The following is a 57,671-nucleotide window of genomic DNA, read 5'->3' on the forward strand; positions in this document are numbered from 1 at the left end:
CGTTATTCTCAATATGCCTTCCAATACTACAAATCTTAAAAAAGTTATTTATTCAAAATACAATAGTTACCTTACTTAGTTGATATTTTAATCCGGTATATATACCCAACGCAATTCAAGCTGTAGGCTGAGTGCAACCTGCAGTTTGAATGAATAAGGGTATATGATCACATTATAAACACATTAAGGAAGATGCATTGCTCGGAGGAAATAATTCAGGCTTGGAATGACGCAAGGAGCAGCTTGTTTGAGTATACATCCCATGAGCCTCCTTTCCTCCACCCTGTTTTAAATGACGGGCAGAACTGGCAACCTCATAATGTCGCAGTACTCACTGCGGTATTATTCATCGAATCCGTTTCTGCTAAAATCTATCGTACTTGAAGAGGATCGGAAGTAATTCACGGTCAAACAGCTTAGCCAGCCCCCATTTATTGGTGCTTAGAATTATTCGTAATCCTCTATCAACAGCGAGAACATCAGGTGGGGGGCTGGGTAATATAAGTGGCAGCGACAGTGTATTGATAACCTGTTTTTTGGTCAACTTCATCATTTATGCCTATGTTGGGTTAATCAGATTAACCTTCTCGATAAACAAGGTCCTCATTCCCCGACTGTGAATGTTCGCTCTTCGCTCAAAGCTGATAATTAAGTTCGAATGGTTGATAGCAAGTTTGATAAGCTCTCGACCACTTCAAATATTTCCCCAAAACCACCCCAACTCAAACTAAAAATCAACCAGTTACATACAAACCAAGATCACATAAAAAATAAATTATCCCCTCAATAATTATAATTTATTTAATAAGTTACTTAATTATTATGGGTATAATGTTACGCCACATAGGTTGAGGGAGTATGGTGGGTAATACAACTAATTATCAGTATGATGTTTTATCAATAATTGTAAAAGAAAAAATCAGGACACCAATAAGACTCCAAAATTTTATAAATGATTGATTATATAAATCAGTCGGTTCCATTGAGCATAGGCACTACTCTGTTTTCAAATACTGCACCGAACTCCCATCAGGCAACTTCTTGTCTCTCTCACGATAAAATGCCAATCGTTCGTTAAAATACTCGCGCAGATGTGCTGGTTGTTGTCGTTCAACTTCCACGGCAACAACGGGCATATTGAGTTTTGTTTATATTTTATTGAAATAAAACATGTAGCCACAATTAGGGCATAATAATATTAGGTTTTTCTTAAGTTTGTGTTTGTTTTGTTTAGCTACGTAAGAACAGCTTGGGCAGGTAACTTCTACTTGTGCGTCTTGAAACATTCTTATCACATTAAAAGCTTTCATATCTTTCACCCATTATAGGGATATCGTGATTCAGTGTACGTTACTTCGTACTAAAATGCTCAATTTTTGTTCTTTTATTTGTAGAGTTCAATATTGATAACTGATTTCTATGACAATGACAGCTATATAGAGCCATTCTCATTTTTAGTATTCCTTATTGTGGCTTACATCTATTCAGCAACAAGGAACTAATAAGAGATACAAATAAAAGGGCTTGTCATCCTAACGCGTCAAGTAAGGGTTTTAGGTGATATGCATATTGTTTCATATTTAATGAATTAATATTGTTCTAGAATTTTTTCTAACGAAGGGATTGAATGAAACATTTTATTACACTTTGTTACAAATAGAAAACCCTAAGGAGTTACCCTTAGGGTTCTTTATTCAAATGCACGTGCATTTCGCGTGCACTTTCAAGTCCTTTTGTTGTCAGTGTGTAGTCTTGGTGATTTCGCTAACTTCTTGTTTTTGAAACCGTAGTCCTATCACTGACCCACCAAATTTGGTGGAGCTGGCGGGAGTTGAACCCGCGTCCGAAATTTCTACATCCTCGGTACTACATGCTTAGTCTATCTTTAATTTCACTTACCCACTGCGGACAGACGCGCCATGAATAAGCTAGCTTGATTAAGTTTAACGCTTTGACCCCAAGCTAGGTCTCCACGCGATCTCTTTTGGGTTTGACCTCTCTTGATCCCCGTCTTAAGAGCGGAAGCTAGGGAGAGAGGGCTCTAAGCAGGTTATTAAGCTGCTAGTGCTTCGTACTGATTGTCGTTTGCGACTATCTTTTTTGCGGCTTTTTACGAGGCCAACCGCCCCTCGGCATGCACCTTGGGTTTCGCAAATCCCGTCGAATCCAGAATCAGCCCCAAGTTGTTGAAAGCGAGTATATCAGAAAAATACTTGTAATTGCTAGTACTTAACGCAATTTAGCGGTTAGCATTTTTCATGATACGTGCTTTGTCTAATTTCCACTCACGATCTTTAATGGTATCGCGTTTATCGTGATCTTTCTTACCCTTCGCAACGCCAATTTTGATTTTGCACCAAGCGTTTTTCCAATAAAGAGAAAGAGCAACAACGGTGTAACCATCACGGTTGATTTGACCGTAAAGTGAATCTAATTCGCGTTGCTTTAATAATAGTTTACGGGTACGAGTCGGGTCACAAACGACATGGCTTGATGCAACATTTAAAGGAGTAATGGTTGCACCAAAAAGATAAGCTTCGCCATCACGCATGATAACATAGCTATCACTGATGTTTGCTTTACCGGCACGCAGTGATTTAACTTCCCAGCCTTGGAGCGCCAAGCCCGCTTCTATCTCATCTTCGATGAAATATTCATGGCGAGCACGTTTGTTTAACGCAATGGTCGCAGAACCAGGTTTGTGTGATTTTTTCTTTGTCATAATGTCCACATTATACTGTATGAGCAATAGAAAGAAATCATTTAACCGACTGTTTTCTTTTCAATTGCATAAAACTTAAGCTATATTCCATTAGATTTTTAATTAGTCACTGTTCAATGATATGATCACACACAGTGTTGTCGTACAGGAATAACTATGCCTCAGATTAGTCGATCTGCTCTTGTCCCTTTTAGCACAGAGCAAATGTTTAAACTGGTTAATGATGTTCTTACTTATCCTGATTTTCTACCAGGATGCGTTGGAAGTAAACTGATCAAAAGCACACCAGAAGAAATGATTGCATCAATAAATGTCTCTAAAGCGGGAATTAGTAAAACATTTACTACCCATAACTTTTTAAAGACTAATGAACGTGTTGATATGCGTCTTGTTGATGGTCCCTTTCGTAAATTAACTGGGGGATGGGTGTTTACCGCACTTGATGATAATGCGTGTAAGATAGAATTTCAGCTAGACTTTGAGTTCACTAATAAATTAATTGAGTTGGCTTTTGGACGTATTTTTAAAGAGTTAACAAATAATATGGTTCAGGCGTTTACTCACAGAGCGAAAGAGATCTATCGTGACTAAAATATGGGTAGAGGTAACCTATGCGTTACCCGATAAGCAGTATCTTATCCCTGTTGAACTAACGTTAGGGGACACGGTTGAACAAGCCATTATTGCTTCAAATATCTTAACGATTTGTAATGATATTGATTTGACTAAGAATAAAGTGGGTATTTATAGTCGACCAGCAAAGTTAAGCGATAATGTGCGAGAAGGGGATAGAGTTGAAATTTATCGACCTTTAATTGCTGACCCTAAAGAAATGCGTCGTAAACGTGCTGAAAAAGCACGACAAAAAGCGGATTAATATATTATATAAAACGCGCCCTATTTGAGAGCATTTCTGAGCTTATATGGAAGATGAAGATTAAGTCCTTGCAAAATTAAGCGAGGACTTTTATCTGATCCAGATATTTATACGGGTATCTTTACAACGATTTTTTTAATTACGTCAGATGTTTTTGCACCTATACACATTGGTTTATGTACTTCACTAGGAAAGAAAACAGCAAAATCACCTTCAAATAAAGTCACTTTTTGGTTGTTATCATGATTAGGTAAGAAAAAAAGATCTGGACCTTTTTCAATAATATCCATTTTATCAATTTCATTGAGACTATAATAAATATCTTCACATCCACTAATCACCATCTGTATATCAATATATTTATGGTGAAATTCTGCGATTTTTTCTTCTGGTTTTCCTGGCTTCTCTGAGGTTATCATATAAAACCAATCTTTGTTTTCTGGTCTATATGTTCCTGTATTAGCTAATTTTAATGACTCCATTGATAATGAATTTTCGCTTAAAATATTAAAAAGTATTTTATTTAAGTTTTTAATTTTGCTTATATTTCCAATAATCATAAGAAACCTTAGAAAAATAAATTATCTAGTAAATGGTAAATTTTAATTAGTGCTAATTTAGGCAATAAAATACCATTGAAATAATAAAAAGTTATTTCATTAATCTAACTTAGCACTGAATTTAAAGGTTAGTTATTTTCTATTAAGCTTTGTTCTTACCGTCTTTAAATGTTTTCATAAAATAAGCTGTATGCTCGCTTAATTTATCCCATTCGCCTGATGCAATAAGATCTTTTCTAACAAGTTCACTACCAACGCCAACAGCAATTGCACCTGCAGCGGCGAATTCGGCTGCATTATGTAGTGATATTCATTTTTAGCTATAGAAAATGATGGGTTACTTGTTTATTTAGATAAGGTTGAAAGTCCAGAATCTGTACGCACTTCAGCAGGTATTGGTTCTAATAATCCGATGTATTGTACAGGGTTAGGAAAAGCCTTATTAGCTACAATGCCAGATGAAAGTATAAAAAATATTATTATGCGTATGGGGGGGTTAAAACCGATTACACCTTATACTATTACTGATGAGAAACAATTCTTTAAAATTATTATGGAATCTCGTCAACGAGGTTATGTTATTGATGATCGTGAACATAACATGGATGTATTTTGTGTGGCTGCACCAATTTATAATGCTTATGGTAAAGCGCAAGCCGCAATTAGCATTGCTAGTCTGTTTACAAAAATAAAAGATAATCCAGAGAGGATCACTTTTTTGGGAGAATTAATTTCTGCAGCAGCCCTTGATTTATCTTGCCATATTGGGTATCGAGGTAAAAAACTTTATAGTGAATTCTAGTAATAAAATAAAAGTACACTTCTTTGTATTGCTGCGGTTAATCAATAGATAAAAACACACCCCAACGTCAGATTTAACGTATGGGGTGCAATTCGTTTTTGCCAATCTTATACAAAACTAAGTTTTCTTAGCACTGTAATCGCATTACGATTTTGTCGCTGGTGCTGAGAAGTTAGGCATATTGCCTTGCTTATCAATCTTAGTCAGTATGCCATTGCTATCAAAAGTCAGAGTAAGAGTCTCTTGACGTACTTCTTGATGACCAGGCTCTTCGCGGAAAACATAATACCAAGTTTGGCTTCCGAAAGGATCTTTAAGCATTGGCGTACCAAGGGCAAATTGAACTTGCTGCTGTGTCATTCCTTGCTGAACTTTTGCGACTTCGGCTGGCGTTAAATAATTTCCCTGATTGATATCTGGGTGATAAACCAGTCTCTCGAACATAGAGCAACCTGAAGTCATTACGACTAAAGATAAGGCGGCAACTTTTAACAGTTTAAAACGCATGGTTATTACATTCCTTTTAGGGTCATAGTGACGATGATAATCGACAACGCAGCAATTGAAAACCTTTCACGCTCTGCCTATGACCCTAAATATCAATAAAAGTTTGTTAATCGTTATGCAGCCAACAAATCTTTTGCATTTGCTAAGGTATTTTTGGTGACTTCACTACCTGCTAATAAACGAGCGAGCTCTTGTAGGCGTTCTTTTTTCGATAACAGTTTCATGGTTGTTTCTGTTTCTTCACCATTTGTCTCTTTATTGACGAAATAGTGTTGGTGACCACAACCTGCAACTTGAGGCAAGTGAGTGACACACATAACTTGAGTAGACTCCCCTAACTCACGTAGTAATTTACCCACAATAGCTGCCGTTGGACCGCTGATACCCACATCAACTTCATCAAAAATAAGTGCTGGAGTATCCATTTTTTTGGCTGTGATCACTTGGATTGCGAGTGCAATACGCGATAACTCACCGCCTGAAGCTACTTTAGAAAGTGCTTGATGAGGTTGCCCTGGATTTGTGGTGACATTAAATTCAACTTTTGTGGCACCATCGATTTGTAGTGAGCTGTCATCAAAATGGGTATCAACAGTAAAATAACCATGAGGCATTGATAACTGATGCATACTGTTAGTGATAAGTTGACTTAATTCATTCGCATATTGTTGGCGAACTTGGTGCAGTTGTTTTGCGACATCTAATGCAATTAAATGGTCAGCTTTGACTTGTTCTATTAAAGCATCACAATCATCATTTTGACGAAGTAGGGCATTTTTCTCTTCAATTAATTGCTGATGAAGCTCATAGAGCTCTTCAGGTGCGACGCGATGCTTACGTGATAAACTAATGTACTTAGACATGCGTTTTTCTACTTCAAATAAGCGATTAGGGTCCATCTCTAAGCGATCACTATAGTGACGAAGTTCATCACTTACTTCACTAATTTGGATAGTGGCTTCTTCTAGCATCTCTAATAATGAATTGAACTGGCTTTCCATTGAGGTTAGTTCAGTAATTTCATGTTTAGCCACATTGAGCATACTTAAAATATTTTGCTCTTCGTTGTCACTTAAAATTTGTAAACTATTTTGGCTTAGCGTTAAAAACTGACCGCAGTTAGAAAGACGTTTATATTCTTGATCTAATTCTGGGTACTCACCTTGTACTGGTTGAAATTCATTGAGCTCTTTTAAGTGGTAATCAACCAGTTGCTGCCTTGCTTCTCGTTCTAAAGAGAGTTGTTGAAAAGCAGCTAAAGTTTGGCAACTTTGATGCCATGTTTGATAAGCCGACTTCATGTTTTTTAATAAAGCAGGTTCATGGGCATAGATATCAAGCAGCTGTTTTTGATAGCGAGGCTCTAGAAGTTGCTGGTGAGCATGTTGCCCATGAATTTGAATAAGTAATGAACCAAGCTCTCTTAATTGTGAAAGTGGCACGGAAGTACCGTTGATAAAACCACGAGAACGCCCATCAGTAGAGATAGTTCTTCTTAATAGGCATTCGTTATGATCATCAAGATGATGTTCTTCAAGCCAGCGTTGTGCTGATGGCGTATCAGAGAGTGAGAATCGTGCACATAAATCGGCTCTAGTTGCACCTGGGCGCACCATATTGGCATCACCACGGTTACCTAAGCATAAACCTAGAGCATCAATTGCAATAGACTTACCTGCGCCAGTTTCGCCTGTAATGGTGGTCATGCCACCAGAAAAATCGATTTCAAGTTCACGGACTATGGCAAAATGACTAATGGTTAATTGAGTCAGCATAGTGCCTCTCCTGTGTATAAAAACATATCTGTAATTACATACAGTATAAACTGGTTTTTTATACAGTAAAGTAGGGAGGCACAAAAATTAGAACATTTTTTTCGACCAACCTAATTTTGAGCTGAGTGTATTAAAATAGTTGTAATCAGTTGGGTGAACTAAATTGAGTTTTTGACGACTTCTCTTAATAATAACTTCATCACCTTCTTTAATCGGTAACACTAATTGGCTATCGCAACTGACTTCGTAATCGATATTTGTTTGTGAGAATTTTAAACGAATTTGGCTATCACTGCTGATAACTAAAGGACGCGCAGATAAGGTATGTGGGAACATAGGCACAAGCGCAATAGCATCAAGGTTTGGCGTTAAAATAGGGCCACCCGCAGAAAGTGAGTAGGCGGTTGATCCCGTTGGTGTTGCGATAATTAAGCCATCAGAACGTTGAGAGAAAGCAAAGCGATCATCAATGTAAACTTCAAACTCAATCATATGAGCGACTTTACCGGGATGAAGTACGACTTCATTGATTGCTGTACCAATACGTGTTCTTTGACCTTCAGCACAGACTCGAGCTTCAAGTAAGAACCGTTTTTCTTCGCGATAGTGCCCAGCCAACACATTAGTTAATTGCTGTAAGGCATTATCAGGATCAAGATCAGTAAGAAAGCCTAAATTTCCCCGGTTAACACCAATTACTTTGATATTATAACGAGATAAAACGCGCGCAGCGCCAAGCATATTGCCATCACCACCAACAACAATAACAAGATCGGCGACTTTGCCAACTTGTGTTAAATCACCTGTTTGTGCATTTTCTAGTTTTAGTTCTTGAGCAACCTGTGTGTCAATAATAACGTCATAGCCTTGAGCCAATAGCCAATGATAGAGCATTTCATGAGTTGAAATTGCTTCAGGATGGCGTGGATGACCAACAATGCCAATGCATTTAAAGTGTTTTTCTTCCGTTACGGTATTATCTGGCATTTTTTTACCCTCGTTTTGCGCCAATTCCTTGAAACCCGTTTATTGATCCCCATAATAAACTAAATATGAAGATGAATACCAAAACTACGCGGAGATGTTCATGAGTAGTAAAGAACAAAATGTACATGAAGAGCAAGTCTCAAAAGAAAAAGAAGGAATGGAATCTGCAATGAATGAGTCTCAAGAGCCAACAATGACCGAAGAAGCACAAGCGGACTTTAATGCTCAAGCTGAATTAGTGGAAGCATTAGCGCGTGTTGATTCTCTTGAAAAACAACTTGAGCAATCTCAAAAGACAGAGCGTGAAGCCATGATCCGTGCTCAAGCTGAAATTGAGAACATTCGTCGCCGTACTCAACAAGATGTAGAGAAAGCACATAAATTTGCGCTTGAGAAGTTTTCTAATGAGTTATTGCCTGTACTCGATAATTTAGAGCGTGCTTTATCTGCGGCTGATCATGAAAATGAATCATTAAAGCCAATGATTGAAGGGTTAGAATTAACTCTGAAATCATTTTTAGATGCTGTTCGTAAATTTGGTATCGAAGTGGTTGAAGAAAAAAATGTGGTATTCAACCCTGAAGTTCACCAAGCGATGACTTTAATTGATAGCCCAGCACATGAGTCTAATCATGTTGTTGATGTTATGCAAAAAGGATATACCTTAAACGGTCGTTTATTACGCCCAGCTATGGTTATCGTTTCTAAATAATATCGATAAAACATTCGTTATCACATGAGTTATTACATGTAGATAAAGTAAACCGCACAATACGAAGATTATTTAATATTCTTGTTATTGTGCGGTTTTATGTTTTATAAGGCGATATTATTCAATAGGATCAAGATGCCAATTGATCGGTGTGCGACCTTGCTGTTGTAAAAGATCATTGGCTTGTTTGAAATGACCACAACCTAAAAAGCCTCTATGGGCAGAGAGTGGTGATGGATGAGGTGCTTTTAAAATAACGTGTTTATTGGTATCAATAAAACGTCCTTTTTTCTGGGCATGAGCGCCCCAAAGTAAGAATATAACCCCGTCTCTACGCTGATTGATCTGTTCAATTACTGCATCAGTAAAGATTTCCCAACCATAGTTGGCATGAGAGTGTGCTTGGCCTTTTTCTACTGTTAATACTGTATTAAGTAATAAAACACCTTGTTTTGCCCAGCTTTCTAAATAGCCGTGGTTAGGGCGTTTAAAATCAGGGTATTCTTTTTCAAGCTCTTTATACATATTGACTAACGAAGGAGGCGCTGGCACGCCCGGTCGTACTGAAAAAGAGAGTCCATGTGCTTGATTAGGGCCGTGATAAGGATCTTGCCCTAAAATAACTACATTCACATTATCAAAAGGCGTAAAACGAAAGGCATTAAAAATATCTTCTTGAGGTGGATAAACGATTTTACCTGCGGCTCTTTGTTGTGCGACTTGAGACATAATTTGATGAAAGTAAGGCTTTTCTTTTTCAGTGCCTATCACATCATGCCAAGTTAATGGTGTAGTCATAACCTAAAATCCTTGTTGATATCTTATAGTGTCTAAGCTTACCGATTTCATCAGGGGAATGAAAATATTACGACCTAAAAATAAGAATTAATTGATTTCTCAACTTTTATTTGAAAATTTACAAAAAAAATTGCAAATCAGCTATAAATGATTGTTGATTTAAAACAACACTTTGCACCTTATAGGCTAAAGTGCTTATGAATTTTATTGATATTTATCAAAGAATGACGCCATTTATACTGGTATATAAGTAGACAGAAACATTGGTTAGACCAAATACCCAAGTTCTGATATGAGATTGGAATTTGATTTTGCGCCCAAATTGGAGGTCGAAATGATTACTGGTATCCAAATTACTAAAGCTGATAACGACGATTTATTACATTCTTTCTGGTTATTAGATGATGAAAACGGCGAAGCTCGTTGCATCTGTGCTAAAAAAGGCTTTGAAGAAGGCCAAGTGATTAACCGTAAAGAGTTAGGCAATATCGAATACCGCGAAGTGCCTGTAGAATCTAAACCGGTTGTTCGTGTAGAAGGTGGTCAACACCTTAACGTTAACGTATTAAGCCGTGAAACACTGGAAGATGCTGTTAACAATCCTGAGAAATATCCTCAATTAACTATTCGTGTTTCTGGCTATGCAGTGCGTTTTAACTCACTGACTCCAGAACAGCAACGTGATGTTATTACTCGTACTTTCACTGAAAGTCTGTAATTTTCACTAAAGTCATAAGTTAATAATAAGCTCGATATGAAGATATCGGGCTTTTTTTCTATTTATCTATTTTTTTATTTTTCTATATAAAATAAGAAAAAAGAGAGAATAACAAAAAACCGTAACTATGTTATATAGCTACGGCTTTTTTATAAGATCAAAAAGAGTACAGATTATTCGTTATCAGTATTCGTTTCTTTTGCTGGTGCAGTAGGAGCCACTTTCTTTTCTGTATGCTCAGTAACTGCTTTGCGACGTTTACCGATATTTTTACGATCGCGAGTCCGCACTTTTTCTTTAACCGCTTTTTTCTCTTCTTCTTTCTTCGCCTTGCGTTTAGCTAGCACTTTTTTAGAAGGTTTGAATGTTGCTTTCAGGCTTGGTGCTTTGGTTTCTGGACGTAGTTCAGCAACAACGCGATATTTAATAGGCTCTTGAACGTAACGACCAATTTTCCCTAATAATGGGTGATCGTGAGCTTCAACTAATGAAATTGCGATACCTTTACGGCCTGCACGCCCTGTGCGACCAATGCGGTGTAAGTAAACATCCGCAGTACGAGGTAAGTCAAAGTTGAAAACATGTGTGATGTCATCTAGATCAAGACCTCGAGAAGCAACGTCTGTGGCAACAAGTACATTCATTTTGCCTGATTCTAAACGTTTGATCGCATCATTACGCTGTGTTTGCGCCATTTCACCTTCAAGGTAGCTACATTTAATACCTTGTTTTTCTAGCGCAGTGACAAGCTCTCTTACACGCTCTCTTTTGCGAACAAAGACAATCGATTTTTTAACATCGTCTTGCTTCAGTAATGCAGCAAGCAACGCTGTTTTATGTTCGAGATTATCAGCATGATAATAGAACTGCTGAATTTTTTTACGTTCACGGCGAGATGGATCAGCATTAAGTTCGACTGGTTCGTTGAGGATGCGCTGTGCAAAATCAATAACTGCGTTACCTTCCAGTGTCGCAGAGAACAGTAATGTCTGTTTGCGCCAGCGAGTTTCGCCTGCAATCGTTTCGATATCGTTAGCAAAACCCATATCTAACATGCGGTCTGCTTCATCTAAAATCAGCATTTCTACCGCACGGCAGTCAAAGTTTTCTTCTTTGATGTACTGTAATAAACGACCTGTTGTTGCAACAACGATATCTTGGTTCTCGCTGAAGACTTCAGCGTGATTCATATAAGCAACACCGCCCGTGATAGTGGCGATATCTAAATGTGTATGCGCACATAATTCTTTTGCCTGCTCTGCAACTTGCATAGCAAGTTCGCGAGTTGGTGTCAGGATAAGAATACGTGGCGGGCCTGATTTTTTACGTGGATAATCAAGCAAGTGTTGAATTGCTGGAAGCAAAAAGGCCGCAGTTTTCCCTGTGCCTGTTGGCGCAGAGCCTAAAATATCGCGTCCATCCATTGCTGCTGGAATTGCATCTGCTTGAATAGCAGTAGGACGTTGATATCCTTTTTCTTCTAATGCGGTCAATAAACTTTCATCAAGTTCAAGACTGGAAAATGTCGTGGCTGTCATTGTATACCTCTGTTTAGGGCGCGGATTTTGACATTATCCCCCGCTAAAAGCCAGAGGATTTACCGCTATCACATTATATATTACCGATAGACGAAGGTATTCGTTGTTTTTAGGCTTAATCTAAATAAGCGTGCATCGTATACAAATAGTTTAATGTTAAGATAGGGGTTGCAGAAGCGTTATCATACCATATATCTCTTTTCCAATGACATGAATGATAAGTAATAAAAAAGAGATAGTAATACGAATCAATAGAGCCAATAGATGAATCAAAAGAAAGTGAAAAAAGCGGGATTACGCAAAGGCGGTTTTACATTTAAACAATTTTTTGTAGCTCATGATAAGTGTGAAATGAAAGTGGGTACAGATGGTGTTTTATTAGGGGCTTGGGCTCCTATCGATAATGTAAAAAGAGCGCTTGATATTGGTACGGGTAGTGGATTAATTGCATTAATGCTGGCTCAACGAGCGAATCAAATTGAGTGTATTGATGGTATTGAACTTGATGAAAAAGCAGCATCACAAGCTACGGAAAATGCTCAAGAGTCACAATGGCATTCATTTATTCATATCCATCATGATGATATTTATCATTATGCTGAACGAGCGCAAAATAAGTATGATTTGATTGTTAGTAATCCTCCTTATTTTGAACCCGCAATTGCTTGTCGTAATGATGTTCGTGAGCAAGCGCGTTATACCAAAACCTTAACGCATGAGGGATTGCTGGATAGTGCGCAATCACTTATCACCGAAGATGGTTTGTTCTGTGTTGTATTACCTTACTCTATTGGTGAGCAATTTATTGAAATCGCAGAAAAAAAAGAGTGGAATATTGCGAAACGCGTTAATATTAAAGACAGTACAGATAAACCTTATCATCGAATTTTGTTAGCCTTTCAAAAACAAAATCAAAGCAGTGTTGAATGTAGTATAGATGAACTTATTATTCGTAATAATGAAGGGCATTACACTGACAAGTTTCGCTCTTGGGTGACTGACTTTTATTTATATTATTAAATCTATATTTAATAATACATTGTTTAAGATAATATATATTGTTGTAAGTAATCGTATATATTTAAATAATATCATTGTGTTATCGTTTTTTTATTGGCAAATTGCATTTTGGGTGGATGATCACCATGATGATTTTTTTGTGATTCATCTCTTAAAATAATGATTGAATTGAACTTCATACTATTTTTGCACTCTAAGTCTTGTAGCTCATAAAACGAGAAGGAATAACGAGAGTAAATATGACGGAGTCATTTAAAAATAGTGCGAAGCTTGACTTCGGGAGAGTCCATCTCTAATGAGCGAGCAGTTAACGGACCAAATGTTGGTTGAAAAGGTACAAAATGGTGACCAGAAAGCCTTTAATTTGCTGGTTATCCGCTATCAACACAAGGTAGCAAGCCTGATTTCCCGTTATGTACCACAGGGCGATGTGCCAGATGTTTCGCAAGAAGCCTTTATTAAAGCTTATCGTGCCATCGGTTCTTTCCGTGGAGATAGTGCTTTTTATACATGGCTTTATCGCATTGCTGTGAATACAGCAAAAAATTATCTGGTTGCACAGGGGCGACGTCCGCCTTCGAATGATTTAGATGCGAGTGATGTTGAAAACTTCGAATCACCAAATGCACTAAAAGAAATTTCGAACCCTGAGAATTTAATGTTGTCAGAAGAGTTACGGAGAGTGGTTTTTCACACCATAGAGTCATTACCTGAAGATTTAAGGGTTGCTATTACACTTCGGGAACTTGACGGACTAAGCTATGAAGAGATAGCGGTCATTATGGATTGCCCTGTCGGAACAGTACGTTCACGTATTTTTAGGGCACGAGAAGCTATTGATAATAAGGTTCAACCATTAATACAAGAGTTTTAATTGTGGGTGAACCATCATTGACTGAAGGGTACTTTTACATGCAAAAAGAAAAACTTTCTGCATTTATGGATGGCGAAGTTCTTGATAAAGAATTAATGGGTACAATTGCTCGTGATGACTCTATGAAAGAGACATGGCAACGCTACCATTTAATTCGTGACACAATGCGTGGTGATGTAGGTGAAGTAGTCCACTTCGATATCGCAAGTCGCGTTGCGCTCGCTTTAGAGAATGAACCTGTTCGCATAAGTCCTGAACAACAACGAGAGCAGCAACCTGCGCCATCACAATGGCCTCAGCACTCTTTCTTACAAACGTTACGTCCTTGGGCGAGTCAGTTAACTCAAATCGGTGTCGCGGCTTGTGTTTCATTAGCTGTTATTGTTGGTGTTCAGCAATATAATGGAAAAAGTGGTTCTGAAGATTTCCAAGTAGATACACCAGTATTTAATACTCAACCTATTATGGGTTCAGGTTCGCCTGTAAGCTTAAATCTTCAAAATGATACTTTAGGTAAAGACCAGCAAACACGTTTACAAGAGCGTAATCAACGCCTTGGATTAATGTTGCAACAGTATGAGTTAGATCGTCGTATCTATAATGCACCGCAAAATGAAGCGCCAATCAGCGCTCAAGGTGAAACTCAACCTGTAGCAGCACAGTAATAATAGATGTGAATGTATAAATAACGTGTGGGAATAAAACAGTCGTAATGAAAAAATCATGGTTATCCACCTTATTGCTGGTGGGCAGCCTGTCAATGCCGATACAAGCCTTGGCGCAACCTCAAACAGGTAGTGTCGAGGCTTTGTTGCAAAAGATGGGTCAGACAAGTCAAAGCTCTACCTATGAATTATCTTTTATCAATATCAATTCTCAAGGTATTGTTCCTATTCGCTACCGTCATACTCTTATTGATGGCAAACCACTTGCACAATTAATGCAAATGGATAGTACTCGCCGTGAAATTGTTCAACGTGGCAATGAAATCAGCTATTTTGAACCCGGTTTAGATGCCTTCAGCTTAAGAAATGATCATATCGTTGATTATATCCCTTCTATCATTTACCAAGATTTCAAGGAATTATCGGGTTATTATAATTTTATTGATGCGGGTAGAACGCATATTGGTGATATTCCAAGCCGAGTTGTTCGTGTGTTATCAAAAAATAATGATCGCTATGATTATGTTTTGTTTATTGATGAAGAAAGATATCTACCTTTAAGAGTCGATCTTTTAGATAAAAACAATGACATCATTGAACAATTTAGAGTGATCACAGTTAATGAAGGAAGCGAGGTCGAAACTGAGCTTAATTCTCTACGTACCGTCAATATGCCACCTTTATTACTTGTACCTAAAGCTAAACCGTTGGTTTATAACTGGTCGGTCAGCCAATTGCCTGAGGGTTTTAAAGAGGTAAAACGTAGTAACCATCAAATTTCTGAAACTGAATTTAGTCAGTCGATTTTATTTAGTGATGGTTTATTTGACTTCTCTATTTATGTTAATAAAAGTGGCCAGCAGGTTAATTCGCCCGAACGCGATAAAATGTTAAGGTATGGTCGTAATACAATTTATACCTATGACAAAGAAGGTAATGAAATTACCTTTATTGGTCAGTTACCGTTTCCTACGGCACAAGCAATAGTTAATAGTGTTGTATTTACGAAAAAGTAAAAGGGTATAAGTTATGGTTAAAGAGTGGGCAACAGTTATACATTGGCATGAAGGACGTGCGTTATTACGCTACGGTTCTTCTTCTGGCTGTGGTAGTTGCCAAGCTCGCGCTGCCTGTGGCTCTTATTTATTGAATAAAATAGGGCCAGAGACAGTTCATCAACTTGAACTTCCCGTTGCACAACCTTTAGTTGAAGGGCAAAAAGTGGAAGTGGGTATTCCTGAAAATAATCTACTTCTTTCTGCAATGTTGGTGTATTTAACACCACTTATTGGCTTATTTATCGTTGCTGGCATTGCGAGCCTTTGGTTTTCGAGTGAATTTGCTATTTTTTGCAGTGGGCTTGTGGGCGGCGCTCTTGGTTTTTTATTTGCAAAAAAAGTAGCGACTTGGTGGAGCAAAGATGAAGGTTTTGAACCTATTGTATTGCAAATAGGGCTTCCACCTCATGAACTTAAAGTTCAATTTCAAGAATAATGAGTTGATTAAAGAGATGGGGCATTTGCCCCATTATTTTTATCATGCTGCTTTTGTAATAATATCTATCTTAAATTAACACGTTTCTATATCTGGAAATTACCCGCAAAAAATTACAAATAAATGCAAGTCTTAGCATAAATGTTTGTGTTTGATGAACGTTTCTTTGAGTATAATGTCTCTAGTGTGTAGAATGCGTCATCAATAATAACTCCTGCAATATAGAGTTTTCGCTTTGTGTCCATGAATGACTCCAAAGCCAGATTTATAGAGCAAAGCAATAGAGAAAAATAATTTCAGAATGAAAAACATACGTAACTTTTCCATTATCGCACATATTGACCACGGTAAATCGACGTTATCAGATCGAATTATTCAAATTTGTGGTGGCTTATCAGATCGTGAAATGGCTGCGCAGGTTCTTGATTCTATGGATCTTGAGCGTGAACGTGGTATTACAATCAAAGCGCAAAGCGTAACCTTGAATTACACCGCTGATGACGGTGAAGTTTATCAGCTTAACTTTATCGATACCCCAGGACACGTTGACTTCTCTTATGAAGTATCTCGTTCACTCGCTGCGTGTGAAGGCGCTTTATTGGTCGTAGATGCTGGGCAAGGGGTTGAAGCGCAAACATTAGCAAACTGCTATACAGCGATGGATATGGATCTCACCGTCGTTCCTGTTTTAAATAAAATAGATTTACCAGCAGCAGAGCCTGAGCGTGTTGCTGAAGAGATTGAAGACATTGTGGGGATTGATGCCACAGATGCAGTGCGTTGCTCTGCAAAAACAGGTATTGGTGTTAAAGAAGTTATCGAACGCCTTGTTAAAGAAATTCCAGCACCTGAAGGTGATGCAGATGCTCCATTACAAGCTCTGATTATTGACTCTTGGTTTGATAACTACCTTGGTGTTGTTTCACTGATCCGTGTTAAAAACGGTAAAGTCAGTAAAGGCGATAAAATCAAGGTAATGAGCACTGGTCAGATTTATAACATTGATCGTATTGGTATTTTTACACCAAAGCAAATTGATACGACATCATTAAATTGTGGCGAAGTAGGCTGGGTTGTTTGTGGTATTAAAGATATTTTAGGTGCACCTGTTGGGGATACCTTAACAGCAGCCCAAAAACCAGCAGATAAACCATTGCCTGGTTTTAAAAAAGTTAAGCCACAGGTTTATGCAGGTTTATTCCCAATTAGCTCTGACGACTATGAATCATTCCGTGATGCATTAGGTAAATTAAGTCTGAATGACGCTTCATTATTCTATGAGCCAGAAAGCTCAACCGCGTTAGGTTTTGGTTTCCGTTGTGGTTTCTTGGGTCTTCTGCACATGGAGATCATTCAAGAACGTTTAGAACGTGAATATGACCTTGATCTGATTACAACCGCTCCAACCGTAGTTTATGAAGTTGAAATGACTAACGGTGATATTGTACTAGTGGATAGCCCGTCTAAATTACCACCGCTGAATAACATTGAAGAAATCAGAGAGCCTATTGCTGAATGTCATATGTTATTACCGCAAGAATACTTAGGTAATGTCATTACTTTATGTATCGAAAAACGCGGTGTTCAAACTAATATGGTCTATCATGGTAATCAGGTTTCATTGACTTATGAAATTCCGATGGCTGAAGTGGTATTGGATTTCTTTGACCGTTTAAAATCAACATCACGCGGTTATGCTTCTTTAGACTATAACTTTATCCGCTTCCAAGGCTCTAACATGGTACGTGTAGATGTCTTGATTAATGGTGATCGCGTTGATGCTTTAGCATTGATTACACATAACGATAATGCACCTTATCGTGGTCGTGAGCTGGTGGAAAAAATGAAAGAATTTATTCCACGCCAACAGTTTGATATCGCCATCCAAGCGGCAATTGGCAACCATATTATTGCACGTTCAACTGTTAAACAGTTACGTAAAAACGTATTAGCCAAATGTTATGGTGGTGACGTTAGCCGTAAGAAGAAACTGTTACAGAAACAGAAAGATGGTAAAAAACGTATGAAGCAAATTGGTAACGTAGAGCTACCACAAGAAGCGTTTTTAGCCATTCTTCATGTTGGTAAAGATAAATAATTTAAGGAGAAAACATGGCTAACACGTTTGCCTTGATCCTAACGCTGGCAACGCTAATAACGGGAGTTTTTTGGGGAATTGAGCGCTTTAAACTCAAGCCAGCCCGAAAAGCAAAACTAAAGCGTCTTCAAGAGATGACGCAAGGGACCGAGGATCAGCAAGAGTTAGCAAAATCAATTAATAAACCAAGTTGGGCGGAGACATTAGGCTCTTTATTCCCAGTCTTGATTATTGTTTTGATTCTGCGTTCATTTGTGTATGAGCCGTTTCAAATACCTTCTCGCTCCATGATGCCAACCTTGTTGGTTGGCGATTTTATCTTGGTTGAAAAGTTTGCTTATGGATTAAAAGATCCAATTACACAGACAACGTTAATTAATACAGGGAAGCCAAAACGAGGCGATATCGCAGTATTTAAATATCCTCGTGATCCTTCTACTGATTTTATTAAACGTGTTATTGGATTACCGGGCGATAAAATTGTTTATGATATGATGTCGAAAAAACTTCATGTCTATCCAAATTGTGATAAAGCCATTTGTAATGAAGAAATTTCAGTAACTTATGGTACAGCTTACCCAAGTGAATGGACGTTGTTATTACAAAATGTACCGGGTGGTCAGCGTATTAATGGTATGAAATCTATTCCAATTGAGGAGCCTATTTCAACAGCAACTCAATTACGTGAAGAAGAAAGGGTAGAAACGATAGATAAAGTCTCTCACCGTATTATGACAATACCCGGTGATATGACGATGCCAGAGTTTATTCAACCCGGATTACCTGTCGGTACGTGGATTGTTCCTGAAGGTCATTACTTTATGATGGGTGACAATCGAGACGGTAGCTCTGATAGTCGCTTCTGGGGCTTTGTTCCAGAGAAGAACTTAGTCGGTAAAGCGACAACGATCTGGATGAGCTTTGAAAAAGTAGAGAATGAATGGCCAACAGGTGTTCGTTTTAGCCGCATCGGTGGCATTAAGTAATAATTAACAAAATAGCGACAGCATTCCTTCTTATCTAAGTGTAGAATATGTCGCTTCTTTAAATATGATTGGCTCCTGTTATTGACAGGAGTCAGTGCAAACGCAACAGTTCTGTTATCCAACTCGATAATTTCTCGTTGTCTTAAACAGATTTGTTGCGTGTGCTTCAAATTAAGTTATGGAAATTGATCGCACATGAATACTTTATTAGTAAACCAGTTACAAAAGAAACTGGGCTATACTTTTACGCAAAATGAATTATTACTACAGGCTTTAACGCATCGTAGTGCCAGCAGTAAACATAATGAACGTTTAGAATTTTTAGGTGATTCAATTCTAAGCTATGTGATTGCTAACGCACTTTATCATCGCTTTCCTCGTGTTGATGAAGGTGATATGAGCCGAATGAGAGCAACGCTTGTTCGTGGAAATACACTCGCTGAATTAGCGCGTGAATTTGAACTCGGCGAATGTCTACGTTTAGGGCCAGGAGAATTAAAAAGCGGCGGTTTTCGTCGTGAATCAATTTTAGCGGATACGGTGGAAGCTTTAATTGGTGCCATTTTCCTCGATAGTGATATTCAAAATATCGAAAAAATTATTTTAAATTGGTATGAGAATCGTTTGGCTGAAATCAGCCCGGGCGATAAGCAAAAAGATCCTAAAACTCGTTTGCAAGAGTATCTGCAAGGCCGTCATTTACCATTACCTTCTTATATTGTGGTACAAGTTCGTGGCGAAGCCCATGATCAAGAGTTTACGATCCATTGTCAGATAAGCGGTATCGAACAACCTGTCAAAGGGATGGGTACAAGCCGTCGTAAAGCTGAACAGGCCGCTGCTGAACAGGCATTAATACAACTGGAGCTTGAATGAGCGAAGAACAAACCTATTGCGGATTTATTGCGATAGTCGGTCGCCCAAATGTGGGAAAATCAACACTACTGAACCAATTACTGGGGCAGAAAGTTTCTATTACATCACGTAAACCGCAAACTACGCGTCACCGTATCATGGGTATTGATACAGATGGTGCTTACCAAGCAATTTATGTGGATACACCGGGCTTGCATATTGAAGAAAAGCGAGCCATCAACAGACTGATGAACCGTGCAGCAAGCAGTTCAATTGGTGATGTTGAACTGGTTATTTTCGTTGTTGAAGGCACCAACTGGACGCCTGACGACGAAATGGTATTAAATAAATTAAAATCATTACGTTGCCCTGTTTTATTAGCAATTAATAAAGTGGATAACGTGACTGATAAAACCAAGTTACTTCCACACATTGGCTTTTTAAGCCAACAAATGGATTTTCTTGATGTAGTACCAATCAGTGCTGAAAAAGACATGAATATCGATACGATTGCGAAAATCGTACGTAAATGTTTACCAGAAGCGACTCATCATTTCCCTGAAGATTATATTACTGATCGCTCTCAGCGTTTTATGGCATCAGAAATTATTCGTGAGAAACTGATGCGCTTTTTAGGTGAAGAATTACCTTATTCTGTCACTGTTGAAATTGAGCAATTCGTTACCAATGAGCGTGGTGGTTATGATATCCACGGATTAATTCTGGTTGAGCGTGAAGGCCAGAAGAAAATGGTTATTGGTAATAAGGGTGCGAAAATTAAGAAAATTGGTACCGAAGCCCGTATGGATATGGAAGACTTATTTGAAAACAAAGTTCATTTAGAACTTTGGGTGAAAGTCAAAGCGGGCTGGGCTGATGATGAACGTGCTTTACGTAGCCTTGGCTATGTGGACGATTTAAAGTAGGTAACTGAAGTGGACGGCTGGCAACGTGCATTCGTTATCCATGCTCGACCTTACAGTGAAACGAGCCTGTTACTCGATTTTTTCACTGAAAATGAAGGGCGAGTACGCATATTGTCAAAAGGTGCGCGAGGCCGTCGTTCACCCTTAAAAGGGGCACTTCAACCTTTTACTCCTTTGCTCATTCGTTGGAGTGGGCGAGGAGAAGTTAAAACACTTCGTGATGCTGAACCTATCTCTTTAGCACTACCACTGACAGGCTCTGTGCTCTACAGTGGCTTGTATCTCAATGAGTTATTATCTCGCGTTTTAGAAAATGGTACCTCTTATAGTGTACTTTTTTTTGAATACCTTTCCTGTTTGCAAATTCTTGCTGCTAGCGATACTACACCTGAAGCTGCACTGAGACGCTTTGAACTCGCGCTATTAACACAACTTGGTTATGGTTTAGATTTTCTGCATTGTGCGGGAAGTGGAGAGCCAGTTTCAGATTCGATGACCTATCGTTATCGAGAAGAAAAAGGTTTTATTGCGAGTTTAGTGGTTGATCATAATAGTTTTACTGGATTTGAATTAAAATCCTTAGCCAGTCGCGAATTTCCTACTGTTGAAACATTAAAAGCGGCAAAAAGATTTACTCGAATGGCATTGAAGCCTTATTTAGGCGGAAAACCATTAAAAAGTAGAGAACTTTTTAGACAATTTGCCATTAAAAAAGCCCCAAAGAAAAGAGCATTGATGGTAGAACAGTAATATTGTCTTTTTCTTCTCTATGGAATGTGTAAACTAAGGTAATGCAACGTTATTTTTCAGGAGAAGAGCATGTCTGATATTCTACTTGGCGTTAATATTGACCATATCGCCACCCTTCGTAATGCCCGTGGCACAACTTATCCCGATCCTGTTCAAGCGGCTTTCATTGCAGAACAAGCTGGTGCTGATGGTATTACTATCCATTTACGTGAAGATAGACGTCATATCACTGATCGCGATTTAATGCTGATAAGCCAAACGGTTCAGACAAGATTAAATCTGGAAATGGCAGTCACTGAAGAGATGATCGAGATCGCTTGTCAAACTCAGCCTGATTTTTGCTGTTTAGTACCTGAAAAACGCCAAGAAGTGACAACAGAAGGTGGTTTAGACGTTGTTGGCAATGAAGCTAAAATTGCTGATGCAATTAAACGCTTATCTTTAGCAGGTATCAAAGTTTCTCTATTTATTGATCCTGACCATGAGCAAATTAACGCAGCCGACCGTGTTGGTGCGCCTTTTATTGAGATCCACACTGGCGCTTATGCTGACGCTGAAGATGAAATGGCTCAAGAAAAAGAGTTTGTCCGTATTCGTGATGCAGTCACTTATGCTGCATCTAAAGGTTTAAAAGTGAATGCAGGACATGGTCTGCATTATCACAACGTACAACGTATTGCGGCATTACCTGAACTGTATGAACTGAATATTGGTCACGCTATTATTGGTAGAGCCGTATTTAGTGGATTAGCGCTAGCGGTTGAAGAAATGAAACGCTTAATGCGAGAAGCGCGTCGCTAATGGCTATTGTTGGTTTAGGTATGGATATCGTCGAGATATCACGTATCGAAGATATTATAGGGCGTTCTGGTGAACGCCTTGCTCGTCGCATTCTTACTGATGCTGAATGGGAAATTTATCAATCCCATAAACAGCCAATACGTTTTTTAGCTAAGCGGTTTGCAGTAAAAGAGGCTGCGGCAAAAGCATTAGGAACAGGTATACGTTTAGGATTGGCTTTCAACCATTTTGAAGTGCGTAATGATGAGTTAGGCAAACCCACCTTGCATTTTTTAGCGGTTGCAAAAGAGATGGCAGAGAAAGCGGGGATAAACTCTATTCACGTAACACTTGCTGATGAACAGCGTTATGCTTGTGCGACAGTTATTTTAGAAAAATAGCTCTCTTAGATTTATCACCCACAAAATCATCGATTAAGGTTTAGATCTTATCTGCGTGGTGGATCAACACAAATTTTTCCCATAATTCATCTTGAGATTCAGTATGAGCAGGATCAGTGATGATCGTGTTAGTAATCGGACAAACCGATTGGCAAGTTGGTTTATCGTAATGTCCTACACATTCAGTGCAAAGATCAGGATTAATTTCATAAATTTCATCCCCCATTGAAATCGCATCATTTGGACACTCTGGTTCACACATATCGCAATTGATGCATTTCTTCGTAATTAGTAAAGCCATATCAGTCACTTAATATATAAATTATTAAATTTCAGTAACTTATATCTTGCACTTATATGTTACCATCTATCAGTTTTGTGTCGCTATATCCGATAAAGTAGTGTTTTATCATTCAAATAGGAATATTACCCCAATCTTTTTGCTTAATAGGCACTAAGTAAGGGGGGGAGTAAGGTTACCATTTATAGGGAATTTCCTAAAGTGGCATCGCTCAAATGGTTTATTAGAATGTATAAATAAAATATTAAATACTTGCTAATGAAGAGAAATGAAAGCCAATTGCACTAATAACATTTCGCAATGTTTTTAATGTTGGGTTTCCTGTTGGTGATAATGTTCGATAAAGCGTTTCTCGAGATACTCCTGCTTTTTTGGCAATTTTTGCCATACCGCCCCGAGCTTCTACGACATGGCGTAATGCCATAAGAAAAGCTTCTTGCCCACCATCTTCATCAATATCAAGGAAGGCTTGGTGTAAATATGCTTTTGCAAAACTAGGATCTTCACGCAAAAGCTCAATCATTGCGTCATCGTGTAAACGAGATTTTGGCATAATCTACCTCTTTAAATAATCTTTTAGACATAGGATGGCTTTATTGATGTCAGCATCCTGAGTTCGTTTATCTCCTGCTAGAAGTAGCAATATAATTTCGCCATTGATTAAACTATAGTAGACGCGATAACCCACACCTTGATCAATTCGTAGCTCCCAAATGCTTTCACGACAAGGTTTATGATCACCAAAACACGCACTTGCCATTCTATTTACTCTCGATGCAATTTTGGCTTTAGCAACAGGATCACGTATCTTTCTGAAGTAGTCGGCATATAAGTCTTTGCCATCTATTGTTAGATAATGTTTGATAGTTTTCATTGGCAAAATGTAGCTTATAAGCTACGTTAACACAACTATTTTTGTAGCTTATAAGCTACGGAAATATATCAGTAATATATATTTAAAGCAAAACTATCTAATTAAAAAACAAAAACGAATAACAAAAAATAGTATTTTTTGTGGTATCCCGCACACCTAACACTCTGTTATTGATGTTAAATAATGCAATAAATAAGGGGTATACTATGCCAACACTGTTCAATATGTGGACATTTGCGCTTTTGTCCTTGGGTTTGGTGCTAACACCGGGCCCTAATATGATTTACCTGATTTCACGCTCAATCTCTCAAGGGAAAAAGGCCGGATTTATTTCATTAATCGGTGTGGCTGTTGGCTATATTTTTTATATGTTATTAGCTGCATTTGGTATTACGGCCATTTTTATGGCGGTACCTTATGCTTACGATACATTAAAAATTTGTGGTGCTATTTACCTTTTTTATATTGCTTGGCAATCTATTAAACCCGGTGGGCGTTCTATCTTTCATCCCAAAAAATTACTTTCAGGCAATACGACAAAGCTCTTTGTCATGGGCTTTATCACTAATTTGCTCAATCCTAAAATCGCATTAATGTACTTATCACTGTTACCTCAATTTATTAGCCTTCAAAATGGCAGCGTTTTAAATCAATCATTAGTGTTAGGTAGTATTCAAATTATTATTAGCATTGCAGTAAATGCATTGATTGTTATTGCCGCTGGCTCTATTGCTGGGTTTTTTATACAAAGGCCTCGCTGGGCATTGGTTCAACGTTGGTTTATGGCGACAATCTTAGGCGCTTTAGCTATCAAATTAGCCACTGAAGCGCGAGTAAACTAAAGTTTTATCTTGCTATCTTTGTCATAAACAATTCAAGACAATTTCTTTAGTTATCAATAGAAAACAGGGTACAATATCCCGCTATATGATAATGAAGAGATATCCTTGTGAATAAAGTTAAAGATGATATTTATTGGATGCATAAAGCGATTGAGCAAGCGCAAAAAGCACAAGAAATCGGTGAAATACCGGTGGGCGCAGTATTAGTCGTTGATAATAAAATCATTGCTAAAGGATGGAATCATTCAATTATCGATAACGATCCCACTGCACACGCAGAGATTATGGCATTACGCAAAGGGGGAAAGCATTTACAAAATTATCGCCTACTTGATGCGACTCTTTATATTACCCTTGAACCTTGTGTGATGTGTGCCGGAGCAATTGTGCATAGTCGGGTAAAACGCGTGGTTTATGGTGCCTCAGATTTAAAAACAGGTGCGGCAGGTTCATTTATTGATATCTTACAGCATCCCGGAATGAACCATAAAGTTGAGATAACTTCAGGTGTATTAGGTGAAGAGTGCTCACAGCTTTTAAGTCAGTTTTTTAAAATGAGAAGGGCTGAAAAGAAACAGCTTAAAAAGCAAAAAGCCAGTCCAGCCATAATCAATACTGAACCAGCAATAAAAGAATAATATTTATTTACTGATAATTAAGGGTGTATGTTGCTTGGGCTTGGAAAGGGCCTGTTAGCAAAGTTTGATTTTTTAGTGCAGAGGGTGATGCCTCAACATACGTCATAAAATTAAATTGAATACGTTTATTATTAAGAAGTCGAGTTGAGCTCGGCTTTTTTAATTGGATCACATTGCGCTGCACATCAGTAAATACAATCCCGATACTTTTAGGATCTTCAGATCCAGTACCGACGACAGCAAGGTGATTGGGCATTGTAGGATGCTCTTTCCCATCTAGCGTGATTGTGACACTTTTATAAATATCCTGACTGCAATTTTCTAAACTAATACTAAAAGCAACGGGTTCACTTTTTTGAAAGGTATAGAGATCTTTGGCAGATATCTGCTTAAAATCAATTACCTTATTTTCATCACCAGCAACAATGGTACAACCATGTGCAACCACAACACCTTTAAATTCCATATCGCCGCCAATAAGCTCTGTCACAGCAAAGGCAGAAGGTGAAAGTAATAATAAAAGAGAAATCGTCGATTTTATTATTGGGTTTTTCATTACATAAACTCCGCCACTAAGGTGGCATGTGCTGAAAACTCACCTTCTGTAATTTTGCTCCCTGCCTTTGCAATAGGAGCAGCAGTAACTTCCCAATTACCTTTAAAATTATTCAGCTTCCCGACAGAAAAATATTGATTAGGTGGCACAATCGTTCCTGATTTGTCTCTTAAAACAATACCTAAATTTGTTCTATCTACAGGTCCTGTTGTACCAAGGTAATTAGGGTTAAAGCTGGCAACACCAGAACTTCCTGTTTGAATTTTAAACATTATTCTGCTGTTTGGATTAGTGAAACTTCCGCCTTCACATTGAATTGGAATATTGCGTGTGATCTTGTAGTTTTGGCCATTTAAATAGTCAGAAGTATTACCGACATTGCCAAAATCAAAGGTAATTGGAGAGCCATTATTAAATGTACATTTATCTTCAGTGGTCAGTATTCCTGAGCTAATCACTAATTTTGAAATTGGTTCAGGGCCATACTCTTGATATAAGCCATTACCTACACGGGCATACATTTGCGCTACAGCTTGCCCTGTTAATGAAACCCCATTAATAATCGGTTTTTTCAGACGAAATACTAATACACCGCTACTTCCTGATGACATATTGGGTTTTGGTGATTCAGGAACGCGACAGCCTTGTTGCCCATTTCGATTATTAGGCTTTTCAATAAAAGGAACTGTAGGAAGAGAATCAGGGCCCCAAATAGAAAACTTGATCTGAACATCGACGTATTCATTAAGTTCATAGTAATTATTACCTAAATAACGTAGGTCAGAATTCGCCATATAATAAGTGCGAGAATTAGGAACTAAGGGATCTTTAGGGCAATAAACTGTTGCTAAATATCTATCAGGTAAAGAAAAATTTACTCTGGCAGTTTCACCTGGTCTGTTATTAGGAAATGTTGCGTTATTTAACTCAACTCTAAAGATATTAGGGCCGCCAACGGTACGAACCTCACCATGAATGTATGCAGAAGCAACAATTGGAGTACATAACATTGCGCCAGTAAAGAGTAATTTTAGCGTATTGAAATAAAAATTTGCTGTTGTTAATTTCATTTTATTCCTACCGGCGTCAAGTTAATTAATATTTTGGCTGTTGTTCTTTCGGTGCCGCTGTACAGCTATTTTGTTGGCAAACAAATTTTAATTCTGGATGTCCACCGTAGTCATTTACATACATCATGTAAAATTGATTGACGCTATTGGTTTTAACTGGAATTTCCAGTGATGATTTAGGTGCAACCATTAAACCAGGGAATGTGGTTAATTTGTCGCTATCTTCACCATTCAATTTATTGGAAAGCCCAATAATGGTGATGTAGTAAGGTGTTGGGTTTTCAGCAATAAATTGATTACCTTGTTTTTTAAACACCAACTGATCTTGCCAAATCATGCCTGGCTTTTCAGGAATAATGGCAGTTGGGCGGTAGAATAATTTAATGCGAGACTGCATTGCCATTTGTAACACGTTAGCTTGTTTTGGTGCTGGTGGAATTTCACGCACATTTAAATAGAATAGTGATTCTCTATCTTGTGGTAAAAGTCCAACTTCTGCTGTTTTGGTTATTCTGACAACCCCTTTTTGGTCACCATCAAGACGCTGTAAAGGTGGTAATGCCACTAAAGGAGATGCAATTTTTTGCCCGTGTTCATTTTCAACCCATGATTGAGCTAAAAAAGGAATGTCAGGGCTAGTATTTTTTAGGTTAACGCTAGCCGAATTCTCGTTGCCTGTTAATACAATACGAGTTCTATCTAATGACACGCCCGCTTGAGTTGTACTCACCATGCTGAGTGCAATTAATGAGCTACAAAAAAGCGCTTTGAGTGTGTTGAATGAGTTCATACAATTATCTCTAGTAATTCATTTTGTTCATTAAAATCCCTGACATAATAACAATTCACGTTTTAGAGGATCGTTAATTGCGGCTGGAATTGTAATCGTACACTGGGTTTTACCACCCCAGATCACGTTTAAAGATTCATTAAGGTTAACACCGGCGATATAAACTAAACCATCTTCCATCACCATTCCCATATTTTCACCGTTTTTATTGGTGACTTCGGCACCAAATGGCGGATATTTTTGATCGACAGTTTGTAAGATAGCCATTAAGCGCTCACCTTGGCGAACAGGGAATTTATAGTAGCCAATCGCACCTTCAGTTAATGTTGCAGAAGTAATGGCTTTGTGTGTTTCAATATCTGAATCCATTTTATCAACATCAATACGAGCATCAACATTGTTATAACTAGTTAAGTCAGTTAATACCCCAATACCAAATAGATTTGTAGTCGTACTTTGGTTATTAAATGGCACACCTGCAACACCATCAGTATCAACCATCATGCGGGCAGTACTTGATGTCATGCTACTACTATGTAATGCAGCACCATGGCGTGTCGCAGTAAATCCACCTTTAACTGTTGCACCTACTGCAACGTAATTATCTTGTTGATAGCTTGCATTGGCGTTAATTTCTGCATATTGCGAACGGTGTTGATAATAACCATCAGTATTGGCTTTATTGTCTGAGCTTAAACCTGCACGGACACGCCATAGATTATTATAATTGCTATTATCAGAATAAGAGGCCATTTGGTTCACTTTACCGTTACTGTCTTGCAAGCTATAACCAATGCTTTTGCCGCTTCCTAATGGCACTGAAATGTTGAAAGAAATACTATCATCAGTATTTCCCTTATACTGAGTACGGAATGCAGATAAGTTAGTATTAATCTGCTCTATACCCATAATAGAAAAATTACGGCTTACCGTAGCACCATATTGTTCTTGTGTATTTTTATCCCAATAATTTTGGTGTCGATAAGAGAGGTAAAGTGTTGTCGATTTTTCAATATCATCAGCCCAAAAAGTTTTGTTACCTGTAATGGTATACATCTCTTTTTCATAACCATTGTTATTAATATCGTTATAACGCTCATCTATATATTGAGAGAAAGATCGGAATGTTTTCTCTGAAAAACGGTAGCCCGCAAAAGTAATCGTACTATGGTATTCATCGAATGTTTTAGCGTAGTTCAGTTTGAATGACATCCCGTTGATATTATCATTATCATAAGTTTTGCTATAAGACTGGGTAATATCACCGGAAAGCGTACCTAAACGGCCCATATCGTGACCTAAACCTAATGACCACGCATTGTAATCTTTAGCTGTCAATAAAACCCCACCATACAGTGACCATGTGTTGTTCATACCCCATGAAAAATCACCTTGATAAAAAACAGGGCCTTGCATTTTATGGTTGTTGAGCGATGACTGACCCATTGATGTGTTATAACGCACAGAGCCAGGACGAGTCATATAAGGAAGGTTGGCGGTCTGTACTTGGAATTCATTTACCTTACCGTTTTGCTCTTCGACTCTAACATTTAATTGACCTTGTACTGTGTCTTGTAAATGTTTAATAGCAAAAGGGCCCGCAGGTACTGTGGTTTCATAAATTAAGCGGCCATTTTGCGTTACAGTCACTTTGGCATTGGTGTTTGCGATACCGTGGATTTCAGGTGCATAACCTTGCAAAGAAGGAGGCAACATTCTTTCATCACTTTGTATATTGGCACCTGTAAAACGAAAGCTATCAAAAACTTGAGAGTTCAAATAAGTTTCACCCAGCGTTAGTTTTGCTGCTTGGTTAGGTAATGGTTTATAGGCGTAAATCTGATTCCAATCAAAGCTATTATTTGAGGAATATTCAGATGAATAGTTTCCTTGATATTCAGCACGTAGTCGCCATTCACCAACGTTAATTCCAGCCTGTCCATAACCTGTCAATGAGTTGTTATTATTGCCTTTATTCGGGCGAGTTGATGTACCTGTCAAGGTATAGTCAACTAATAACCCAGATACACCCGGATCCCATAATTCAGGTGGTGTCCAATCTGTATCTTCATATTTCATTAATGAGCGAGGCATAACAATATCAAGGATACCGCCATCATTTTTGATAGAGATACCCGGCAATTGACTAATATCGAAACATTCTGGCGAGATTTCTTCGATAAATTTTTGATTTTCTTCGTTAACTGTTAACTTTTTTAGAAGAGTAGGGTCAACACAAGCGATAGAGTAATTAGGTTTCACTTCAACATAATTAATGTTTTGGCGAGGAAAGTCACGACCATTTATACGGATATCTAAGTAGTACATACCCGGAATAATGTAATTAGAAGTTGCAAAACGAGATAAATCGACATTATCTCTGTCTTCGGCATCTAGCATGTGAATGTTAAATTCCACAGAATCATCTTGCTCGGCTTGAGCGAAAAACGCTAAGCACAATAGCAAAATGGCACAAATGTTTTTCCATATTGTGCTGTGAAAAAAAGAAATTAACATGAATAAACGCCTAATTATTAATTAAATAAAAACTAATTAAATAATGAATATTTATTTAATTACTTTTTATTTTATTCTTATTAAATTGAAGTGTTTTATCAAATTTAACGCAGAGGAAGTCCTCTGCGTTAATGCAGTAATTAATCTATTATTTAATTAATTTAAATAAATAAAACGATTACTGATAATCAACTTGGAAGTTGATAACGGCTTGGAATTCACCTGGAGTTACAGTAGCGTCTGCTGATTCAGCTTGAACGTAAGCAACGAATGGGATCTTAGAAACACCATTAACTAATTGTACAGGTGTTGTTGCTGTGTTCCATTTTACTGACTTGCTGCCAGCATCCATTAAGCCAATACCTGCGCCAGAAGCTGAGCCAGATACGAAAGATGCTAAGTCTTTATTTGTTGCATTAACAACGCTTGGTGTATAGCTAACAGTAGCTGTTTTTGCTACGGTAGTATCACAGTCTTGTAATTCGATATCTTTTTTAACGTTACCTGCTTTCTGCATATTTGCTAATGCAGAAGTTGGGATTTCACTGAAATCAACAATAACAGGACTTGAAGAAGCTGCTAATCCACAAGCTGAATTAACAATTTCACCTTTTAATTGAATTTCGCCTTTAGTTGCGCCAACTTTTGGTGCAGGAGTTTCAGCAGTTGCAACAGAATTAATACCAAATACTAAAGCAGCAGCTAAAGCAATTTTACTCAGTTTCATTATAGATAATCCCTTGAAGATCGTGCGTATTATTATTTATAGAAAAATAATATTAATGTCGGAATATAAAAATTGATTTGCATTATATTTCGAGTTATTTCGAATAATGACTGGTTTATATGATATCAACAAAGACGTTCTATTTGATATAACGTTTTGTTGATTTACTCAATTTTCATATTTAATCTTGCCTATTCCATATTAATAGAGTTTTGTATAGATTTATTCTTTTTATTACTCAGTTTATGGGTGAAAAAGTTTATCAGGCAGATAAATTTAATAGACAATATAATTAACATTGTTTTAACTTTACGAAAAGTAATGTTATTAACATTAAGTTAAGAAAATTAATGAAATCAATTATAGATTATCATAATATATATAATTCAATAGGTTAGATGTTAATAAAGGCATGTTTAGGTTAATTTTTGTTGCAAAAAAAGTTTCTCCAAAAATAATAATCATAAAATGAATAATAACTAATGAGATAATTCCTACGTATTTAAGTTAATTTTTTCTTATATTTCGCTTATTCTGATAGTCTTAAAATGACTGATTGGATCATTTTAAATACGATTTACTCATTAGCTGAGTGTTTTAACTAATGAGTGTTACATTTTTTAACACATGTGTTTTTCCTATTTTGGGTAAAAAATGGGATGAAAAAATGTAACAATTTTTAATATTAAGAAAATATTAATTTAGGGATTGCTTTTAATGGTTGGAATGATTTTTGAATAGTAGAAGGGAAATAAATAAGCCTCTGTAAAAGAGGCTATGTTGTTTAATAGACTGTTTTTAATTACAAAAATTATTGATAAGCCATATCTTGAGTTAATGACAATGATGATCTTTCTTGTTCTTCATCGTTATCACTCTCTTTATCTTTAGATAATATTTTATTTTTGCTCTCTTTGGCTTGAAGGTAACCGACAAGGCTGAGCTGATATCGTCGAATGTTTTCAACGTAACGATAAGCCTCATGACCTCTGGCATAGCCGTAAGGGAGGTCAGCATAATATTTCTTTTGGCTAAGTAGAGGTAATCTTGATTTTACATCTAGCCAACTATTAGGATCGGCATTTTGTTGCTCAGTAAGCCTTCTGGCATCAAGCATATGACCAAATCCCATATTATATGCTGCTAATGCAAACCAAATTCTTTCATCTTCAGGGATAGAATCGGGTAAACGCGAAAGAAGATGTTTAAGATATTGCGCTCCCCCTCGAACACTTTCTTCAGGATCAAGCCTGTCAGTAACGCCCATACTTGATGCAGTAGGGCGAGTCAACATCATCAATCCTCTAACACCCGTTGGTGATGTAGCATGAGGGTCCCAATGTGATTCTTGCCATGCCATCGCTGCCAATAATCGCCAATCGAAGGTATCTGCATACTTTTCAAAAAGAGGTTGATAGTTTGGCAAGATAGAATCTATTGCAGTAATAAAAGAGATAGTATCGAAGTAATCAAACGAACCTACATGGCCAAAATATTTTTCTTCAAGTCTTGCTAATACATCTTCTTGAGATAATTGATTAAAGTAATCGAGCATTGCTGCATATAAGCTATTATCTTCACCATCTGGCAGATACCATGTTAGTGGTCGGCTTTCAGTAACTTCAAAACCCACAGCAACATTAGGATGAATGCGCTGTTGTACAGCAACACTGATTGAGTCTGCTAATACATAGGTTATTTTACCTTCCGATAAGGCTTCTAGTAGTTGTGAGGTTGTCTGATTATCTGATTCTTCCCATTCAAGCTCGGGATATTGCGTCTCTTTTAGTGTTCGCAATAAGCTTGCATGAGCAGAGCCAGCAGTAACAACAAGACGCCCATCTAACGCATCAAAGCTACGTGGTCTTAATGTCCCTTTACGATAAATAAGCTGTTGAGAAACTGAAAAGTAAGCAGGGCCACTGCGTGTCGTTTCTAATCTCTCTTTATTGTAAAGTAATCCGGCAGCGATAAAGTCAGCTTTATTATTCTCCAAATCATCAAACATTTGGTTGATATTTGTCCGCATATTAACGACAAGTTTCACGCCTAGGTAATCTGCAAAGCGTTTCACTAATTCATAATCGAAACCTACGGGGTCCTTTTTATCGTTCATCGTTATCAATGGTGAAGGTATCGTACTAATTCTTAACTCACCACGAGATAAAATCTTATTTATCTGCGCTTTTTGCCTATCTGGCCATGTAATATTCAACGCGATAATAGCCGCTGAAAAGAGCGCTATGATAACGATAACGAAATAGTTTATCCTTATATTATTCAATAGGTTGGTTCTCGTTAACGTTGTTTATTGTTGTGTGTAAAATTGTCATTTTAACATGGATAAATTTCCAGTAATCGAGCATTTTGCTTAACATATTGGCAAGACGCAACTTGATTACACCAATTAATCATTAAAACACTCTAAGTTAAATGCCGTTATTTTGTTCACGCAAACGGTTTCGTCTGAGCGGTTATTCTATTATACTAGGCGCGTTTCCCCTGAATGATTGATCAGGCTAGCTGCTAAAAGAGAGAACTCAATACTATGGAAATCCTGCGTGGCTCCCCCGCTTTATCCGCGTTTCGTATTAATAAATTACTCACTCTATGTCAGGAAAGTGATCTTCCTGTACAAGGTATATACGCAGAATTTGTCCATTTCGCGAAAGTGGAAGGGCAGTTATCTGAAGATGATCAAATTAAATTACGTCAACTGCTGCATTATGGGCCTTCATTAACAGAACATGAGCCTGTTGGGGAAATGCGAGTTGTTACGCCTCGTCCGGGAACAATTTCATCTTGGTCTTCTAAAGCGACAGATATTGCTCATAACTGTGGTTTAGCCAAGGTTGTTAGAATTGAACGTGGTATCGCTTACTTTATTGAGTGCGGTACGATGACAGACACTCAGTGGCAACAACTTTATGGTTTTATTCATGATCGAATGATGGAAACCATCTTCTTAAATTATCAAGATGTAAATGCACTTTTTGCTGAGCAAACGCCAACACCACTAAAAACTATTGATGTGCTTACAAAAGGCAAAGATGCATTAGTAAAAGCGAATATCGAAATGGGGTTAGCACTTGCAGACGATGAAGTTGATTACTTAGTCGATGCGTTTAGCCGCTTACAACGTAATCCAACAGATGTTGAGCTTTACATGTTTGCACAAGCTAACTCTGAACACTGTCGCCACAAAATATTTAATGCTGATTGGATTATTGATGGTAAGGCTCAAGATAAATCATTATTTAAAATGATTAAAAATACGTTTGAGCAAACACCTGATTATGTCATGTCAGCTTATAAAGATAATGCAGCAGTAATGGAAGGCTCTGTGGCGGGGCGTTTTTATCCTGATACAGAAAAGGGACATTATCACTATCATCAAGAGCCTGTACATATCTTGATGAAAGTAGAAACACACAACCATCCAACGGCTATTTCACCTTGGCCGGGAGCAGCAACAGGTTCTGGTGGTGAAATTCGAGATGAAGGTGCAACTGGACGTGGTGCAAAACCTAAAGCAGGTCTAGTTGGATTTTCAGTTTCTAACCTACGTATTCCCGGATTTGAGCAGCCTTGGGAAGAAGATTTTGGTAAGCCAGAGCGCATTGTTAATGCATTAGACATCATGACTGAAGGTCCATTAGGTGGTGCAGCATTTAATAATGAGTTCGGTCGCCCTGCATTACTAGGCTATTTCAGAACCTATGAAGAACAAGTTAATAGCCACAATGGTGTTGAAATTCGCGGTTACCATAAACCCATTATGCTAGCAGGTGGTATTGGTAATATTCGTGAAGATCACGTACAAAAAGGTGAAATCACAGTTGGTGCTAAGTTGATTGTACTTGGCGGACCTTCAATGAATATCGGTCTTGGTGGTGGTGCTGCTTCTTCTATGACATCCGGTCAATCAGATGCGGATTTAGATTTTGCCTCTGTTCAGCGTGATAACCCAGAAATGGAACGCCGTTGCCAAGAAGTTATCGACCGCTGTTGGCAATTAGGTGACGATAACCCGATCTTATTTATTCATGACGTTGGTGCTGGTGGTCTTTCTAATGCAATGCCTGAATTAGTCAATGATGGCGGTCGTGGTGGTCGTTTTGAACTACGTGATGTTCTTAATGATGAACCGGGTATGAGCCCACTTGAGATCTGGTGTAATGAGTCTCAAGAACGTTATGTGCTAGCGGTATCGCCAGAAAAAATGCCTCTATTTGATGCGTTATGTCAGCGTGAAAGAGCGCCTTATGCCGTGATTGGTGAAGCAACGCAAGAGCGTGAATTAGTATTAAACGATACACACTTTGATAATAAACCGATTGATATGCCATTAGACATATTATTAGGTAAAGCACCTAAAATGTTGCGTGATGTAAAATCGCTGAAAACAGAAGGTGAGTATCTCTCTCGTAAAGATATTGATTTAAAAGATGCCGTTTATCGTGTTCTTCATTTACCTGCCGTTGCTGAAAAAACCTTCTTAATTACTATTGGTGACCGTACTGTAACGGGTATGGTTGCGCGTGATCAGATGGTTGGCCCTTGGCAAATTCCTGTTGCTAACTGTGCTGTTACCACAGCAACATTAGATAGCTATTATGGCGAAGCGATGTCTATTGGTGAACGAGCACCTATCGCATTGTTAGATTTTGCAGCATCTGCACGTATGGCTGTCGGCGAAGCCTTAACAAATATGGCAGGTTGTGATGTAGAAGCACTTAATCGTATTAAGCTTTCCGCTAACTGGATGTCAGCAGCAGGTCATCCTGGTGAAGATGCGGGTTTATATGACGCAGTGAAAGCCATTGGTGAAGAGTTATGCCCAGAATTAGGCATTACTATTCCTGTGGGTAAAGATTCGATGTCAATGAAGACGCGCTGGCAAGATAAAGATGGGAAAACCAAAGAGGTTACTTCTCCGTTGTCTTTAGTTATTACGGCATTCTCTCGTGTTGAAGATGTGCGTAAAACAGTGACACCTGAATTATCAACACAAGCAGGAAATCGCTTGTATTTGATTGATTTGGGCAATGGTCATAACGCATTAGGTGCAACGGCACTAGCACAAGTTTATCGTCAATTAGGCCAAAAAGCGGCAGATCTTCGTGATGTTGAGCAATTGAAGCAGTTCTTCAATGTGATGCAACAATTAGTCAATGATGGCAAATTATTGGCTTATCACGATCGTTCTGATGGTGGATTATTTGTCACACTCGCTGAAATGGCATTTACAGGCCATTGTGGCTTACATGTCGATATCAGTGCTTATGATGAAGATATTCTAGCGGGACTTTTTAATGAAGAGCTAGGCGGTGTGATCCAAATTAGTGCTGAACATCAAGAGGTTGTAGAAGCATTATTTGCTGAATATGGCTTATCGGATTGTTTACACTATTTAGGTCAAGCAACAGAAAATGATGCCATTATTATCCAAAGCCGTGAAACCGAAGTTTACAATGAAAAGCGTAGCACATTGCGTCTTTGGTGGGCAGAAACAACATGGCAAATGCAACGCTTACGTGATAATCCAGAGTGTGCAGATGAAGAGCATCAGGCAAAACAAGATCTCAACGATCCGGGTTTAAATGTGCATTTAACCTTTGATCCCAATGAAGATATTGCAGCCCCTTATATTGCAACAGGAAGTCGCCCTCGAATTGCAGTATTAAGAGAGCAAGGTGTTAACTCTCATGTTGAAATGGCGGCGGCTTTTGATAGAGCTGGTTTTGATGCTATCGACGTTCATATGAGTGATTTGCATTCTGCACGACGTTCACTAAGTGATTTTGATGTGCTGGTGGCGTGTGGCGGATTTTCTTACGGTGACGTATTAGGTGCCGGCGAAGGCTGGGCGAAGTCTATTTTATTTAATTCTCGTTTACGTGATGAGTTTGCTCAATTCTTTGAGCGCCAAGATACTTTATCTCTTGGTGTCTGTAATGGTTGCCAAATGATGTCAACATTATCAGAGCTTATTCCAGGTGCAGATTTATGGCCTCGTTTTGTGCGCAACCGCTCTGAACGTTTTGAAGCGCGCTTTAGTTTAGTGAAAGTGACAGAGAGCCCATCATTGTTGTTACAAGGTATGGTGGGTTCACAAATGCCTATCGCTGTTTCTCATGGTGAAGGTTTTGCTGAATTCCGTAATACTGAGCAATTAGCACAATTAGAAGCTCAAAATTTAGTGGGATTACGTTTTGTGGATCACCACGGTAATCCAACAGAACAATATCCATTAAATCCTAATGGCTCTGTAAAAGGGATCACAGCCGTCACTACAAAAGATGGTCGTTCAACCATTATGATGCCTCATCCAGAACGCGTGTTTAGAACTGTTAGTAATTCTTGGCATCCAGATAACTGGGGTGAAGACAGCCCTTGGATGCGTTTATTCCGCAATGCAAGAAAACAATTTGATTAATCAAATGTAAAACTATCTTAGTGATAAATACATAAAGCCTCTACATTGCTAGAGGCTTTATTTTATTGATAATAAAAGGATTATTTTTTGTTGTGTAAAAACGACGACACTCACTGTTTTTAATGTCTCTTTTTGGCGACATTTAATTTATTGAAATATAAGTAATTATTAAATTTAGAGTAACTCTGTCTGGATATGGAGACAGCTTGGTTGTTTTATAACTAGATAAAAAAGAGTTATAAATGAAATATTAGAGGTGTGTTTTTATTTTTAGTTGTTTTTCAATTGGTTATATTTATTTTTTAAAAGTTGGCACGGCTTGTGCATTATATAAATCAGTTGCTCATTCAACTTTTTATGTCGGTCCACAATATGGGTGGGAACATACCACATAAGCCAGGAATGACGCCAGAGTAAGGTGCCTACCGTCCAACATCATGATACTCGTCTTCGGACCTTATCAAACACAGGGCGACACGTGGAGTGAGGCACCACCTTCATTCTCTTTTAGAGAAAAAAGAGATGAAATATTGACGAGCGGAATATCTCAATAAGATATTCCGCTCTCCCACTTCTAGAGCCTGTCAAATTTCCTCGTTTGTGTTTGTTCTCTATGCCTGATTTTCCCCATGTCGGACTTTTTTCTTGTTATCAAGTCATGTAGCATCGCATTACTCTAATAGGTGTTGAGATGATTTCATTGAAAAAATGGCGTATTTTTCCTCGTTCTTTAAGACAGCTCGTGATAATGGCATTTTGGATGGTGCTATTACCTTTACTTGTACTTGCTTATCAGGCCTATCAAAGTCTTGATCAACTAAGTAATCAGGCGGCTATTACTAATAAAAATGCACTTGCAGATACTGAACGCAGTGAAGTGATGCGAAATCTAGCGATTGAAATGGAAGGAAACTATCGTCGGTATTGTGTTTTACGGGATAAAACCGATGATGATATGTATCAGCAACGCTACCAGCAATACACCAAACTCTTCTCGACATTACAACAAACCATTATTCCTCTTTCTGCCTCTAAAGAAGCGAATGTGCTTAATACCTCTCTTGAAAAACTAAAATCCATTCAATGCGAAAGCAGCGAACCCACAAAAGAGATGCAACAAGCCCTAGAACAGTTCTCTTATGCCAATAACCGTATTGTTGTATTAACTAAAGAGATTATTTTTAGCCGTGGCGAACAACTTCAGATGGCAATCGCTGAGAAAGGGCGCTATTTCGGCTGGCAAAGTCTTATCGTTTTTGTTTTCAGCTTGATCCTCATTGCGCTATTTACTCGAATGATTATCGGCCCAGTTAAAGGGATCGAAAAGATGATCAATCGATTAGGCGAAGGTCGAACACTCAGTAATAATCTAGATACTTTTCAAGGGCCAAGAGAGTTACGTTCATTAGCACAACGTATTATTTGGTTAAGTGAGCGTTTAGCATGGCTTGAATCACAACGACATGAATTTTTGCGTCATATTTCTCATGAGTTGAAAACACCGTTAGCCAGTATGCGAGAAGGTACGGAATTATTAGCTGATGAAGTTGCGGGTCCTTTAACTCTAGATCAAAAAGAAGTCGTTTCAATTCTCGATAATAGCAGCAAGCAGTTACAGTTATTAATTGAACAACTACTTGATTACAATCGTAAACTTTCTGAAGTTCCTCAACAAATCGAAGAAATTAACTTGACTCAATTAGTGAATGATGTGGTATTAGCCCACAGTTTACCTGCGAGAGCTAAAGATATTAAAACGATAATTTCACTTAATCTAACCACTTGTCGAGCAGAGGCAACATTATTATCACGAGTTATCGACAATCTCTACTCGAATGCGGTGCACTATGGTGCTGAATCAGGTAATATCTGGATCTCTAGTTATCAAGTTGAACAGAAAATAGTTATTGATATAGCCAATAAAGGAACACCTATCCCTGAATCTGAACAAAAAATGATTTTTGAACCCTTTTTCCAAGGATCTTTGCTACGCAAAGGGGCTGTAAAAGGGAGTGGTTTAGGTTTAAGTATTGCTCATGACTGTATCAAGAGAATGGAAGGTGAATTAAGTGTTGTTCCTTCTGACTATGCCGATGTCTGTTTTCGTATTGAATTACCGCTACTTTCTGAGATTAAATAATGCAAATCAGGTCACAAAAACAAGCATCTCCTCACCATGAGTATAAAAAAATAAATAAGAAGATGCTTGGTATTGAATTGTTATCTATGGCCCCTGCATCGACTAGAAAAATCGCATTAAATTGGAAACAGTGTTTCTTGTTTATTATGTTCCCACTGGTTCTTTCAGGGTGTACACCAAAGTCGCTAACTGAGGCACAAGAGCCAGAGCCAGAAATCCCCGTTGTTAAACAAAAAACGATTGATTATCGCTGGGCTGAATGTAAAACATTGAGCTCATTTTATGATGAAGGCATCAATAACGCGCTTTATTGGTTACGTGCCATTGAATGTACAAACCGCATAATGACGACAGAAGCACAACGCCAAGCAAACAGTGTTGTTGTTACTGGATGGGATGATGCATTTTATAAAAGTATTTTATTAGAGCGTGCGGGAATGACGATTGCCGATCGTCGCACACAATTAGTGTTATTAGAAAGCTATAAATTACAATTTCCGAGTTCTATGCGAGTTCTATTATCGACATGGATTGAGAACCAAACGCTTATTCTCTCTTTAGCGGAAGAAAAGAATCGTTATCGTCGTTTAACCACTGAAACAGATAATAGAATTGATGCGCTAAGAAAAGAGAATAATGCGTTACAGCATGAACTAAGTGTCACATTGAAAAAGCTTGAAAGCCTTACCCAAATTGAACGGCAGTTATCGAATAGAAAACAGAGTGGTTCTGTTGATTCGCTATCCCAAAATGAAGATTTAGCGGAAAGTGCAACAACAGCATCTACGGAAACAGAAAAAGTGAATGCAGAGAAACCTGTTACCGAAAAAACAACTGTTGAAAAACCAGTTGAAAAACCAGCTGAAAAACCCGTTTCGACGCAATCGATAACAGAGAAGCCAAAGGGTGAGGAAAAACAACCTTCTGCAACAGCGGTTAAACCAGAGCCTTCAAAACCAGAATCTACGAAACCTGAGGCGGTAAAACCAGAGCCAGTCAAAACTGACACACAAGACTCAAAACCGACTGAAGCAGGATCTAAATAAGGAGAATGTGCATGGCTGGCCATAAATCAGCAAATCTTTTACTTGTCGATGACGATCCTGGGTTATTAAAGTTACTTGGTATGCGATTAACAAGTGAGGGTTTTCATATCTTCACCGCTGAAAGTGGACAAGAAGCACTAAAACTTCTCTTAAAAGAAAAAATAGACCTTGTTATCAGCGATCTCCGAATGGATGAAATGGATGGGATGGCGTTGTTTGCTGAGATACAACGCCAACAACCTGGCATGCCGGTGATCATTCTTACGGCTCATGGCTCTATTCCTGATGCCGTAGCTGCAACACAGCAAGGTGTATTTAGCTTCTTAACTAAACCCGTTGATAGAGATGCACTTTATAAAGCGATTGATGAAGCGCTGGAACTTGTCACTATTGTTTCAGATGAAGAGTGGTCAAAAGATATCGTGACACGTAGCCCGCAAATGCTACGTTTATTAGAGCAAGCAAAGCTAGTTGCTCAATCTGATGTCAGTGTGCTTATTAATGGTCAAAGCGGTACGGGTAAAGAAGTTCTTGCTCAAGCCATTCATCGCGCAAGCCCTAGAGCGAAAAAACCTTTTATTGCCATTAACTGTGGTGCCTTACCTGAGCAACTTTTAGAATCTGAACTATTTGGTCATGCGAAAGGTGCTTTTACAGGAGCAGTGAGTAGTCGTGAAGGATTATTTCAGGCAGCCGAAGGTGGCACTCTATTTTTAGATGAAATTGGCGACATGCCAATGGCATTGCAAGTTAAATTATTACGTGTTTTACAAGAGCGAAAAGTTCGCCCATTAGGCAGTAATCGCGATATTGATATTGATGTACGTATCCTTTCTGCAACGCATCGTGATTTACCTAAAGCGATGGAACGTAATGAATTTCGTGAAGATCTGTTCTATCGTTTAAATGTGGTTAATTTACGTATTCCGACATTAAGTGAGAGAGCTGAAGATATTCCTATTCTTGCTAATCACTTATTGAGAGAGTCAGCTAAACGCCACAAACCTTTTGTCCGAAGCTTTTCAACCGATGCGATGAAATGCTTAATGACAGCAAGTTGGCCGGGTAATGTGCGTCAATTAGTTAACGTTATTGAGCAATGTGTTGCATTAACAACAGCCCCCGTGATTAGTGAAGCGCTTGTAACACAGGCCTTACAAGGTGAAAATACGGCGCTGCCCACATTTGCAGAAGCAAGAGGTCATTTTGAAATGACCTATTTGAGAAAGCTTTTGCAAATGACAAAAGGCAATGTGACTCAAGCTGCACGTATGGCTGGGCGCAATCGAACTGAGTTTTATAAATTGTTATCTCGTCATGAGCTAGATGCGAATGATTTTAAAGAATAACCTTTTCAGATAACGAATATATTTTTAAACTAACTTTCCTTTTATGCGGAAGATAGCGGAGAGACTAATTTTTATGAGTCGTAAACTAAAACTCGCCATGGCTCAACTTAATTGGGTTGTTGGTGATATTGAAGGTAACTGCGAACGCATGTTATCTACCGTTAAAGCACAAGAAGATGCCGATCTGGTCATGTTTTCTGAGCTGGCTTTATGCGGTTACTCTCCTGAAGATCTGCTATTTCGTCCTGATTTCCAACAGCGTTGTGAAACACAACTTACGCGTTTAGAACAAGCAAGCAAAAAAATAGCGATTGTTGTTGGTCATCCTTGGTGGCAAAACGGCAAAATTTATAACGCACTTTCATTTTTCTATAAAGGTGAATTACAAGCGCGTTATTTCAAACAGCAATTACCTAATTATGGTGTGTTTGATGAGAAGCGTTATTTCCAACAAGGAAATGAGCGTTGTGTGGTTCCGTTTAAAGGTTATCACCTAGGTTTGTTAATTTGTGAAGATATCTGGATCAATGAACCGATTGATGCATTAAAACAAGCGGGTGCTGATCTCGTTCTATCTATTAATGCTTCACCTTATAATCGCGAAAAACCGCATGTTCGTACACAGCTAATTAAAGAACATTGCCAAAGAACACACCTTCCAGTGATCTATCTTAACCAAATTGGTGGTCAGGATGAGTTGGTATTTGATGGGTGTTCAAAAGTATTTGATGAACGAGGTGCTATTACACATCGTTTAGCTGCATTTGATGAACAGACTGCTATTGTTGAATTCGACGAATTAAACATTATTCCAATGGCAGATCCTGCTCCGGAACTTTCACCTTTAGCGCAAGTCTATCAAGCGTTGGTGCTTGCAACGCGTGATTATGTCACTAAGAACGGTTTTAAAGGGGCTATTCTAGGGTTATCTGGTGGTATTGACTCTGGATTAACCGTTGCTATCGCAGCTGATGCTTTAGGCAAAGAGAGTGTTCAGGCTGTTATGATGCCATTTCGTTATACTTCAGAAATGAGTATTCATGACGCTAAAGAGCAAGCAGATTTATTAGGTGTTGAGTTTGATACGGTTTCTATTGAACCCATGTTTGATGCTTTTATGGCGCAGCTTGCACCTATGTTTAAAGATACTGCCGCAGATACTACTGAGGAAAATCTACAAGCACGTTGTCGCGCTGTTATTTTAATGGCAATGTCGAATAAACGCCGTCGTTTAGTATTAACTACAAGCAATAAAAGTGAATCAGCTGTGGGTTATTCCACATTGTATGGTGATATGGCTGGTGGTTTTGATGTACTAAAAGATGTACCTAAAACATTAGTATTCGAGCTTTCCAAATATCGTAATACACTTTCACCAGCTATTCCTCAGCGTGTTATTGATAGACCACCATCAGCAGAACTTGCACCGGGACAAACAGACCAAGATAATCTGCCTCCTTATGATATTTTGGATGCCATTCTTGAAGGCTATGTTGAGCAAGATAAATCTGTATCTGATTTAGTTGCGGCTGGATTTGATGAAGCGACTGTCCGTAAAGTGATAAAATTAGTCGATATTAATGAATACAAGCGACGTCAAGCCCCTGTTGGGCCACGTATTACAAGTCGTAATTTTGGTAAAGATCGCAGATACCCAATTACAAGCGGTTTTGGTCGCCACAACTGGTAATAGCAGGATAATACGATGAAAAAAATTGAAGCGATAATTAAGCCGTTTAAATTAGATGATGTAAGAGAAGCACTCGGCGAAGTGGGTATCACGGGAATGACCGTAACAGAAGTGAAAGGTTTTGGTCGCCAAAAAGGGCATACTGAGCTTTACCGCGGTGCTGAATACATGGTCGATTTTTTACCTAAAGTGAAGATTGAAATTGTTGTCTCTGATGAAATTGTTGAAACTTGTGTAGATACAATTATGACAACGGCACAAACAGGTAAAATTGGTGATGGTAAGATTTTTGTCTTCGATGTGAGTCGTGTTATTCGTATTCGTACTGGCGAACAAGACGAAGAGGCTATTTAGTTAAGCTATATAGTAATTAAACTTAAGCCAAATATTTATATTATTTATTTTTATTAAAGCCCGATATTTTTAATCAAAATATCGGGCTTTTTCTTTTTCTTGCGCATAATTCATTTTTTAATGTTTTGCCTATAATGCTATTTATATCTTATGCAAGTCTATTGAAGATACTGAACAATTTATTTTACTATTTTTTATGAACTTTAAGGCACAAAATGTTATTCAATAACTTTTAAGGAAAGTTATTATCATCATATTAAAAAATTATTAAGGTATGGGCAAAATAGTGTTTAATTATTTATTAAAGCGTCTCGCTTTATTTTTATGTGCAGCAGTGTTAATCGCTATCACAACGGGATTTATTTTTCTTGATATTTTAGTTCTTGATAATGGTATTTCTGAAACGTCAGTAACTGAATTAGGACAAGAAATCATCGTCGCCATTATTTGCTTATTCTTTTTTATTAAAGCATGCCAGAACAGTGAACAACGGGGAGCGTTCACGCTTATTATGGGCTTTTTCTTGTGTATTTTAATTCGTGAGTTAGATGGTGTTTTTGATCAGATTGCACACGGATCTTGGGTTTGGTTTGCTCTAACGGTGACATTTATTTGTATTGCTATTGCAATTAGAGAAGGTAAAAGAACGTTAAAAGGCTTAATTCACTTCATTACTCACCCAAGCCATGGGATGTTAGTTGCTGGTTTATTATGTATTTTATTGTTCTCTCGTCTATTTGGCATGGGAATACTTTGGCATAAATTATTGGGTGAGGATTATAACCGCGCCGTTAAAAATATGGTGGAAGAGGGCAGTGAGTTATTTGGTTATACGCTCTGTTTAATTAGTGTTATTTGGTATGGTTTTTCTGCCAAAGATCATGTTATTCCCGCTGCGATTGAAAATAAATATCGACCATAAAAAGGTAGTGAAATAACCAAGAAAAGCGCTGATAAATATAACCAGCGCTTTTTTTATTCAATTTAAAATTGAACGTTAATGAAGGTATTTTTATTGTAAGTCTTGTGTAATAACAGCATGAGGACCAAAACATTCATAATGAAGCTTTTCACTATTAATACCCAGTTCCATAAGTTGTTTAGCAACAGATTGCATAAAAGGTAATGGGCCACAAAAATAGAAATGCATATCAGGAATAGCTAACCAATCTTCAACTTGTTTTAATGTCATTAAACCTTCGAATTGATAATCTTTATTTTGTACATCTTCAGTGCGTGGCGTGCGATACCATATCGCTTGTTGATAGTGTGAAAGTTGATTGCTGACTTGATTAACTTCATCTTTAAACGCATGAACGCCACCATGTTCAGCCGCATGTAACCAATTAATATTAGCTTGATGAGCTGAAAGTGTGTGCAACATAGACAACATTGGCGTTAAACCCACACCAGCTGAAATTAAGGTTACTGGTGTTGTTGGAGATACATCTAAATAGAAATCGCCCCCTGGTGCGGCAACTTGTAAAGTATCACCTTCTTGAATATGGTCATGAAGAAAATTCGATAAAATACCTTTATCTTCGCGTTTTACTGCAATGCGATAGGTTTTATTATTTGATGATTGAGTTAATGAATATTGACGTATTTCTTGATTTTCAAGGCGCTCATCACGGATATAAAGGCTTAAATATTGTCCAGCTTGATAAGGAGTAACAGAAAGTCTGTCTTCTGGCTCTAATTCAAAACTGGTAATGACATCACTTTGTTTTACTTTATGTTTAACTTTAAAGTTTCGTAATCCTCTCCAACCGCCGCTTGTTTGTTCTTTTTGCTGATAAATTTGTTCTTCACGATTGATAAAGACATCAGCCAATACTTGATAAGCTGCTCCCCAAGCATCTAACACCTCTTGCCCAGGACTAAACATCTCATCAATTGTTGCTAATAAATTTTCACCGACGATGGGATAGTGCTCAGGAAGAATATTTAAACTGACATGTTTTTGTGCAATTTTCTCAACGGCAGGCAAAATGGTGGCTAAGTTTTCAATGTTCGTCGCATAAGCGCATATCGCATTAAATAAGGCTTCGCGTTGTGCACCACTGCTTTGATGGCTCATGGTGAAAATATCTTTTAATTCTGGATGACGAGAAAACATTCGGTCATAAAAGTGGGCGGTTAATGCAGGACCCGTTTTAGCAATGAGGGGAATGGTTGATTTAATTGTCGCGATAGTTTGTGCATCTAGCATAATTGCTCCTGAAAGATTTTCAGTTTATTGTGAATTTTTATAAATTGCATTTTATATGCAACTTATCTCTTTTTGATTATTTTGTAAATCTCTGTTTTTATTTTTTAACAAAAAATCTCAATTCTTAGAGAATGATGCGGGGTGTTTGCAAAATAAGGCGAGATGTGCCTCAAAAAGGGGAATAAGTACAGGATAAAATTGGGTTGTTAAAAAGTAATAATGTGCTGTTATAGTTGGATGGCAAACGATTGCGTATTTTTTCATTAGGGGCTATCTCAATGAAGAAAAAGAGTTTACACTGTATGCCATTCTTTCTCCCGCATGGGAGTTTGTCTTTAGTGAAGTTAGCTGAGTCAGGAGATGTGAATGTTAAAACGTGAAATGAATATTGCTGATTACGATCCAGAATTATGGAATGCAATGGAAGGTGAAGTGACTCGTCAAGAAGAGCACATCGAACTTATTGCTTCTGAAAACTATACCAGCCCTCGTGTTATGCAGGCGCAGGGATCTCAGCTGACAAATAAATATGCTGAAGGCTATCCGGGTAAACGTTACTACGGTGGTTGTGAGTATGTGGATGTTGTAGAGCAACTGGCTATTGATCGTGCAAAAGCATTATTTGGTGCAGATTACGCTAACGTACAGCCTCACTCAGGCTCTCAAGCGAATGCCGCTGTCTATATGGCATTGTTAAAACCAGGTGATACTGTTTTAGGTATGAACCTAGCACAAGGTGGTCACTTAACTCATGGTTCACCAGTTAACTTCTCTGGTAAACTGTATAACATCGTACCTTATGGTATTGATGAATCAGGTAAAATTGATTACGAAGATATCGCTATTCAAGCTAAAAAACATCAACCAAAAATGATCATTGGCGGATTCTCTGCTTATTCTGGTCTGGTTGATTGGGCTAAAATGCGCGAAATCGCAGACAGCATTGGTGCATTCTTATTTGTTGATATGGCTCACGTTGCAGGTATGGTTGCAGCAGGTGTTTATCCTAACCCTGTTCCTCATGCACATGTTGTTACAACAACAACCCATAAAACTTTAGCAGGTCCACGCGGTGGTCTTATCCTTGCTAAAGGTGGCGATGAAGAGTTTTATAAAAAACTGAACTCTGCTGTATTCCCTGGCTCTCAAGGTGGCCCTTTAATGCATGTTATTGCAGGTAAAGCGGTTGCATTAAAAGAAGCTATGGAGCCAGAATTTAAAGTTTATCAGCAACAAGTTGCTAAAAACTCGAAAGCAATGGTAGAAGTTTTCTTAGATCGCGGTTATAAAGTAGTGTCTGGCGGAACTGAAAACCACCTGTTTTTATTAGATTTAGTTGATAAAGATATTACAGGTAAAGATGCAGATGCTGCACTGGGTCGTGCAAATATCACTGTTAACAAAAACAGCGTACCAAATGATCCACGTAGCCCATTTGTAACTTCTGGTGTTCGTATCGGTTCTCCAGCGATTACACGTCGTGGTTTTAAAGAAGCGGAAGCTCGTGAATTAGCCGGTTGGATGTGTGATGTCCTTGATAATATCAATGATGAAGCGAACATTGAGAAAGTGAAACAAAAAGTCTTGGATATCTGCGCTAAATTTCCAGTTTACGCATAAGTTTGTAACGATATAATAAAACCCGTTGTACAAGCCCGCTTCGAGAACTTGTTCTTGGCGGGTTTTTTTGCATCTTAAAAATGGGGGATTGGATGGTTATTCCATCAACATTGTGGCTTGCCTTAGATTATTTTACCTATTTCTTTTCATACGGCATCTTTTTACCCTTTTGGTCCATATGGCTAAAAGGTGAGGGTGTCGATCCTGCAATGATAGGTCTGTTATTAGGTGTAGGTTTAACCGCACGTTTTGTTGGTAGCCTAATTTTAACGCCTGCGGTAAAAGATCCGTCAAAACTTATTACTGCATTGAGATTGTTTGCTTTTCTCTCATTACTTTTTACTGTTGCATTTATGATGGGTAGCCATTGGGCATGGTTATTCTTTGTGATGACAGGATTTAACGTTTTCTTTTCACCGATGGTGCCTTTAGGGGATTCTCTAGCTGGAACGTGGCAAAAACAGTTTCCTTTTGACTATGGGAAAATCCGCGTTTGGGGCTCAATCGCTTTTATTATTAGCTCATCATTGCTAGGTGTTTTAATTGATGTTTTTGGACATCCCATTATTCTTTATGGATTGATTGCCAGTACTTTTGCACTATTCCTGACATCTATGCTCCGCCCTAAAGTTATGCCACAGGGTAAAGTGAAAAAAGCAGAACACAACAATGTGTCTTTTATGAAACTCATTTCAGATGGACCAGTTTGGCGTTTTCTGTTGTGTGTCTCTTTACTGCAAGGTGCGCACGCTGCTTATTATGGTTTTAGTGCACTTTATTGGGAAAAAGCAGGGTATGACACCGCAACAATCGGCTATCTTTGGTCATTAGGTGTGGTTTCAGAGGTGGTTGTTTTTATGCTCAGCCATCGTTTATTCCGCCGCTGGAGCGCAAGAAATCTACTCTTACTTTCTGCTTTTGCTGGGCTTTTACGTTGGGGGTTAATGGGGAGTTTTACCGCATTACCCGCACTTATTGTTGTTCAAATCTTACATAGTGGTACGTTTACGGTGTGCCATTTAGCGGCAATGCGCTTTATTAGTGCACGTCAAGAGCACGAAATTATTCGTCTACAAGCGGTGTATTCGGCTTTGGCGATGGGCGGAAGTATTGCGATCATGACTATTGTCTCTGGTTGGTTGTATGAAAAACTTCCTAATCAAGAGTCGTTGATCTTCTGGTTAATGGCAGCATTAACGATCCCTGCTATGTTTATCAGACCAAGAGTACAACCTCAAAATACCTAATTTCTCTATTTTATAAAAATTAAGATCTGTAATGTCCCTTGATATTGCAGATCTTTTTATTTTCTCCTTTAAAAGCGCATTTTTTGATCAAACGAATAATTGACCATTCTAAATATTAGGTTTAGATTTAATTCATTCAAATGAATGAATGTGAAAAGGGTATTATTATGAACAATAAATCAGTGATCCCTGCCAGTTTTTCTTTACAAGAAAGAAACAGACGCTGGCAGTTAGCTAGAGATATTATGACAGATAATCAGATAGATACATTGATTATCTATGGTGATAGAGAATCCGCCGCGCCGGCACCATTTTGTATTGATCACTATTTTACAAATGACCGACTAGGATCGGTTGTTATTTTTCATGAAGATAAAAAACCATTGATAGTCACTTTTGCACCAATGATGATCGCCGATCATATGCAAGCAAAGCTACGTGGTGATTTGCAGTGGATTGATGAAGATAATCTTGTTGTAGGAAAAACAGGGCGTAATATTGCTCAATTACTAAAAGAAATGGGTGTGCAGCAAAATGCACATATTGGTGTTATTGGCTTAGAGCCTTATCCTCCATTCTATTTTGATGGTGCAATGCCATTTAATACTCTAAACGGTATTAAGGATGCATTCCCTTATGCGAAATTTAGCTGTGTTTATCGTGATTTCTTTAAACGTGCATCCGTTAAAAGTGAAGAAGAACTGACACATGTAAGATATGCCGCCGCTATTGGTGAAGCAATGAGTGAAGCAATGCGCGTCACAACCAGACCTGGGGCGACAGAAGCCGATCTTGCAGCTGCTATTACTGCAACTTGCTTATCCAGAGGTGGGTTTACGGCTGAAATTCTAATGGGTTCAGGCCCTGAATATATCGGTTGGGGTCCTCCTGCTTGGCAATATCGCTCACAAGCACCTCGTGAAATTCAAATGGGTGATATTGTGTTATCAGAAATTTTCGCTTTATATGGAATGTATGAAACACAACACCAAGCTGCTGTTGCAGTGGGTAAAATTCATGAGAATTTAGAAAAAGCCGCTTTGGTTGCTCGTGAATGTTATGAAATAGGTGTTGAGCATTTAAAGGCGGGCGTTACTTTTGGTGAAGTGGTTGATTTAATGGAAAAACCATTATTACAATCAGGGGGATGGCATGTGCATCCACTTATCCATAGCATCAATCCTTATGGACCTATTGGTTTTGGTACTGCTCCGGGTATCGAATCATTACCATTGGCGAGTCGTTATAAACAAATTGAACGATTACCAAACCCGGGTCGAGAGCTTGTATTACAAGAGGGCATGACGTTTGCGTTTGAGCCTAACTGTGGCTTTGGTCATCACTTATGTAACTTAGGTGGTACGGTTGTAGTTGGTAAAAGTAAAGGGATTGAGTTAAATTCAAACTCAACACAATTAATGCGGGCTGATTTATAAGCCTAATAATAAATAGTTAATAAACAATGAAAAACACCAGTAAAACCGCGATAAGTACAGAACAGACTCAAGAAAAGTTAGTACAAGAAGGTATTAAGCTTTTTGCACTACACGGAATTAGTGGGTTGAGAACGAGACAACTTGCGCAGGATGCTGGTGTTAATCAATCAGCAATTCCTTATCATTTTGGTGGAAAACTAGGCGTTTATACTGCCGTTATTCAATATATTGCGACAGAATTAGCGTCAGAAATTCATTTTGACCAATTTGATAATAAGCTTCAGTTTTTATTAAAAGAAAATAAGTTAGATCGTGAATTACTTGCTTCTCTGATCCCTTTATTAGTCTCAGGATTAACGCGCGCTTTATTAGCACCTGAACGCCATTATTACAGTCAGTTGATTTTACGTGAGCAACTGGAACCAACTGAAAATTATGAGCTGATTTATCGTAATTTAATTGAGCCTTTTCATTTACGACTATCTTATCTTATCGAATTAATCGATAAAAAGAGTGACACATTAACGACTACTATTCGTGCTCATGCCGTTATTGGGCAAATACTTGGGTTTGTGATCGCGAGAAAAGCATTTTTATTACGTATTGATAAACAGGAAATGACATCGCAGTTATTAGATAAAATAGCCCAAGAAATTAGCCAATTATCAGTAAATGCACTGTTAACAATAAATCAGTAGGTAATAAAAAAGACCATAATATTATGGTCTTTTTCTTTGTATATATTTTATTCGTATCAACGAAATTAACGTTTTAATGCGTCTGTTAATTCACTACGAATTTCAGCTAATAATGCTCTGACAACACGTGGATTACCTGCAACAATATTACCTGTTTGTAGGTAGCCATGATTACCAGTAAAGTCAGAAACGATAGCTCCTGCTTCACGAGCGATTAATTCGCCGCCTAAGAAATCCCAAGGTTTTAAGCCAATCTCAAAGAAACCATCGACACGGCCAGCTGCAACATAAGCTAAATCTAACGCTGCTGAGCCAGTGCGACGAAAATCAGCACAAGGTACAAACAGTTTACCTAACATATTCATGTAAGCAGCTGAATGTTGTTTGCTTTTGAATGGGAAACCAGTCGCAAGAACTGCACCGTCTAAATCGCGAGCGTTAGAGCCACGTAGACGATAACCATTTAACTGTGCACCTTGACCACGAACGGCTGAGAATAATTCGTTACGCATAGGATCGTAAACAACAGCCACTTCAGTACGGCCTTTAATGCGTACAGCAATAGAAACAGAGAAGTGTGGAAGACGTTTAATGAAGTTAGTCGTGCCATCAAGTGGATCAATAACCCATTGTATGTCGTGATCTTCACCGAGTAACTCGCCACTTTCTTCCGTAATAATGGTGTGTTTTGGATAAGATTTACGGATGATTTCAATGATTGCTTGTTCTGCGTCACGGTCAACGTTAGTGACAAAATCATTGGTACCTTTCTGATTAGTTTCTACAGATTCAGGATTTTCGTAATTTTTGGCGATTAAATTACCAGCCTTACGTGCGGCACGTATGGCAATATTCAGCATCGGATGCATGGTTATCTTCCACAAGATGTTAAAGAACGGGGATAAAAAACGTGCGAGAGTATAACAGGCATTCGTGTTTCTGGCTACAATTGTGATAAAATAGATGGATCACAAAGCAATTAACAAGAAATCAATGTTAGAAAATATTCGCATCATCCTTGTAGAAACCTCGCATACAGGCAATATGGGCTCTACAGCTCGTGCTATGAAAACCATGGGATTAACCAATCTTTATTTTGTTAATCCAAAAGAAAAACCAGATTCACATTCTATTGCCCTATCAGCAGGTGCAAGTGATGTTATTGGCAATGCACATATTGTTAATAGTATCGATGAAGCGATTGAAGGCTGTGGTTTAGTCATAGGAACAAGCGCCCGTAGCCGTACACTTTCTTGGCCAATGCTTGCACCTCGTGAATGTGGTGAGCGTTGTGTTATGGAAGCTAAAAATAAGCCTGTTGCTGTTATTTTTGGCCGCGAACGCACAGGTTTAACTAATGAAGAATTACAAAAATGTGATTTTCATCTGTATGTTCCGACTAATCCAGAATATGGTTCTTTAAATTTAGCGATGGCTGTTCAGCTTGTTAGTTATGAAATTCGTATGGCAGCACTTGCCCAAGAAGAAAAACAAGAGGAAAATAGCCCATCAGAGATTGATTATCCACCAGCAGATGATATAGAACGTTTTTACGTTCATTTAGAGCAGGTGCTTAATGAATCTGGTTTTATTCGTCCTAAACATCCGGGACAAGTGATGAGCCGTTTACGCCGTCTATTTACGCGTGCGCGCCCAGAAACACAAGAGCTTCATATCTTACGTGGTATCCTGACGTCAGTTGAGAAATGGGCTAAGAAATAGAGGGCAAAGTTGATTAACTTAAGTCAACTTTTGGCTGAGTATAATACTTGACTAAAACACTCGGATAAATAGTTGACTAAATTACTCGGGAATGACACAATTTGATTATTGTTCACCACGGAGTATTTGTTATGAGACTGACATCAAAAGGGCGTTACGCAGTTACTGCAATGCTTGATGTTGCATTGCATTCACAGCAAGGTCCTGTCCCCCTCGCTGATATTTCAGAGCGTCAAGGGATTTCCCTTTCTTATCTTGAGCAGCTTTTCTCACGTTTGCGCAAAAATGAATTAGTCGCAAGTGTTCGTGGTCCTGGTGGCGGCTATTTATTAGGTCGTGATGCAGGACAAATTTTTGTTGCTCAAGTTATTTCTGCGGTTGATGAATCTGTCGATGCTACCCGTTGTCAGGGTAACAAAGAAGGTTGTCAAGGTGGCGATCGTTGCCTGACTCATACTTTGTGGCGTGATTTAAGTGATCGTATAACCAGTTTCCTAAGCAGTATCAGCCTTGAAGAGTTAGTAAATAACGAAGAGGTTATGGATGTCGCCGATCGTCAAGACAATGAAAAACGCCATGCTATTAATGGTCGTTTACAAGAAACCATTGTTAATATGCGAGTTTAACGGCGATCTCTAGGTAGGCAAAAACAAAATTATTAAAGAAGATCCGTCGTCTTTGGAGTTAGTGAGCAATGAAATTACCCATTTATCTAGATTATTCAGCAACCACTCCTGTTGATCCACGAGTTGCTGAAAAAATGATGCAATGCCTGACTATTGATGGCATTTTTGGTAACCCAGCCTCTCGTTCACACCGTTTTGGCTGGCAAGCAGAAGAAGCTATTGATATTGCACGTAATCAGATCGCTGATTTAATCGGTGCAGATCCTCGTGAAATCGTATTCACATCAGGCGCAACTGAAGCTGATAACCTCGCACTAAAAGGTGTTGCTAACTTTTACCAGAAAAAAGGTAAGCACATCATCACTTCAAAAACCGAACATAAAGCCATTTTAGACACTTGTCGTCAACTTGAGCGTGAAGGTTTTGAAGTCACTTATTTAGCACCAAAAAGTGATGGTCTAATTGACCTGAAAGAGCTTGAAGAAGCGATGCGTGAAGACACTATTTTAGTTTCTATCATGCATGTAAATAACGAAATTGGTGTTGTACAAGATATTGCTGCTATCGGTGAATTATGCCGTAGCAAAGGTATTATTTACCATGTAGACGCAACACAAAGCGTTGGTAAATTACCGATTGATCTTTCTAAGTTAAAAGTTGATTTACTTTCTCTTTCTGCGCATAAAGTTTACGGTCCTATGGGTATCGGTGCACTTTATGTTCGTCGTAAACCACGTATTCGTTTAGAAGCACAAATGCATGGTGGCGGACATGAGCGTGGTATGCGTTCAGGTACATTAGCCGTTCACCAAATTGTGGGTATGGGCGAAGCTTACCGTATTTTGAAAGAAGAAATGGCTGATGAAACTAAACGCTTAAACGAATTACGTTTACGTTTATGGAATGGCATTAAAGATATCGAAGAAGTTTATATCAACGGTTCTTTAGAACACACTGCGCCAAACATTCTTAATGTGAGCTTCAACTATGTTGAAGGTGAATCATTAATGATGGCACTGAAAGATCTTGCTGTTTCTTCAGGCTCAGCCTGTACTTCAGCAAGTTTAGAACCTTCTTATGTACTGCGTGCGTTAGGTTTAACTGATGAACTTGCACACAGTTCTATTCGCTTCTCTCTGGGTCGTTTCACCACAGAAGAAGAAATAGATTATGCAATTGAACAAATCCACAGTGCAATTGGTCGCTTACGTGATCTTTCTCCACTTTGGGATATGCATAAACAAGGTGTTGATATCAACAGTATCGAATGGTCTCACCATTAATCAGACGTTTTCAGGAGTTAAATCATGGCTTATAGCGATAAAGTAATTGATCATTATGAAAACCCTCGTAATGTGGGATCATTTGATAATAATGACCCTACTGTAGGGAGTGGTATGGTTGGCGCACCTGCTTGTGGTGACGTTATGAAACTGCAAATCAAAGTTGACGATAATGGCGTAATTGAAGATGCGCGTTTTAAAACTTATGGTTGTGGTTCTGCAATTGCATCAAGTTCACTGGTAACAGAATGGATGAAAGGCAAAACATTAGATGAAGCCGAATCTATTAAGAACACAGCAATTGCCGAAGAATTAGAATTACCACCAGTGAAAATTCACTGTTCAATTCTTGCAGAAGATGCAATAAAAGCAGCGATTGCAGACTATAAAAGCAAACGCCAAGGCAAGTAATTGTCTTTTATAATAAAAAAATAAAATATTGGCGGATGCTGAAACTTTTTTTCAGTATCCGCTTTCGTTCTTTATGAGTGAGGTGTGCCATGTCAATTTCCCTTACAGAATCCGCCGCTAATCGTGTTCGCTCTTTCCTATCTAACCGTGGAAAAGGTGAAGGTTTACGTTTAGGCGTAAGAACATCCGGTTGTTCTGGAATGGCTTATGTTCTTGAGTTTGCTGATGTCATCAATGACGAAGATACTGTTTTTGAAGACAAAGGTGTGAAAGTTATCGTTGATGGTAAAAGCATGGTCTATTTAGATGGAACAGAGCTTGATTTCGTCAAAGAAGGATTAAACGAAGGCTTTAAATTTAACAACCCAAATGTATCGAATGAGTGTGGTTGTGGTGAAAGCTTCACTGTGTAATTTGTGTTAAAACACAGTATTAACGTTAATTAATCCAAGAGTAGATGTATGGACTATTTCACACTATTAGGCATGCCTAATCGTTTTGATATTGATAAACAGCAACTTGCTACACGTTATCAAGATATGCAGCGTCAATATCACCCAGATCGTTTTGCAGGTCAGTCTGAAAAAGAACAGGCTCAAGCAATCTCGCTTGCTTCAACCATCAATCAGGCTTATCAGACCTTAAAAAATCCACTCTCAAGAGCTGAATACATGCTCTCATTACACGGTATCGATATTGCTAATGAGCAACAAACGATGCACGATACTGCTTTTTTAATGGAGCAACTCACATTACGTGAAGAGCTGGATAACATCGAACACAGTGCTGAAGCCGAAAGTTTGTTAGCCGATTTTTCTGCGCGTTTAGAAAAAATGTACACAGTACGCCATGATGAAATGGTCAAAACGCTAGAGGATCAAACTTGGGATGTTGCTGCAGATAATGTGAGAAAATTGCGTTTTCTCGCGAAATTAAAAGAGCAAGTAGAACAACTTGAAGAACGCTTGTTTGATGGTTTTTAAGGGAAATAGTTATGTCATTATTACAAATTAGTGAACCTGGTCAAACGCCTGCACCGCATCAGCGCCGGCTTGCAGCGGGTATTGATTTAGGTACGACACACTCATTAGTTGCCACTGTACGTAGTGGGCAAGCCGAAGCGCTTTCTGACAACGAAGGTCGCTATTTATTGCCATCTGTCGTGCAGTATCAAGTTGATAATATCAACGTTGGTTGGAATGCTAAAAAAGAAGCAGAAAAAGATCCTGCTAACACGATAAGCTCAATTAAAAGAATGGTGGGTCGCTCACTGAGTGATGTGACAAGCCGTTATCCAAACCTTCCTTATCATTTTCATGAAAATGACAATGGTTTACCGCTGATCAAAACAGCGGCAGGTATTGTTGATCCTATTCAAGTCTCTTCTGACATCTTAAAAACATTGGCTGAACGTGCAATACAATCATTAGGTGGCGAACTTGATGGTGTTGTTGTTACTGTACCCGCTTATTTTGATGATGCTCAACGTCAAGGCACAAAAGAAGCTGCTCGTCGTGCTGGTTTGCATGTTTTACGTTTATTAAACGAACCTACAGCAGCCGCTATTGCCTATGGTCTAGATTCAGGAAAAGAAGGCACCATCGTTGTTTATGACTTAGGTGGTGGTACTTTTGATATCTCTGTTCTTCGTTTAACTAAAGGTGTTTTTGAAGTCTTAGCGACTGGCGGTGATACTGCGTTAGGTGGCGATGATTTTGATATGATGCTGGCAGATTGGATAAGAGAACGTGCTGGTTTTGGACATCAAAAAGATGCTGTATTACAACGTCAATTACTGGATGTTGCGTCAGAAACTAAAATTGCATTGAGTGATAATGATGTTACGGATATCAACATTAATGGATGGAAAGGTGAGATCACTCGAGCTGAGTTTGAATCATTAATTCAATCATTAGTGAAGCGTACACTATTATCTGTTCGTCGCGCATTAAAAGACGCAGATGTTGAAATAGATGAAGTTTTAGAAGTGGTTATGGTTGGTGGTTCAACACGTGTACCATTGGTTCGTCAAATGGTTGGTGATTATTTTAAACGTGAACCTTTAACTTCAATTGATCCAGATAAAGTGGTTGCCATTGGTGCTTCAATCCAAGCTGATATTTTGGTGGGTAATAAACCGGATAGCGAAATGCTATTGCTGGATGTTATTCCTCTTTCTCTTGGCCTTGAAACAATGGGCGGATTAGTTGAGAAAGTTATCCCTCGCAATACCACTAT

58 protein-coding genes and 1 other RNA gene (1 of these 59 running past the window's edge) are annotated in these 57,671 nt (G+C 38.3%); 38 read left to right on the forward strand and 21 right to left on the reverse strand.

Annotated elements, in window-relative coordinates:
- Positions 1-243 precede the first annotated feature (243 nt).
- Complete coding sequence (locus tag AB4J89_RS00005) at positions 244-384, forward strand: hypothetical protein (RefSeq protein WP_311755065.1); 141 nt, start codon at positions 244-246, stop codon at positions 382-384.
- 611 nt (positions 385-995) lie between these two features.
- Here the strand turns inward: AB4J89_RS00005 and AB4J89_RS00010 are convergent.
- The 4 genes from AB4J89_RS00010 to smpB form a co-directional block, all read right to left on the reverse strand.
- The gene (locus tag AB4J89_RS00010) at positions 996-1,136 is read right to left on the reverse strand and encodes a DNA polymerase III subunit theta (protein ID WP_099073686.1); all 141 of its coding nucleotides are present in this window, start codon (positions 1,134-1,136) and stop codon (positions 996-998) included.
- A 12-nt stretch (positions 1,137-1,148) separates the two neighbouring features.
- Positions 1,149-1,310, reverse strand: coding sequence for a YnfU family zinc-binding protein (locus AB4J89_RS00015; protein WP_219495105.1), 162 nt, complete (start codon positions 1,308-1,310; stop codon positions 1,149-1,151).
- 503 nt (positions 1,311-1,813) lie between these two features.
- Positions 1,814-2,180, reverse strand: a transfer-messenger RNA (tmRNA) gene (ssrA, locus tag AB4J89_RS00020).
- A 59-nt stretch (positions 2,181-2,239) separates the two neighbouring features.
- A complete protein-coding gene (gene smpB, locus AB4J89_RS00025; RefSeq protein ID WP_088495016.1) occupies positions 2,240-2,722 on the reverse strand; it encodes an SsrA-binding protein SmpB in 483 nt (160 codons plus the stop codon).
- Between the two features lie 156 nt (positions 2,723-2,878).
- Between smpB and AB4J89_RS00030 the strand changes: the two genes are divergently transcribed.
- Both AB4J89_RS00030 and AB4J89_RS00035 read left to right on the forward strand, forming a co-directional pair.
- A complete protein-coding gene (locus AB4J89_RS00030; protein WP_088495017.1) occupies positions 2,879-3,313 on the forward strand; it encodes an SRPBCC family protein in 435 nt (144 codons plus the stop codon).
- The gene (locus AB4J89_RS00035; RefSeq protein ID WP_088495018.1) at positions 3,306-3,599 is read left to right on the forward strand and encodes an RnfH family protein; all 294 of its coding nucleotides are present in this window, start codon (positions 3,306-3,308) and stop codon (positions 3,597-3,599) included. The genes AB4J89_RS00030 and AB4J89_RS00035 overlap by 8 nt, the downstream gene beginning before the upstream one ends.
- A gap of 107 nt (positions 3,600-3,706) precedes the next feature.
- Here the strand turns inward: AB4J89_RS00035 and AB4J89_RS00040 are convergent, their stop codons facing one another.
- On the reverse strand, positions 3,707-4,159 hold the full coding sequence (locus AB4J89_RS00040; protein WP_311755064.1) for a YhcH/YjgK/YiaL family protein: 453 nt from the start codon (positions 4,157-4,159) through the stop codon (positions 3,707-3,709).
- Between the two features lie 322 nt (positions 4,160-4,481).
- Here AB4J89_RS00040 and AB4J89_RS00045 point away from each other — a divergent pair, with 322 nt between their 5' ends.
- Positions 4,482-4,961 carry an IclR family transcriptional regulator C-terminal domain-containing protein gene (locus AB4J89_RS00045; protein ID WP_311755086.1) on the forward strand — a complete coding sequence of 160 codons (480 nt, stop codon included), beginning with the start codon at positions 4,482-4,484 and terminating at the stop codon, positions 4,959-4,961.
- Positions 4,962-5,105: 144 nt separating this feature from the next.
- Here AB4J89_RS00045 and bamE read toward each other — a convergent pair whose 3' ends face one another.
- From bamE to nadK, 3 genes are all read right to left on the reverse strand, one after another.
- Positions 5,106-5,468 carry an outer membrane protein assembly factor BamE gene (gene bamE, locus AB4J89_RS00050; protein ID WP_088495022.1) on the reverse strand — a complete coding sequence of 121 codons (363 nt, stop codon included), beginning with the start codon at positions 5,466-5,468 and terminating at the stop codon, positions 5,106-5,108.
- Positions 5,469-5,581: 113 nt separating this feature from the next.
- Positions 5,582-7,243, reverse strand: coding sequence for a DNA repair protein RecN (gene recN / locus AB4J89_RS00055; protein ID WP_088495023.1), 1,662 nt, complete (start codon positions 7,241-7,243; stop codon positions 5,582-5,584).
- A gap of 87 nt (positions 7,244-7,330) precedes the next feature.
- The gene (nadK, locus tag AB4J89_RS00060) at positions 7,331-8,230 is read right to left on the reverse strand and encodes an NAD(+) kinase (RefSeq protein WP_083629114.1); all 900 of its coding nucleotides are present in this window, start codon (positions 8,228-8,230) and stop codon (positions 7,331-7,333) included.
- 100 nt (positions 8,231-8,330) lie between these two features.
- Here nadK and grpE point away from each other — a divergent pair, with 100 nt between their 5' ends.
- Entirely contained in the window at positions 8,331-8,942 is a 612-nt protein-coding gene (gene grpE, locus AB4J89_RS00065) for a nucleotide exchange factor GrpE (RefSeq protein ID WP_088495024.1), read from the forward strand.
- A gap of 117 nt (positions 8,943-9,059) precedes the next feature.
- Here the strand turns inward: grpE and ung are convergent, their stop codons facing one another.
- Positions 9,060-9,740: a uracil-DNA glycosylase gene (ung, locus tag AB4J89_RS00070; RefSeq protein WP_088495025.1), complete on the reverse strand. Its 681-nt coding sequence runs from the start codon at positions 9,738-9,740 to the stop codon at positions 9,060-9,062.
- Positions 9,741-10,074: 334 nt separating this feature from the next.
- On the opposite strand from ung, the gene grcA reads away from it, so the two are divergent.
- On the forward strand, positions 10,075-10,458 hold the full coding sequence (gene grcA / locus AB4J89_RS00075; RefSeq protein WP_023581591.1) for an autonomous glycyl radical cofactor GrcA: 384 nt from the start codon (positions 10,075-10,077) through the stop codon (positions 10,456-10,458).
- 173 nt (positions 10,459-10,631) lie between these two features.
- Here the strand turns inward: grcA and srmB are convergent, their stop codons facing one another.
- Positions 10,632-11,996, reverse strand: coding sequence for an ATP-dependent RNA helicase SrmB (gene srmB / locus AB4J89_RS00080; RefSeq protein ID WP_227718984.1), 1,365 nt, complete (start codon positions 11,994-11,996; stop codon positions 10,632-10,634).
- Between the two features lie 264 nt (positions 11,997-12,260).
- On the opposite strand from srmB, the gene AB4J89_RS00085 reads away from it, so the two are divergent.
- The 12 genes from AB4J89_RS00085 (at position 12,261) to acpS (ending at position 22,845) form a co-directional block, all read left to right on the forward strand.
- Positions 12,261-13,016 (forward strand): tRNA1(Val) (adenine(37)-N6)-methyltransferase, encoded by a 756-nt coding sequence (locus AB4J89_RS00085; RefSeq protein ID WP_311755061.1) that lies wholly within the window; start codon positions 12,261-12,263, stop codon positions 13,014-13,016.
- A gap of 295 nt (positions 13,017-13,311) precedes the next feature.
- Positions 13,312-13,890: an RNA polymerase sigma factor RpoE gene (gene rpoE / locus AB4J89_RS00090; protein ID WP_006533574.1), complete on the forward strand. Its 579-nt coding sequence runs from the start codon at positions 13,312-13,314 to the stop codon at positions 13,888-13,890.
- 38 nt (positions 13,891-13,928) lie between these two features.
- Positions 13,929-14,555, forward strand: coding sequence for an anti-sigma-E factor RseA (gene rseA, locus AB4J89_RS00095; RefSeq protein ID WP_368467689.1), 627 nt, complete (start codon positions 13,929-13,931; stop codon positions 14,553-14,555).
- A gap of 47 nt (positions 14,556-14,602) precedes the next feature.
- Positions 14,603-15,571: a sigma-E factor regulatory protein RseB gene (gene rseB, locus AB4J89_RS00100; protein ID WP_194950883.1), complete on the forward strand. Its 969-nt coding sequence runs from the start codon at positions 14,603-14,605 to the stop codon at positions 15,569-15,571.
- Positions 15,572-15,584: 13 nt separating this feature from the next.
- Entirely contained in the window at positions 15,585-16,049 is a 465-nt protein-coding gene (gene rseC, locus AB4J89_RS00105) for a SoxR-reducing system protein RseC (RefSeq protein ID WP_023581597.1), read from the forward strand.
- Positions 16,050-16,350: 301 nt separating this feature from the next.
- Complete coding sequence (lepA, locus tag AB4J89_RS00110; RefSeq protein WP_088495030.1) at positions 16,351-18,147, forward strand: translation elongation factor 4; 1,797 nt, start codon at positions 16,351-16,353, stop codon at positions 18,145-18,147.
- Positions 18,148-18,161: 14 nt separating this feature from the next.
- Positions 18,162-19,133 carry a signal peptidase I gene (lepB, locus tag AB4J89_RS00115; protein ID WP_088495031.1) on the forward strand — a complete coding sequence of 324 codons (972 nt, stop codon included), beginning with the start codon at positions 18,162-18,164 and terminating at the stop codon, positions 19,131-19,133.
- Positions 19,134-19,328: 195 nt separating this feature from the next.
- Positions 19,329-20,009, forward strand: coding sequence for a ribonuclease III (gene rnc / locus AB4J89_RS00120; RefSeq protein ID WP_069367822.1), 681 nt, complete (start codon positions 19,329-19,331; stop codon positions 20,007-20,009).
- Positions 20,006-20,914: a GTPase Era gene (era, locus tag AB4J89_RS00125; RefSeq protein ID WP_023581601.1), complete on the forward strand. Its 909-nt coding sequence runs from the start codon at positions 20,006-20,008 to the stop codon at positions 20,912-20,914. The genes rnc and era overlap by 4 nt, the downstream gene beginning before the upstream one ends.
- Positions 20,915-20,923: 9 nt before the next feature.
- Positions 20,924-21,664 carry a DNA repair protein RecO gene (gene recO, locus AB4J89_RS00130; protein ID WP_088495032.1) on the forward strand — a complete coding sequence of 247 codons (741 nt, stop codon included), beginning with the start codon at positions 20,924-20,926 and terminating at the stop codon, positions 21,662-21,664.
- 69 nt (positions 21,665-21,733) lie between these two features.
- Positions 21,734-22,465 carry a pyridoxine 5'-phosphate synthase gene (gene pdxJ, locus AB4J89_RS00135; RefSeq protein WP_088495033.1) on the forward strand — a complete coding sequence of 244 codons (732 nt, stop codon included), beginning with the start codon at positions 21,734-21,736 and terminating at the stop codon, positions 22,463-22,465.
- Positions 22,465-22,845 (forward strand): holo-ACP synthase, encoded by a 381-nt coding sequence (gene acpS / locus AB4J89_RS00140; protein WP_368467694.1) that lies wholly within the window; start codon positions 22,465-22,467, stop codon positions 22,843-22,845. The genes pdxJ and acpS overlap by 1 nt, the downstream gene beginning before the upstream one ends.
- Positions 22,846-22,885: 40 nt before the next feature.
- Here acpS and AB4J89_RS00145 read toward each other — a convergent pair whose 3' ends face one another.
- From AB4J89_RS00145 to AB4J89_RS00155, 3 genes are all read right to left on the reverse strand, one after another.
- Positions 22,886-23,146: a YfhL family 4Fe-4S dicluster ferredoxin gene (locus AB4J89_RS00145; RefSeq protein WP_075673672.1), complete on the reverse strand. Its 261-nt coding sequence runs from the start codon at positions 23,144-23,146 to the stop codon at positions 22,886-22,888.
- A 244-nt stretch (positions 23,147-23,390) separates the two neighbouring features.
- Complete coding sequence (locus AB4J89_RS00150; RefSeq protein ID WP_088495034.1) at positions 23,391-23,699, reverse strand: addiction module antidote protein; 309 nt, start codon at positions 23,697-23,699, stop codon at positions 23,391-23,393.
- Between the two features lie 3 nt (positions 23,700-23,702).
- Positions 23,703-24,020, reverse strand: a complete 318-nt coding sequence (locus tag AB4J89_RS00155) for a type II toxin-antitoxin system RelE/ParE family toxin (protein WP_088495035.1) — start codon at positions 24,018-24,020, stop codon at positions 23,703-23,705.
- Positions 24,021-24,226: 206 nt separating this feature from the next.
- On the opposite strand from AB4J89_RS00155, the gene AB4J89_RS00160 reads away from it, so the two are divergent.
- Together AB4J89_RS00160 and tadA are read left to right on the forward strand one after the other, a co-directional pair.
- The gene (locus tag AB4J89_RS00160; RefSeq protein ID WP_088495036.1) at positions 24,227-24,862 is read left to right on the forward strand and encodes a LysE family translocator; all 636 of its coding nucleotides are present in this window, start codon (positions 24,227-24,229) and stop codon (positions 24,860-24,862) included.
- Between the two features lie 107 nt (positions 24,863-24,969).
- Positions 24,970-25,500: a tRNA adenosine(34) deaminase TadA gene (gene tadA, locus AB4J89_RS00165; protein WP_088495037.1), complete on the forward strand. Its 531-nt coding sequence runs from the start codon at positions 24,970-24,972 to the stop codon at positions 25,498-25,500.
- Between the two features lie 7 nt (positions 25,501-25,507).
- On the opposite strand, the gene AB4J89_RS00170 is transcribed toward tadA, so the two are convergent.
- From AB4J89_RS00170 to mltF, 6 genes are all read right to left on the reverse strand, one after another.
- A complete protein-coding gene (locus AB4J89_RS00170; RefSeq protein ID WP_368467697.1) occupies positions 25,508-26,056 on the reverse strand; it encodes a fimbrial protein in 549 nt (182 codons plus the stop codon).
- Positions 26,056-27,126, reverse strand: coding sequence for a fimbrial protein (locus tag AB4J89_RS00175; RefSeq protein ID WP_088495039.1), 1,071 nt, complete (start codon positions 27,124-27,126; stop codon positions 26,056-26,058). The genes AB4J89_RS00170 and AB4J89_RS00175 overlap by 1 nt, the downstream gene beginning before the upstream one ends.
- A gap of 25 nt (positions 27,127-27,151) precedes the next feature.
- Entirely contained in the window at positions 27,152-27,916 is a 765-nt protein-coding gene (locus AB4J89_RS00180; RefSeq protein WP_088495040.1) for a molecular chaperone, read from the reverse strand.
- Between the two features lie 30 nt (positions 27,917-27,946).
- Positions 27,947-30,433 carry a fimbria/pilus outer membrane usher protein gene (locus AB4J89_RS00185; RefSeq protein ID WP_368467700.1) on the reverse strand — a complete coding sequence of 829 codons (2,487 nt, stop codon included), beginning with the start codon at positions 30,431-30,433 and terminating at the stop codon, positions 27,947-27,949.
- Positions 30,434-30,611: 178 nt separating this feature from the next.
- On the reverse strand, positions 30,612-31,160 hold the full coding sequence (locus AB4J89_RS00190) for a fimbrial protein (protein ID WP_075670446.1): 549 nt from the start codon (positions 31,158-31,160) through the stop codon (positions 30,612-30,614).
- A gap of 811 nt (positions 31,161-31,971) precedes the next feature.
- Entirely contained in the window at positions 31,972-33,444 is a 1,473-nt protein-coding gene (gene mltF, locus AB4J89_RS00195) for a membrane-bound lytic murein transglycosylase MltF (protein WP_088495042.1), read from the reverse strand.
- Positions 33,445-33,708: 264 nt separating this feature from the next.
- Between mltF and purL the strand changes: the two genes are divergently transcribed.
- The 7 genes from purL to AB4J89_RS00230 all read left to right on the forward strand — a co-directional run bounded on the left by purL (position 33,709) and on the right by AB4J89_RS00230 (position 45,100).
- On the forward strand, positions 33,709-37,599 hold the full coding sequence (gene purL, locus AB4J89_RS00200) for a phosphoribosylformylglycinamidine synthase (protein WP_368467702.1): 3,891 nt from the start codon (positions 33,709-33,711) through the stop codon (positions 37,597-37,599).
- A 691-nt stretch (positions 37,600-38,290) separates the two neighbouring features.
- Complete coding sequence (locus AB4J89_RS00205) at positions 38,291-39,739, forward strand: HAMP domain-containing sensor histidine kinase (protein ID WP_075670452.1); 1,449 nt, start codon at positions 38,291-38,293, stop codon at positions 39,737-39,739.
- Positions 39,739-40,785 (forward strand): two-component system QseEF-associated lipoprotein QseG, encoded by a 1,047-nt coding sequence (qseG, locus tag AB4J89_RS00210; RefSeq protein WP_368467704.1) that lies wholly within the window; start codon positions 39,739-39,741, stop codon positions 40,783-40,785. The genes AB4J89_RS00205 and qseG overlap by 1 nt, the downstream gene beginning before the upstream one ends.
- Before the next feature lie 11 nt (positions 40,786-40,796).
- Entirely contained in the window at positions 40,797-42,134 is a 1,338-nt protein-coding gene (gene glrR, locus AB4J89_RS00215; RefSeq protein ID WP_023581612.1) for a two-component system response regulator GlrR, read from the forward strand.
- A gap of 73 nt (positions 42,135-42,207) precedes the next feature.
- Positions 42,208-43,824, forward strand: coding sequence for an NAD+ synthase (locus AB4J89_RS00220; protein ID WP_088495045.1), 1,617 nt, complete (start codon positions 42,208-42,210; stop codon positions 43,822-43,824).
- Positions 43,825-43,839: 15 nt separating this feature from the next.
- Positions 43,840-44,178 (forward strand): nitrogen regulatory protein P-II, encoded by a 339-nt coding sequence (gene glnB, locus AB4J89_RS00225; protein ID WP_023581614.1) that lies wholly within the window; start codon positions 43,840-43,842, stop codon positions 44,176-44,178.
- Positions 44,179-44,452: 274 nt separating this feature from the next.
- Positions 44,453-45,100, forward strand: coding sequence for a hypothetical protein (locus tag AB4J89_RS00230; RefSeq protein WP_194950873.1), 648 nt, complete (start codon positions 44,453-44,455; stop codon positions 45,098-45,100).
- A gap of 90 nt (positions 45,101-45,190) precedes the next feature.
- Here the strand turns inward: AB4J89_RS00230 and hmpA are convergent, their stop codons facing one another.
- On the reverse strand, positions 45,191-46,390 hold the full coding sequence (gene hmpA, locus AB4J89_RS00235; protein WP_368467707.1) for an NO-inducible flavohemoprotein: 1,200 nt from the start codon (positions 46,388-46,390) through the stop codon (positions 45,191-45,193).
- Between the two features lie 366 nt (positions 46,391-46,756).
- On the opposite strand from hmpA, the gene glyA reads away from it, so the two are divergent.
- The 4 genes from glyA (at position 46,757) to AB4J89_RS00255 (ending at position 51,391) form a co-directional block, all read left to right on the forward strand.
- Positions 46,757-48,010: a serine hydroxymethyltransferase gene (glyA, locus tag AB4J89_RS00240; RefSeq protein WP_088495048.1), complete on the forward strand. Its 1,254-nt coding sequence runs from the start codon at positions 46,757-46,759 to the stop codon at positions 48,008-48,010.
- Between the two features lie 92 nt (positions 48,011-48,102).
- Positions 48,103-49,257: a 3-phenylpropionate MFS transporter gene (locus AB4J89_RS00245; protein ID WP_368467710.1), complete on the forward strand. Its 1,155-nt coding sequence runs from the start codon at positions 48,103-48,105 to the stop codon at positions 49,255-49,257.
- Between the two features lie 167 nt (positions 49,258-49,424).
- Entirely contained in the window at positions 49,425-50,693 is a 1,269-nt protein-coding gene (locus AB4J89_RS00250) for a M24 family metallopeptidase (RefSeq protein ID WP_311755056.1), read from the forward strand.
- A gap of 26 nt (positions 50,694-50,719) precedes the next feature.
- Complete coding sequence (locus AB4J89_RS00255; RefSeq protein WP_368467712.1) at positions 50,720-51,391, forward strand: CerR family C-terminal domain-containing protein; 672 nt, start codon at positions 50,720-50,722, stop codon at positions 51,389-51,391.
- A 65-nt stretch (positions 51,392-51,456) separates the two neighbouring features.
- Here the strand turns inward: AB4J89_RS00255 and suhB are convergent, their stop codons facing one another.
- Complete coding sequence (gene suhB / locus AB4J89_RS00260; RefSeq protein ID WP_023581619.1) at positions 51,457-52,260, reverse strand: inositol-1-monophosphatase; 804 nt, start codon at positions 52,258-52,260, stop codon at positions 51,457-51,459.
- 124 nt (positions 52,261-52,384) lie between these two features.
- Here suhB and trmJ point away from each other — a divergent pair, with 124 nt between their 5' ends.
- The 7 genes from trmJ to hscA form a co-directional block, all read left to right on the forward strand.
- Complete coding sequence (gene trmJ, locus AB4J89_RS00265) at positions 52,385-53,113, forward strand: tRNA (cytosine(32)/uridine(32)-2'-O)-methyltransferase TrmJ (protein WP_088495051.1); 729 nt, start codon at positions 52,385-52,387, stop codon at positions 53,111-53,113.
- Positions 53,114-53,244: 131 nt separating this feature from the next.
- Entirely contained in the window at positions 53,245-53,739 is a 495-nt protein-coding gene (gene iscR, locus AB4J89_RS00270; protein ID WP_006533450.1) for a Fe-S cluster assembly transcriptional regulator IscR, read from the forward strand.
- A 68-nt stretch (positions 53,740-53,807) separates the two neighbouring features.
- Entirely contained in the window at positions 53,808-55,022 is a 1,215-nt protein-coding gene (locus tag AB4J89_RS00275; protein ID WP_072063243.1) for an IscS subfamily cysteine desulfurase, read from the forward strand.
- Between the two features lie 24 nt (positions 55,023-55,046).
- Entirely contained in the window at positions 55,047-55,433 is a 387-nt protein-coding gene (iscU, locus tag AB4J89_RS00280) for a Fe-S cluster assembly scaffold IscU (protein WP_023581622.1), read from the forward strand.
- 89 nt (positions 55,434-55,522) lie between these two features.
- Positions 55,523-55,846: an iron-sulfur cluster assembly protein IscA gene (gene iscA / locus AB4J89_RS00285; protein WP_006533446.1), complete on the forward strand. Its 324-nt coding sequence runs from the start codon at positions 55,523-55,525 to the stop codon at positions 55,844-55,846.
- 48 nt (positions 55,847-55,894) lie between these two features.
- Positions 55,895-56,416: a co-chaperone HscB gene (hscB, locus tag AB4J89_RS00290; protein WP_088495053.1), complete on the forward strand. Its 522-nt coding sequence runs from the start codon at positions 55,895-55,897 to the stop codon at positions 56,414-56,416.
- Positions 56,417-56,427: 11 nt separating this feature from the next.
- A protein-coding gene (gene hscA, locus AB4J89_RS00295) for a Fe-S protein assembly chaperone HscA (protein WP_088495054.1) crosses the window boundary here: on the forward strand, positions 56,428-57,671 show its 5' portion. Its footprint extends 607 nt past the window's final position; only the first 1,244 of its 1,851 coding nucleotides appear in the window; its start codon is at positions 56,428-56,430; the stop codon falls past the right edge of the window.

Origin of the sequence: Proteus sp. STS61-E (genome assembly GCF_040932335.1) — a bacterium.
GTDB lineage: Bacteria > Pseudomonadota > Gammaproteobacteria > Enterobacterales > Enterobacteriaceae > Proteus > Proteus mirabilis_B.

What these genes read in the sequence shown, in the direction of transcription:
- AB4J89_RS00255 (WP_368467712.1), top strand. Translation starts at nt 50,720, where the DNA reads ATGAAAAACACCAGTAAAACCGCGATAAGTACAGAACAGACTCAAGAA.
- AB4J89_RS00230 (WP_194950873.1), top strand. Translation starts at nt 44,453, where the DNA reads ATGGGCAAAATAGTGTTTAATTATTTATTAAAGCGTCTCGCTTTATTT.
- glyA (WP_088495048.1), top strand. Translation starts at nt 46,757, where the DNA reads ATGTTAAAACGTGAAATGAATATTGCTGATTACGATCCAGAATTATGG.
- grcA (WP_023581591.1), top strand. Translation starts at nt 10,075, where the DNA reads ATGATTACTGGTATCCAAATTACTAAAGCTGATAACGACGATTTATTA.
- era (WP_023581601.1), top strand. Translation starts at nt 20,006, where the DNA reads ATGAGCGAAGAACAAACCTATTGCGGATTTATTGCGATAGTCGGTCGC.
- bamE (WP_088495022.1), bottom strand. Translation starts at nt 5,468, where the DNA reads ATGCGTTTTAAACTGTTAAAAGTTGCCGCCTTATCTTTAGTCGTAATG.
- iscU (WP_023581622.1), top strand. Translation starts at nt 55,047, where the DNA reads ATGGCTTATAGCGATAAAGTAATTGATCATTATGAAAACCCTCGTAAT.
- recN (WP_088495023.1), bottom strand. Translation starts at nt 7,243, where the DNA reads ATGCTGACTCAATTAACCATTAGTCATTTTGCCATAGTCCGTGAACTT.
- AB4J89_RS00155 (WP_088495035.1), bottom strand. Translation starts at nt 24,020, where the DNA reads ATGAAAACTATCAAACATTATCTAACAATAGATGGCAAAGACTTATAT.
- rpoE (WP_006533574.1), top strand. Translation starts at nt 13,312, where the DNA reads ATGAGCGAGCAGTTAACGGACCAAATGTTGGTTGAAAAGGTACAAAAT.
- grpE (WP_088495024.1), top strand. Translation starts at nt 8,331, where the DNA reads ATGAGTAGTAAAGAACAAAATGTACATGAAGAGCAAGTCTCAAAAGAA.
- AB4J89_RS00185 (WP_368467700.1), bottom strand. Translation starts at nt 30,433, where the DNA reads ATGTTAATTTCTTTTTTTCACAGCACAATATGGAAAAACATTTGTGCC.
- hmpA (WP_368467707.1), bottom strand. Translation starts at nt 46,390, where the DNA reads ATGCTAGATGCACAAACTATCGCGACAATTAAATCAACCATTCCCCTC.
- nadK (WP_083629114.1), bottom strand. Translation starts at nt 8,230, where the DNA reads ATGCCAGATAATACCGTAACGGAAGAAAAACACTTTAAATGCATTGGC.
- AB4J89_RS00175 (WP_088495039.1), bottom strand. Translation starts at nt 27,126, where the DNA reads ATGAAATTAACAACAGCAAATTTTTATTTCAATACGCTAAAATTACTC.
- pdxJ (WP_088495033.1), top strand. Translation starts at nt 21,734, where the DNA reads ATGTCTGATATTCTACTTGGCGTTAATATTGACCATATCGCCACCCTT.
- srmB (WP_227718984.1), bottom strand. Translation starts at nt 11,996, where the DNA reads ATGACAGCCACGACATTTTCCAGTCTTGAACTTGATGAAAGTTTATTG.
- glrR (WP_023581612.1), top strand. Translation starts at nt 40,797, where the DNA reads ATGGCTGGCCATAAATCAGCAAATCTTTTACTTGTCGATGACGATCCT.
- AB4J89_RS00275 (WP_072063243.1), top strand. Translation starts at nt 53,808, where the DNA reads ATGAAATTACCCATTTATCTAGATTATTCAGCAACCACTCCTGTTGAT.
- AB4J89_RS00220 (WP_088495045.1), top strand. Translation starts at nt 42,208, where the DNA reads ATGAGTCGTAAACTAAAACTCGCCATGGCTCAACTTAATTGGGTTGTT.
- trmJ (WP_088495051.1), top strand. Translation starts at nt 52,385, where the DNA reads ATGTTAGAAAATATTCGCATCATCCTTGTAGAAACCTCGCATACAGGC.
- AB4J89_RS00250 (WP_311755056.1), top strand. Translation starts at nt 49,425, where the DNA reads ATGAACAATAAATCAGTGATCCCTGCCAGTTTTTCTTTACAAGAAAGA.
- AB4J89_RS00030 (WP_088495017.1), top strand. Translation starts at nt 2,879, where the DNA reads ATGCCTCAGATTAGTCGATCTGCTCTTGTCCCTTTTAGCACAGAGCAA.
- AB4J89_RS00085 (WP_311755061.1), top strand. Translation starts at nt 12,261, where the DNA reads ATGAATCAAAAGAAAGTGAAAAAAGCGGGATTACGCAAAGGCGGTTTT.
- qseG (WP_368467704.1), top strand. Translation starts at nt 39,739, where the DNA reads ATGCAAATCAGGTCACAAAAACAAGCATCTCCTCACCATGAGTATAAA.
- purL (WP_368467702.1), top strand. Translation starts at nt 33,709, where the DNA reads ATGGAAATCCTGCGTGGCTCCCCCGCTTTATCCGCGTTTCGTATTAAT.
- AB4J89_RS00150 (WP_088495034.1), bottom strand. Translation starts at nt 23,699, where the DNA reads ATGCCAAAATCTCGTTTACACGATGACGCAATGATTGAGCTTTTGCGT.
- smpB (WP_088495016.1), bottom strand. Translation starts at nt 2,722, where the DNA reads ATGACAAAGAAAAAATCACACAAACCTGGTTCTGCGACCATTGCGTTA.
- iscA (WP_006533446.1), top strand. Translation starts at nt 55,523, where the DNA reads ATGTCAATTTCCCTTACAGAATCCGCCGCTAATCGTGTTCGCTCTTTC.
- rnc (WP_069367822.1), top strand. Translation starts at nt 19,329, where the DNA reads ATGAATACTTTATTAGTAAACCAGTTACAAAAGAAACTGGGCTATACT.
- glnB (WP_023581614.1), top strand. Translation starts at nt 43,840, where the DNA reads ATGAAAAAAATTGAAGCGATAATTAAGCCGTTTAAATTAGATGATGTA.
- lepB (WP_088495031.1), top strand. Translation starts at nt 18,162, where the DNA reads ATGGCTAACACGTTTGCCTTGATCCTAACGCTGGCAACGCTAATAACG.
- acpS (WP_368467694.1), top strand. Translation starts at nt 22,465, where the DNA reads ATGGCTATTGTTGGTTTAGGTATGGATATCGTCGAGATATCACGTATC.
- AB4J89_RS00190 (WP_075670446.1), bottom strand. Translation starts at nt 31,160, where the DNA reads ATGAAACTGAGTAAAATTGCTTTAGCTGCTGCTTTAGTATTTGGTATT.
- iscR (WP_006533450.1), top strand. Translation starts at nt 53,245, where the DNA reads ATGAGACTGACATCAAAAGGGCGTTACGCAGTTACTGCAATGCTTGAT.
- hscB (WP_088495053.1), top strand. Translation starts at nt 55,895, where the DNA reads ATGGACTATTTCACACTATTAGGCATGCCTAATCGTTTTGATATTGAT.
- AB4J89_RS00010 (WP_099073686.1), bottom strand. Translation starts at nt 1,136, where the DNA reads ATGCCCGTTGTTGCCGTGGAAGTTGAACGACAACAACCAGCACATCTG.
- rseC (WP_023581597.1), top strand. Translation starts at nt 15,585, where the DNA reads ATGGTTAAAGAGTGGGCAACAGTTATACATTGGCATGAAGGACGTGCG.
- AB4J89_RS00180 (WP_088495040.1), bottom strand. Translation starts at nt 27,916, where the DNA reads ATGAACTCATTCAACACACTCAAAGCGCTTTTTTGTAGCTCATTAATT.
- AB4J89_RS00040 (WP_311755064.1), bottom strand. Translation starts at nt 4,159, where the DNA reads ATGATTATTGGAAATATAAGCAAAATTAAAAACTTAAATAAAATACTT.
- AB4J89_RS00170 (WP_368467697.1), bottom strand. Translation starts at nt 26,056, where the DNA reads ATGAAAAACCCAATAATAAAATCGACGATTTCTCTTTTATTATTACTT.
- AB4J89_RS00160 (WP_088495036.1), top strand. Translation starts at nt 24,227, where the DNA reads ATGCCAACACTGTTCAATATGTGGACATTTGCGCTTTTGTCCTTGGGT.
- AB4J89_RS00015 (WP_219495105.1), bottom strand. Translation starts at nt 1,310, where the DNA reads ATGAAAGCTTTTAATGTGATAAGAATGTTTCAAGACGCACAAGTAGAA.
- AB4J89_RS00145 (WP_075673672.1), bottom strand. Translation starts at nt 23,146, where the DNA reads ATGGCTTTACTAATTACGAAGAAATGCATCAATTGCGATATGTGTGAA.
- AB4J89_RS00205 (WP_075670452.1), top strand. Translation starts at nt 38,291, where the DNA reads ATGATTTCATTGAAAAAATGGCGTATTTTTCCTCGTTCTTTAAGACAG.
- lepA (WP_088495030.1), top strand. Translation starts at nt 16,351, where the DNA reads ATGAAAAACATACGTAACTTTTCCATTATCGCACATATTGACCACGGT.
- rseA (WP_368467689.1), top strand. Translation starts at nt 13,929, where the DNA reads ATGCAAAAAGAAAAACTTTCTGCATTTATGGATGGCGAAGTTCTTGAT.
- rseB (WP_194950883.1), top strand. Translation starts at nt 14,603, where the DNA reads ATGAAAAAATCATGGTTATCCACCTTATTGCTGGTGGGCAGCCTGTCA.
- ung (WP_088495025.1), bottom strand. Translation starts at nt 9,740, where the DNA reads ATGACTACACCATTAACTTGGCATGATGTGATAGGCACTGAAAAAGAA.
- AB4J89_RS00245 (WP_368467710.1), top strand. Translation starts at nt 48,103, where the DNA reads ATGGTTATTCCATCAACATTGTGGCTTGCCTTAGATTATTTTACCTAT.
- suhB (WP_023581619.1), bottom strand. Translation starts at nt 52,260, where the DNA reads ATGCATCCGATGCTGAATATTGCCATACGTGCCGCACGTAAGGCTGGT.